Origin of the sequence: Castellaniella denitrificans (assembly GCF_042653765.1) — a bacterium.
Taxonomy (GTDB): domain Bacteria; phylum Pseudomonadota; class Gammaproteobacteria; order Burkholderiales; family Burkholderiaceae_B; genus Castellaniella; species Castellaniella denitrificans.
In genome coordinates this window covers 79308-135337 of record NZ_JBHSEZ010000029.1, presented here as the reverse complement: position 1 = coordinate 135337, position 56030 = coordinate 79308, and the positions used below count along the sequence as shown (strand labels likewise).

General features: G+C 68.2%; 54 protein-coding genes, 1 tRNA gene, 1 pseudogene and 1 riboswitch (1 of these 57 only partly in view). Of the genes and pseudogenes, 30 read left to right on the top strand and 26 right to left on the bottom strand.

What is annotated here, in order from left to right; genetic code table 11:
- Window positions 1-416, top strand: the 3' portion of a protein-coding gene (locus ACFO27_RS15670) for an FUSC family protein (RefSeq protein ID WP_376818178.1). 1813 nt of this gene lie to the left of the window's left edge; 416 of the gene's 2229 nt are visible here — the last part of the coding sequence; its start codon lies off the left edge, out of view; the stop codon is at window positions 414-416.
- 18 nt (window positions 417-434) lie between these two features.
- On the opposite strand, the gene ACFO27_RS15665 is transcribed toward ACFO27_RS15670, so the two are convergent.
- The 9 genes from ACFO27_RS15665 to ACFO27_RS15625 all read right to left on the bottom strand — a co-directional run bounded on the left by ACFO27_RS15665 (window position 435) and on the right by ACFO27_RS15625 (window position 9485).
- Window positions 435-1754, bottom strand: coding sequence for a TRAP transporter large permease (locus ACFO27_RS15665; RefSeq protein WP_376818177.1), 1320 nt, complete (start codon window positions 1752-1754; stop codon window positions 435-437).
- A complete protein-coding gene (locus ACFO27_RS15660) occupies window positions 1751-2239 on the bottom strand; it encodes a TRAP transporter small permease subunit (protein ID WP_376818176.1) in 489 nt (162 codons plus the stop codon). Before ACFO27_RS15660 ends, ACFO27_RS15665 begins: the two co-directional genes overlap by 4 nt.
- A gap of 100 nt (window positions 2240-2339) precedes the next feature.
- The gene (locus ACFO27_RS15655; protein ID WP_376818175.1) at window positions 2340-3335 is read right to left on the bottom strand and encodes a TRAP transporter substrate-binding protein; all 996 of its coding nucleotides are present in this window, start codon (window positions 3333-3335) and stop codon (window positions 2340-2342) included.
- 87 nt (window positions 3336-3422) lie between these two features.
- Complete coding sequence (locus ACFO27_RS15650; RefSeq protein WP_376818174.1) at window positions 3423-4958, bottom strand: malonate--CoA ligase; 1536 nt, start codon at window positions 4956-4958, stop codon at window positions 3423-3425.
- Between the two features lies 1 nt (window position 4959).
- Window positions 4960-5763 carry an enoyl-CoA hydratase/isomerase family protein gene (locus ACFO27_RS15645; protein WP_376818173.1) on the bottom strand — a complete coding sequence of 268 codons (804 nt, stop codon included), beginning with the start codon at window positions 5761-5763 and terminating at the stop codon, window positions 4960-4962.
- Window positions 5754-7091: a malonyl-CoA decarboxylase domain-containing protein gene (locus ACFO27_RS15640; RefSeq protein WP_376818172.1), complete on the bottom strand. Its 1338-nt coding sequence runs from the start codon at window positions 7089-7091 to the stop codon at window positions 5754-5756. Before ACFO27_RS15640 ends, ACFO27_RS15645 begins: the two co-directional genes overlap by 10 nt.
- On the bottom strand, window positions 7078-7800 hold the full coding sequence (locus tag ACFO27_RS15635; protein ID WP_376818171.1) for a GntR family transcriptional regulator: 723 nt from the start codon (window positions 7798-7800) through the stop codon (window positions 7078-7080). The genes ACFO27_RS15640 and ACFO27_RS15635 overlap by 14 nt, the downstream gene beginning before the upstream one ends.
- A 112-nt stretch (window positions 7801-7912) precedes the next feature.
- Complete coding sequence (gene yaaA, locus ACFO27_RS15630) at window positions 7913-8686, bottom strand: peroxide stress protein YaaA (RefSeq protein ID WP_376818170.1); 774 nt, start codon at window positions 8684-8686, stop codon at window positions 7913-7915.
- Window positions 8687-8702: 16 nt separating this feature from the next.
- Window positions 8703-9485: a 3-hydroxybutyrate dehydrogenase gene (locus tag ACFO27_RS15625; RefSeq protein WP_376818169.1), complete on the bottom strand. Its 783-nt coding sequence runs from the start codon at window positions 9483-9485 to the stop codon at window positions 8703-8705.
- 102 nt (window positions 9486-9587) lie between these two features.
- Window positions 9588-9657: riboswitch (Fluoride riboswitch) on the top strand.
- Between the two features lie 53 nt (window positions 9658-9710).
- Between ACFO27_RS15625 and crcB the strand changes: the two genes are divergently transcribed.
- Together crcB and ACFO27_RS15615 are read left to right on the top strand one after the other, a co-directional pair.
- Window positions 9711-10097, top strand: coding sequence for a fluoride efflux transporter CrcB (gene crcB / locus ACFO27_RS15620; protein ID WP_376818168.1), 387 nt, complete (start codon window positions 9711-9713; stop codon window positions 10095-10097).
- 33 nt (window positions 10098-10130) lie between these two features.
- Entirely contained in the window at window positions 10131-10451 is a 321-nt protein-coding gene (locus ACFO27_RS15615) for a DUF190 domain-containing protein (protein WP_376818167.1), read from the top strand.
- 46 nt (window positions 10452-10497) lie between these two features.
- Here the strand turns inward: ACFO27_RS15615 and ACFO27_RS15610 are convergent, their stop codons facing one another.
- On the bottom strand, window positions 10498-11214 hold the full coding sequence (locus tag ACFO27_RS15610) for a TerC family protein (protein WP_376818166.1): 717 nt from the start codon (window positions 11212-11214) through the stop codon (window positions 10498-10500).
- 361 nt (window positions 11215-11575) lie between these two features.
- Here ACFO27_RS15610 and ACFO27_RS15605 point away from each other — a divergent pair, with 361 nt between their 5' ends.
- Both ACFO27_RS15605 and ACFO27_RS15600 read left to right on the top strand, forming a co-directional pair.
- Entirely contained in the window at window positions 11576-12412 is an 837-nt protein-coding gene (locus ACFO27_RS15605; RefSeq protein WP_376818165.1) for a universal stress protein, read from the top strand.
- A gap of 42 nt (window positions 12413-12454) precedes the next feature.
- A complete protein-coding gene (locus ACFO27_RS15600; RefSeq protein WP_376818164.1) occupies window positions 12455-14311 on the top strand; it encodes an ABC transporter ATP-binding protein in 1857 nt (618 codons plus the stop codon).
- Window positions 14312-14359: 48 nt separating this feature from the next.
- On the opposite strand, the gene ACFO27_RS15595 is transcribed toward ACFO27_RS15600, so the two are convergent.
- Entirely contained in the window at window positions 14360-15109 is a 750-nt protein-coding gene (locus ACFO27_RS15595; protein ID WP_376818163.1) for a sulfite exporter TauE/SafE family protein, read from the bottom strand.
- Between the two features lie 362 nt (window positions 15110-15471).
- On the opposite strand from ACFO27_RS15595, the gene ACFO27_RS15590 reads away from it, so the two are divergent.
- Window positions 15472-16671: a diguanylate cyclase domain-containing protein gene (locus ACFO27_RS15590; RefSeq protein WP_376818162.1), complete on the top strand. Its 1200-nt coding sequence runs from the start codon at window positions 15472-15474 to the stop codon at window positions 16669-16671.
- Between the two features lie 30 nt (window positions 16672-16701).
- Here the strand turns inward: ACFO27_RS15590 and ACFO27_RS15585 are convergent, their stop codons facing one another.
- From ACFO27_RS15585 to ACFO27_RS15575, 3 genes are all read right to left on the bottom strand, one after another.
- Window positions 16702-17841, bottom strand: coding sequence for a metallophosphoesterase (locus ACFO27_RS15585; protein WP_376818161.1), 1140 nt, complete (start codon window positions 17839-17841; stop codon window positions 16702-16704).
- A gap of 70 nt (window positions 17842-17911) precedes the next feature.
- The gene (locus tag ACFO27_RS15580) at window positions 17912-18136 is read right to left on the bottom strand and encodes a hypothetical protein (protein ID WP_376818160.1); all 225 of its coding nucleotides are present in this window, start codon (window positions 18134-18136) and stop codon (window positions 17912-17914) included.
- 1 nt (window position 18137) lies between these two features.
- Window positions 18138-19346 (bottom strand): S8 family serine peptidase, encoded by a 1209-nt coding sequence (locus ACFO27_RS15575; RefSeq protein WP_376818159.1) that lies wholly within the window; start codon window positions 19344-19346, stop codon window positions 18138-18140.
- Window positions 19347-19578: 232 nt separating this feature from the next.
- On the opposite strand from ACFO27_RS15575, the gene ACFO27_RS15570 reads away from it, so the two are divergent.
- Window positions 19579-20907 carry a ferredoxin reductase family protein gene (locus ACFO27_RS15570; protein ID WP_376818158.1) on the top strand — a complete coding sequence of 443 codons (1329 nt, stop codon included), beginning with the start codon at window positions 19579-19581 and terminating at the stop codon, window positions 20905-20907.
- A 56-nt stretch (window positions 20908-20963) separates the two neighbouring features.
- Window positions 20964-21037, top strand: a tRNA-Cys gene (locus tag ACFO27_RS15565).
- 225 nt (window positions 21038-21262) lie between these two features.
- Here the strand turns inward: ACFO27_RS15565 and ACFO27_RS15560 are convergent.
- From ACFO27_RS15560 to ACFO27_RS15545, 4 genes are all read right to left on the bottom strand, one after another.
- Entirely contained in the window at window positions 21263-21472 is a 210-nt protein-coding gene (locus ACFO27_RS15560; RefSeq protein ID WP_043683885.1) for a cold-shock protein, read from the bottom strand.
- A 77-nt stretch (window positions 21473-21549) separates the two neighbouring features.
- Entirely contained in the window at window positions 21550-21843 is a 294-nt protein-coding gene (locus ACFO27_RS15555; protein WP_376818157.1) for a hypothetical protein, read from the bottom strand.
- A gap of 298 nt (window positions 21844-22141) precedes the next feature.
- On the bottom strand, window positions 22142-23071 hold the full coding sequence (locus ACFO27_RS15550; RefSeq protein WP_376818156.1) for a ZIP family metal transporter: 930 nt from the start codon (window positions 23069-23071) through the stop codon (window positions 22142-22144).
- Complete coding sequence (locus ACFO27_RS15545) at window positions 23064-24548, bottom strand: M20 family metallopeptidase (RefSeq protein WP_376818155.1); 1485 nt, start codon at window positions 24546-24548, stop codon at window positions 23064-23066. Before ACFO27_RS15545 ends, ACFO27_RS15550 begins: the two co-directional genes overlap by 8 nt.
- 99 nt (window positions 24549-24647) lie before the next feature.
- On the opposite strand from ACFO27_RS15545, the pseudogene ACFO27_RS15540 reads away from it, so the two are divergent.
- The 4 genes and pseudogenes from ACFO27_RS15540 to ACFO27_RS15525 form a co-directional block, all read left to right on the top strand.
- Window positions 24648-24770 (top strand): annotated as a pseudogene (locus ACFO27_RS15540) (pyrimidine dimer DNA glycosylase/endonuclease V); the annotation flags it as partial.
- A gap of 17 nt (window positions 24771-24787) precedes the next feature.
- Window positions 24788-25405 (top strand): DUF2946 family protein, encoded by a 618-nt coding sequence (locus ACFO27_RS15535; protein WP_376818295.1) that lies wholly within the window; start codon window positions 24788-24790, stop codon window positions 25403-25405.
- A 216-nt stretch (window positions 25406-25621) separates the two neighbouring features.
- Window positions 25622-26791: a p-hydroxyphenylacetate 3-hydroxylase oxygenase component gene (locus tag ACFO27_RS15530; RefSeq protein ID WP_376818154.1), complete on the top strand. Its 1170-nt coding sequence runs from the start codon at window positions 25622-25624 to the stop codon at window positions 26789-26791.
- Between the two features lie 12 nt (window positions 26792-26803).
- Window positions 26804-27760 carry a p-hydroxyphenylacetate 3-hydroxylase reductase component gene (locus ACFO27_RS15525; protein ID WP_376818153.1) on the top strand — a complete coding sequence of 319 codons (957 nt, stop codon included), beginning with the start codon at window positions 26804-26806 and terminating at the stop codon, window positions 27758-27760.
- A gap of 21 nt (window positions 27761-27781) precedes the next feature.
- On the opposite strand, the gene hpaA is transcribed toward ACFO27_RS15525, so the two are convergent.
- Window positions 27782-28732, bottom strand: coding sequence for a 4-hydroxyphenylacetate catabolism regulatory protein HpaA (gene hpaA, locus ACFO27_RS15520; RefSeq protein WP_376818152.1), 951 nt, complete (start codon window positions 28730-28732; stop codon window positions 27782-27784).
- Between the two features lie 87 nt (window positions 28733-28819).
- Here hpaA and ACFO27_RS15515 point away from each other — a divergent pair, with 87 nt between their 5' ends.
- From ACFO27_RS15515 to ACFO27_RS15500, 4 genes are all read left to right on the top strand, one after another.
- Window positions 28820-29407: an NUDIX hydrolase gene (locus tag ACFO27_RS15515; RefSeq protein ID WP_376818151.1), complete on the top strand. Its 588-nt coding sequence runs from the start codon at window positions 28820-28822 to the stop codon at window positions 29405-29407.
- A 36-nt stretch (window positions 29408-29443) separates the two neighbouring features.
- Window positions 29444-30271, top strand: a complete 828-nt coding sequence (gene aat / locus ACFO27_RS15510) for a leucyl/phenylalanyl-tRNA--protein transferase (RefSeq protein WP_376818150.1) — start codon at window positions 29444-29446, stop codon at window positions 30269-30271.
- Between the two features lie 99 nt (window positions 30272-30370).
- Entirely contained in the window at window positions 30371-31108 is a 738-nt protein-coding gene (locus tag ACFO27_RS15505; protein ID WP_376818149.1) for an arginyltransferase, read from the top strand.
- 47 nt (window positions 31109-31155) lie between these two features.
- On the top strand, window positions 31156-32202 hold the full coding sequence (locus ACFO27_RS15500; RefSeq protein WP_376818148.1) for a quinone-dependent dihydroorotate dehydrogenase: 1047 nt from the start codon (window positions 31156-31158) through the stop codon (window positions 32200-32202).
- Window positions 32203-32257: 55 nt separating this feature from the next.
- Here the strand turns inward: ACFO27_RS15500 and ACFO27_RS15495 are convergent, their stop codons facing one another.
- Both ACFO27_RS15495 and ACFO27_RS15490 read right to left on the bottom strand, forming a co-directional pair.
- On the bottom strand, window positions 32258-32965 hold the full coding sequence (locus tag ACFO27_RS15495) for an LrgB family protein (RefSeq protein ID WP_376818147.1): 708 nt from the start codon (window positions 32963-32965) through the stop codon (window positions 32258-32260).
- Window positions 32966-32969: 4 nt separating this feature from the next.
- Window positions 32970-33407 carry a CidA/LrgA family protein gene (locus ACFO27_RS15490; RefSeq protein WP_276809620.1) on the bottom strand — a complete coding sequence of 146 codons (438 nt, stop codon included), beginning with the start codon at window positions 33405-33407 and terminating at the stop codon, window positions 32970-32972.
- A gap of 85 nt (window positions 33408-33492) precedes the next feature.
- Between ACFO27_RS15490 and ACFO27_RS15485 the strand changes: the two genes are divergently transcribed.
- Window positions 33493-34398 carry a LysR family transcriptional regulator gene (locus ACFO27_RS15485; RefSeq protein ID WP_276809621.1) on the top strand — a complete coding sequence of 302 codons (906 nt, stop codon included), beginning with the start codon at window positions 33493-33495 and terminating at the stop codon, window positions 34396-34398.
- A 63-nt stretch (window positions 34399-34461) separates the two neighbouring features.
- On the opposite strand, the gene ACFO27_RS15480 is transcribed toward ACFO27_RS15485, so the two are convergent.
- Window positions 34462-36033 (bottom strand): aldehyde dehydrogenase (NADP(+)), encoded by a 1572-nt coding sequence (locus tag ACFO27_RS15480; protein WP_376818146.1) that lies wholly within the window; start codon window positions 36031-36033, stop codon window positions 34462-34464.
- Window positions 36034-36064: 31 nt separating this feature from the next.
- A complete protein-coding gene (locus tag ACFO27_RS15475) occupies window positions 36065-37036 on the bottom strand; it encodes a LysR family transcriptional regulator (protein ID WP_276809626.1) in 972 nt (323 codons plus the stop codon).
- A 61-nt stretch (window positions 37037-37097) separates the two neighbouring features.
- On the opposite strand from ACFO27_RS15475, the gene araD1 reads away from it, so the two are divergent.
- The 8 genes from araD1 to ACFO27_RS15435 all read left to right on the top strand — a co-directional run bounded on the left by araD1 (window position 37098) and on the right by ACFO27_RS15435 (window position 44838).
- Window positions 37098-38099, top strand: coding sequence for an AraD1 family protein (gene araD1 / locus ACFO27_RS15470; RefSeq protein ID WP_376818145.1), 1002 nt, complete (start codon window positions 37098-37100; stop codon window positions 38097-38099).
- A gap of 220 nt (window positions 38100-38319) precedes the next feature.
- Window positions 38320-39069 carry an amino acid ABC transporter permease gene (locus ACFO27_RS15465; protein WP_276809629.1) on the top strand — a complete coding sequence of 250 codons (750 nt, stop codon included), beginning with the start codon at window positions 38320-38322 and terminating at the stop codon, window positions 39067-39069.
- Window positions 39066-39719: an amino acid ABC transporter permease gene (locus ACFO27_RS15460; RefSeq protein ID WP_276809630.1), complete on the top strand. Its 654-nt coding sequence runs from the start codon at window positions 39066-39068 to the stop codon at window positions 39717-39719. Before ACFO27_RS15465 ends, ACFO27_RS15460 begins: the two co-directional genes overlap by 4 nt.
- Before the next feature lie 11 nt (window positions 39720-39730).
- Window positions 39731-40459, top strand: a complete 729-nt coding sequence (locus tag ACFO27_RS15455; RefSeq protein WP_276809631.1) for an amino acid ABC transporter ATP-binding protein — start codon at window positions 39731-39733, stop codon at window positions 40457-40459.
- A 35-nt stretch (window positions 40460-40494) separates the two neighbouring features.
- Window positions 40495-41289, top strand: a complete 795-nt coding sequence (locus tag ACFO27_RS15450; protein WP_276809632.1) for a transporter substrate-binding domain-containing protein — start codon at window positions 40495-40497, stop codon at window positions 41287-41289.
- Between the two features lie 61 nt (window positions 41290-41350).
- On the top strand, window positions 41351-42877 hold the full coding sequence (locus ACFO27_RS15445; RefSeq protein ID WP_276809633.1) for a UxaA family hydrolase: 1527 nt from the start codon (window positions 41351-41353) through the stop codon (window positions 42875-42877).
- 52 nt (window positions 42878-42929) lie between these two features.
- Window positions 42930-43865 (top strand): dihydrodipicolinate synthase family protein, encoded by a 936-nt coding sequence (locus ACFO27_RS15440; RefSeq protein WP_276809635.1) that lies wholly within the window; start codon window positions 42930-42932, stop codon window positions 43863-43865.
- 196 nt (window positions 43866-44061) lie between these two features.
- On the top strand, window positions 44062-44838 hold the full coding sequence (locus ACFO27_RS15435; RefSeq protein WP_276809637.1) for an IclR family transcriptional regulator: 777 nt from the start codon (window positions 44062-44064) through the stop codon (window positions 44836-44838).
- A gap of 68 nt (window positions 44839-44906) precedes the next feature.
- Here ACFO27_RS15435 and ACFO27_RS15430 read toward each other — a convergent pair whose 3' ends face one another.
- Window positions 44907-46325, bottom strand: coding sequence for an FAD-binding oxidoreductase (locus ACFO27_RS15430; RefSeq protein WP_376818144.1), 1419 nt, complete (start codon window positions 46323-46325; stop codon window positions 44907-44909).
- A gap of 203 nt (window positions 46326-46528) precedes the next feature.
- Between ACFO27_RS15430 and ACFO27_RS15425 the strand changes: the two genes are divergently transcribed.
- The 5 genes from ACFO27_RS15425 (at window position 46529) to dmpG (ending at window position 51449) form a co-directional block, all read left to right on the top strand.
- Entirely contained in the window at window positions 46529-47548 is a 1020-nt protein-coding gene (locus tag ACFO27_RS15425) for a TRAP transporter substrate-binding protein (protein WP_276809640.1), read from the top strand.
- A gap of 121 nt (window positions 47549-47669) precedes the next feature.
- Complete coding sequence (locus tag ACFO27_RS15420) at window positions 47670-48146, top strand: TRAP transporter small permease (protein WP_323025075.1); 477 nt, start codon at window positions 47670-47672, stop codon at window positions 48144-48146.
- 3 nt (window positions 48147-48149) lie between these two features.
- Complete coding sequence (locus tag ACFO27_RS15415; protein WP_376818143.1) at window positions 48150-49433, top strand: TRAP transporter large permease; 1284 nt, start codon at window positions 48150-48152, stop codon at window positions 49431-49433.
- Window positions 49434-49482: 49 nt separating this feature from the next.
- Entirely contained in the window at window positions 49483-50397 is a 915-nt protein-coding gene (locus ACFO27_RS15410) for an acetaldehyde dehydrogenase (acetylating) (RefSeq protein WP_376818142.1), read from the top strand.
- An 11-nt stretch (window positions 50398-50408) separates the two neighbouring features.
- Complete coding sequence (dmpG, locus tag ACFO27_RS15405) at window positions 50409-51449, top strand: 4-hydroxy-2-oxovalerate aldolase (protein ID WP_376818141.1); 1041 nt, start codon at window positions 50409-50411, stop codon at window positions 51447-51449.
- Between the two features lie 82 nt (window positions 51450-51531).
- Here the strand turns inward: dmpG and ACFO27_RS15400 are convergent, their stop codons facing one another.
- Both ACFO27_RS15400 and ACFO27_RS15395 read right to left on the bottom strand, forming a co-directional pair.
- Window positions 51532-54693: an efflux RND transporter permease subunit gene (locus ACFO27_RS15400; RefSeq protein ID WP_376818140.1), complete on the bottom strand. Its 3162-nt coding sequence runs from the start codon at window positions 54691-54693 to the stop codon at window positions 51532-51534.
- The coding region (locus tag ACFO27_RS15395; protein WP_376818139.1) for an efflux RND transporter periplasmic adaptor subunit at window positions 54690-56030 on the bottom strand (1341 nt) is incomplete at its 5' end. The genes ACFO27_RS15395 and ACFO27_RS15400, both read right to left, overlap by 4 nt.

Here is a 56030-nt window from a genome sequence, read left to right as displayed (position 1 = left end):
ACGTGCGCTGGCGGCTGGCCCGCAAGAACGTGCACATCGCCTTCAGCAATTTCGCCTCGGCCTTCTACCGCATGATGGACGAGCCCGTCAGCCGCCAGCGCCACGTGCCGGAGCTGAACCGCCTGCTGATCCAGAACCATACGCTGGCCTCGCAGATCGCCGCCGTGATCCCGCACCTGGCGCTGATCGACGACGAGCCCGAAGGCATCCGCCAGGCGCTGGCGGCCACGCGGGACGCGCTGGCGGGCCGCGTGGCCGCACCGCCCAACGTCATCGAGACCGAGGGCGACTACGCGACCATCGCCTACCCCCTGCGCCAGATGATCAAGGCCGCGCAGCGCATCGAAGAAGAAATGCGGGCGCTGGAGGCGCCGCCGGAACGGCCGCCGGCCGCGCGGGCCCGGACGGCCGGCTGAAGGCGCGCCGGCGGGCGCCTACGACACCGCCGCGCCCATGACCAGGTCGGGCAGCCAGGTGACGACCCCCGGAAACACGCACAGCAGCACGATGGCCGCCATCATCACCAGCACGTAGGGCAGCGCCCCCTTGAGGATTTCCTGGGTGGGCACGTCCGGCGCGATGGCGTTCAGGACGAACAGGTTCAGCCCCACGGGCGGCGTGATCAGGCCGATCTCCATGTTGATCGTCAGCACCACGGCGAACCAGTAGGGATCGAAGCCGGCCTGGGTGATGATGGGCAGCAGCAGCGGCGCCGCCATGACGATGATGGCCACCGGCGGCAGGAACATCCCCGCCACCAGCAGGAAGACGTTGATCAGCCCCATCAGCAGCCAGCGGTTGATCTCCAGCGCCGCGATCGCCGCCGCCAGGGACTGGGTGATGAACAGGGACGACAGGGCGAAGGCGAACAGTTCGGCCGAGGCCATGATCATCATGATCATGACGCTTTCGCGCATCGCCGAGCCGAACACGTCGACGTAGGTCTTCATGCGGAACAGGCGATAGATCAGGACGACCACCACCAGCGTCAGCAGCGCGCCGGCCCCGGCGGCCTCGGACGGGGTGGCCACCCCGCCGTACAGCACGAAGAGCATGCCCAGGATGATCAGCAGCAGGGGCAGCACCTTGGGCAGGGCGGCCAGCCTGTCGCGCCAGGAATAGCTCAGCGTCCCGGCGCCGAAGCGGAAGCCCTTGCGCCGGGCGTCGTACAGGGCCCAGGCCATGAACATGCAGGTCAGCAGGATCCCGGGCAGCACGCCGGCCAGGAACAGCCGGCCGATCGAGGTCTGCGTCGAAATGCCGTAGACGATCATGGTGACCGAGGGCGGGATCAGGATGCCCAGCGTGCCGCCCGCCGCGATCGAGCCGGTGGCCACCGAGGCGGGATAGCCGCGCCCGAGCATTTCCGGGATGCCCATCTTGCCGATGGCCGCGCAGGTGGCCGGGCTGGATCCGGTCATGCCGGAAAAGATCGCGCAGGCGCCGATGTTCGACAGCACCAGGCCGCCGGGCACCTTGTGCAGCCAGCGGTCCAGGGCCTTGTACAGGTCGCCGCCGGCCGGCGTGCCGGCCACGATGGCGCCCATCAGCACGAACATGGGAATGGCGACGTAGCCCAGGTTGGCGATCCCGGCGAACATGGTCTCGGCCAGCACGTAGATCACGCCCGGCCCCATGTCCAGGAACAGGCCGGCCACGGCGGCCAGCCCCAGGGCGAAGGCGATGGGCATGCCGGTCGCCAGCATCAGGCACAGGCCCAGGACGATGCAGATCCCCGCGAGGGTGGGCGTCATGACGGCTCTCCCGACAGTTTCATGATTTCGACGACGTACTGCAGGCTCAGCAGGGCGAAGCCGAACACGACAGGCGCCAGCGGCATCCACAGCGGCACGGCCGCCACGCTGGAGGTCGTCCAGCCGCCTTCCAGCGCCTCGAACAGGTGCAGCCCCGTGGCCGCGGTCATCAGGACGCAGAACGCCAGCCCCAGCCAGGCGCCCACGCGGTCCATCCAGCGGCGGGTCCGGTCGCCCGCCAGCATCTGGATGAAATCCACGCCGACGTGCCCCTTGGTCATGAGCACGTAGGGCGCGCCCAGGAAAATCGCGGCCGTGGCGCCGAACACCACGGCCTCGGTCTGCCAGATCGTGGGCGCGCGGAACACGTAGCGCATCAGGATCATCTGGCAGACCACCAGCATCGCGAACACCAGCAGCAGGGCCGACAGCACGCCGCAGGCGCGCGACAGGCTCTCCACCCAACGCGTAAAGACTCGATTCATGCGACCTCCCCTGTGTGTCGCGCAAGACGGGGGAAACCACCGCCCCCCGGTCGGACCGCGCGCGGGGCCGCCGGCGGACGGCGGCGCCCGCGTCCGGCGGCTACTGGACGGCCAGCGCCTTCCTGAGCAACTCGTCGCCGCCCTTCACCTTTTCGGAGAACAGGCGGTAGGAGGAGTGCTTGGCCACCGCCATCCAGGCCTGGTAGTCCTCGGGCGTCATGGTCACGACCTCCACCCCGGCCTTGGCGTAGATGTCGCGCATCTTCTGCTCGCCCTTGCGCGCCTCGCCGGTGAAGTAGTCCTCGGCCTTCTTCGCCGCCGCCAGGATGGCCTCGCGCTGCCTGGGCTCCAGGCCATCGAAGACCTTCTTGGACATCAGCACCGGTTCATACATGAACCACAGGGCGTTGTCGCCCGGCGCCGTGAGGCACTTGGCCTGCTCGTACAGGCGGTAGGAGACGAAGCTGTCGTTGGACGTGTTGGCCGCGTCCAGGACGCCCGTCTGCATGGCCGAATAAACTTCGGACGAAGGCATGGACGAGATCGACGCCCCCGCCGCCGCCAGCATCTGCTCGAAGGCCGGGCCGGCCGCCCGGATGACCTGGCCCTTGATGGTGTCGGGGCCGGTGATGCAGTTCTTCTTCGAGGCGAAGCCGCCCGCCAGCCAGGCGTCGGCGATGACCACGGCACCCTGCTTCTCGACCAGCGCCTTGATGTCTTTCATGAAGTTGGACTGGTTCAGGCGCTGGGCGTGCTCGTAGTTGCGCACCAGGCCCGGCATCAGGGTGGCGGAGAATTGAGGCACGCGGCCCGACGCGTAATCCAGCGGGAAGGCCGCCATGTCCAGCTGCCCGCGCGTGAGCGCGCCCCATTGCTCGTTGGCCTTGTACAGCGAGGACCCCGGGAACACCTGGATCTTCAGCCCCACGTTGGCCGCCTCGACCTCGCGGGCGATGAGCTGCACCATTTCGTCGCGCGGATCGCCCTGCCCACCCGGGAACTGGTGCGAGGCCCGCAAGGTGGTCTCGGCCAGCGAAGTGCCCGATCCGGCCGCCAGGGCCAGGCCCAGCATGGCGCACAGCATATGTCGCTTCATGGTTGTCTCCTGATGATTTTTATGGAGGTTGCCGGCCCGGCTCCGGGCGCGGCCATGGCCCCGGCGGGGCCTATCGAACGCCCCTTCTCATTCCAGGCCCGCGTACTGCTGCCGCAGCACGTTCTTCTGGACCTTGCCCATGGCATTGCGCGGCAGCGCATCGATCACGTGTATTTTCTTCGGCACCTTGAAATTGGCCAGGCCGGACTTCAGGCCCGCCTGGATGGCGGCCGGATCCACCGACGCCCCGGCGCGCGGCACCACCACGGCCACCACGGCCTCGCCGAAGTCCGCGTGCGGCACGCCGATCACGGCCGACTCCTGGACGCCGGGCATGGCGTCGATGACCATCTCGATTTCCTTGGGATAGACGTTGTAGCCCCCGGAGATGATCAGGTCCTTGCTGCGGCCCACGATGCTCAGGTAGTCGTCCGGGATGCCCGGCCCGCCCAGCACGCCGATGTCGCCGGTGCGGAACCAGCCGTCGGCGGTGAATTCCTCGCGGGTCTTTTCCGGCATGCGCCAGTAGCCGGCGAAGACATTGGGGCCGCGCACCTGGACGTGGCCCGGCTCGCCGACCGCGACGGGCCGGCCGGCGTCGTCCACCACCCGCACCGCCTGGCCCGGCAGCGCCGGCCCCACGGTGCCGGGAATGCGCTCGCCGCGCGCGGGGTCCCAGGGGTTGGACGTGATCATGCCGGTCTCGCTCATGCCGTAGCGTTCCAGGATGGTCATGCCGGTGCGCGCCTGGAATTCGCGGAAGGTGTCCACCAGCAGCGGCGCCGAGCCGGAGATGAAGAGCCGCATGCCGGCGCAGACCGCGCGCGTGAAGCGGGGGTCGGCCAGCAGCCGGACGTAGTAGGTGGGCACCCCCATCATCAGGGTGCAGCGCGGCAGGTACCGCAGGGCCTGATCCACGTCCAGCTTCGGCAGCCAGATCATGCGCGCGCCCGCCAGCAGCGCCCCGTGGGACGCCACGAACAGGCCGTGGACGTGAAAGATCGGCAGCATGTGCAGCAGCACGTCGTCGGCGCGCCAGCCCCAGAAATCCCGCAGGGTGAGCGCGTTGGAGGCCAGGTTGGCGTGCGTCAGCATGGCGCCCTTGCTGCGTCCCGTGGTGCCGGAGGTATACAGGATGGCGGCCAGGTCCCCGGGGGCGCTGCGCGCGGTCTCGAACGCCGGATCCATCTTCGCGGCGGCCTCGGCCAGGGATCCGCCGCCATCGGCGTTCAGGGTCAGCACCCGGACGGCGCCCTTGCCGCGCGCCAGGGGTTCGCACCAGCTTCTCGCGCCGTCCCCGCAGACCACCACGGCAGGCTCGGCGTCCCCCAGGAAATAGGCCACCTCGGCCTCGCGGTAGGCGGTGTTCAGCGGCAGGTAGACCAGGCCGGCGCGCAGGGTCGCCAAGTACAGCATCAGGGCCTCGGGGGATTTCTCGACCTGGACGGCAACGCGCGCGCCCGCGGGGACGCCGAACGAGCGCAGCAGCGCGGCCATGCGGCCGCTGATGGCGTCGATGTCCGCCCAGCTGTAGGTGCGCTCCGGGGTTTCGATCGCCACGGCGCCCAGGTCGGCCGGAAAGCCGCCCCGCAGCACGGTGTAGAGATTCGCGTTGGATTCCAAGTCATTCTCCTGTGAAAACGGGATCGGTGCCCTGCAGAAAGGCCTGCATGCCCCGGTGATGGTCGGGCCCGTCGGCGTAGGCGAAGCAGGCGCGCCATTCGGCCTCGCTCAGGGGCGCCGGATCGCCGGCCAGGCGCGCAGCGGTCCATTTGTTCAGGCGCGCGGCCAGCGGGGCGCCCGCGCACAGGCGCGCCACCGTGGACACCAGCTCGGATTCCAGCGCGTCGGCCGCCACGACCCGCGTCAGCAGGCCCTTCGCCAGGGCCTCGTCGGCGTCGAAGACCCGCCCCTCGAGCAGGATTTCCAGCGTGACGGCGCGGCCCGCCAATTCCAGCAGCCCGCGCATCTCGTCGGGCGCCATGGGAAAACCCAGGCGGTTGATGGGCGCGCCGAAACGCGCGCCCCGGGCCGCCAGGCGCAGGTCGCAGCGGCTGGCGATCTCCAGCCCGCCGCCCACGCAGACACCCTCGATCGCCGCGACCACCGGGTGGATGCAATCGGCCACCGCCCGCAAGGCGGGGGCGATGGTGCGCCGGTGATAGGCCATGGCGCCGTCCCGATCGGCGCGCACCCGGGGAAACTCGCGGATGTCGGCCCCGGCGGCGAAATGCCCGCCCGCGCCGCGCACGACCACGCAGCGCAAGGCCCGGTCGGCCGACAGGCGCCCGAAAATTTCCGCCAGCTCGTTCCACATGGCGACGGTGATGGCGTTCAGGCGCCCGGGGTGGTCCAGGGTGACGGTCGCCACCGCGCCCTCGACACGCGCATGCACGCGCCCCGCGCCGGATCCGGCATTCACAGCCATTGCACCCCCCGGGACACGCGCGGCCTGCCGGCGGCCAGGCGCGCCCGGTTCTCGTCGAGCTGCTCGGGTTCGTACAGGTAGTTCACCATCATGCCGCAGGACTGTTCCAGCCCCCGGGCCGAGGCGTCGGCCGCCCAGTTCAGGCGCTCGATGCGCGCCCCGTTGCCCAGGTGGAAGCGGGCCACCGGGTCGAGCGGTTCGCCATCGCGCAATTGCGTCAGGTAGTACGCCGCCAGCCGCAGGCCGCTGCGGCGCACGGCCTCCGGCGCCTCGCCCTGCGCGGCGGCGCGCAGGCGCTCCAGCCAGCGGGCGCCGGCTTCCGCGTCGGCGGCGGCCGCCTGGCGTTCGGCCTTGTCCTTCAGCAGCGCCTGGATGGCCTCGCCGGACTGGCGGCCCAGCCAGTCGGCGAAGCCGGGGATCGGCGACAGGGTGGCGAAGGACTTGAGCTGCGGCAGTTCGTCCAGCAGTTCCTCGATCACCCGCTTCAGCAGGAAATTGCCGAAGCTGATGCCGCGCAGTCCGCGCTGGGTGTTGGAGATCGAATAGAAGATCGCCCAGCGCGCCTTGTCCAGCCCGTCGACCGGCCGCGCCGGGTCGATCAGGGACTGCACGTCCGCGGCCATCTGGCCGTCGAAGGCGACCTCCACGAAGATCAGCGGCACGTCGCTCATGCGCGGGTGGAAGAAAGCGTAGCAGCGCCGGTCCGCGGCCACCCGGCGGCGCATGTCGTCCCATGAGCGGATTTCATGGACGGCCTCGTAGCGGATCAGCTTTTCCAGCAGCGAGGCGGGCGAATCCCAGTTGATGTGGCGCAGTTCCAGCATGCCGACGTCGAACCAGTTCGACAGCAGGGCCGCCAGTTCTTGCTCCAGGACCGACAGCCCGGCGACCTGGTTGCGCCAGCGCAGCATGTCCGCGCGCAGTTCCACCATCAGTTCCAGCCGGTCGCTTTGCGCGTACAGGCGGCGGAACAGGCGCGCGCCCCGGTCGCCGCGCGGCTCGATGTCCACGCCGGCGCGCACCAGGCAGGCCAGCAGGGAACGGCGCTCGTCGGCGCCGGCGGCCCGGTAGCGTTCCGCCCATTGGCGGGCCAGCAGGTTGGCGCCGCCGTCGGTCAGGGACGCCTCGTAGAGCGCGCGCAACGCGTCCGGATCGGGCAGGTGGTCGCGTTCCAGCCAGCGGCCCAGGCGCGCCAGCAGGCCGCCGGCGCGGGCGGGGGCCTGCTCGGCGGCGGGCGCGCCGGACCGGTCCCCGGCGCCCTGGACGGCTCCCTCGGCGCCGGCGGGTCCGGACGGCCGGCCGGACGGCTTCGCGTCAGCGTTGGGCATGGTGTTCCTCCGGCGGCTCGGCCACGCGCAGCGCCGCAGGCCCGGCGACTGGCTCGTCCCTGCGCGCCAGGGCGCGCAGGGCGTCGAGCTGGCGCATCAGGTGCTTGCGGGTCACGGCCTCGGCGCCTTCCGGATCGCGCGCCTTCAAGGCGGCGAAGATCGCCAGGTGCTCGGCGCAGGACTCTTCGATCCGTCCCGGGTAGCTGAGGCTGCGGTGGCGCGACAGGCTGAGCACCTGGCGCAGGTTGTCGATCAGGCCGGACAGCCAGCGGTTGTCGGCGAGGTCCTGGATGGCGACGTGGATCCTGGCGTTGGCCGCGTAGTAGTCGTCGATCGAGCCCTGTTCCGCGTAGCGGCGCAGGTCGCTGTGCAGCGGCTCGAGCCGCCGCAGGTCGGCGTCCGTGACCTTCTGTGCGGCCTCGAAGGCGCACCGGCCTTCCAGCATCGCCATCAGGGGGAAGATGTTTTCCAGGTCGCGGCCGGACAGTTCGTTGACGAAGCAGCCCCGGCGCGGCTCGATGCGCAGCAGGCCTTCGGCCACCAGGACCTTGAGCGCCTCGCGCAGCGGCGTGCGGGAAATGCCCAGCGACGCGGTCAGGCTGACCTCGTCGATCCATTCCCCCGCCCGCAGTTCCCCGGCCTGGATCATGCCGCGCAGGCGATCGGCGACTTCCTGGTAGAGGATTTTCTGGACAATCCTGGCCGCCATCGGGGCCTCCTGTGCAGAACTCGGAAATTAATAATTCATAATTACGGGCACAGCGTGCCACGGCCTTCGGCAGCCCGGCAACCCTCGTTATCCCTGAGATTCCCCGGGCCGTTCAGGCCGGGCGCCGGAACACCAGCCGGTCGGCCGTGGATTCGCGCGGCGCGTAGGCGTAGCCTTCCGACGCGAAATCCCGCAGGCCCGCGACGTCGTCGATGCCGTGATCGATGATGTGGCGCGCCATCAGGCCGCGCGCCCGCTTGGCGTGGAAGCTGATGATCTTCCAGGCGCCGTTCTTCTCGTCCTGGAAGACGCATTCGACCACGCGCGCGTCCAGGGCCTTGCGATCCACGGACTTGAAGTATTCGCCCGACGCCAGGTTCAGCAGGATGCGTTCGCCGGGCAGCGCGTCCAGGCGCCGGTTCAGTTCGCGGGCGATGCGATCGCCCCACCAGGCGTACAGGGTGGCGCCCCGGAGAGTGCGCAGCCGCGTGCCCATTTCCAGCCGGTGGGGCTGGATCAGGTCCAGCGGCCGCAGCACGCCGTACAGCCCGCTGAGAATGGCCAGATGGTCCTGCGCCCAGTTCAGCCGGGCGTCGGACAACTCCGGCGCGCGCAGGCCTTCGTAGACGTCGCCGTCGAAGGCCAGGACCGCCTGGCGCGCATGGCTGAGGTCGGGTTCGTCCACCCAGGCGGCATAGCGCTCGGCGTTCAGGCGCGCCAGCGCGTCGGACAGATCCATCAGGCCCGCCAGATCGTCCGCCGACAGCGTGCGCAGGATCCCGATCAGTTCGCGCGTCTGATCGGGAAACACCGGCTGCGACCGCAGCGCCGTGCGCACCGGAGAGTCGTAGTCCAGCTTCTTGGCCGGGGACAGGACCATCAGCATGCGGCGGCCTCCGGCGTCAGCGGGCGGTCCAGCCGCCGTCGATGGACAGCGTGGTGCCGGTCATCTGCGCGGCGGCGTCCGAGGCGATGAACACGGCGGCCTGGCCCAGCTGCTCGGGCGTGACGAATTCCAGGGACGGCTGCTTTTCGGCCAGCAGGTCCTTGGCGGCGGCTTCGATGTCCAGCCCCTTTTCCTGGGCCAGGGCCTGGATCTGCTTTTCCACCAGGGGGGTGCGCACCCAACCCGGGCAGATGGCGTTGCAGGTCACGCCGGTGCCGGCGTTTTCCAGCGCGGTGACCTTGGTCAAGCCCACCACGCCGTGCTTGGCGGCGACGTAGGCCGACTTGTGGACCGAGGCCACCAGGCCGTGCGCCGAGGCGATGTTGATGACACGGCCGAATTTCTGCTTTTTCATCGCCGGCAGCGCGGCGGCGGTGCAGTGGAACACGGCCGACAGGTTCAGGGCGATGATGGCGTTCCACTTGTCGACCGGGAAGTCCTCGATCAGGTCGGTGTGCTGGATGCCGGCGTTGTTGACCAGGATGTCGATGCCGCCCAGCGCCTGGATCGATTGCGCGATGAAATCGCGCGCGGCCTGCGCGTCCATCAGGTCGGCGTTCAGGTACGCGGCCTTGACGCCGAAATCCTTTTCCAGGCCGGCGCGCTCGCGTTCGATGGCGTCGGCGTCGCCGAAACCGTTGATGACCACGTCGGCGCCCTGGCGGGCCAGTTCACGGGCGATGGCCAGGCCGATGCCGCTGGTGGAACCGGTGACGACCGCTTTTTTACCTTTGAGCATGGATGCACTCCTTCCGCAAGATTCGAGAAAACGACCGGTCCAGTGTAACGCGGGACCGCTGAACGCCACCTTGCGCAGCCGGCGCCGGCGCTGCTAACATCGGCATCGTCTGGAGATGGCATTCCTCCATGAAACCGCCGCGCCTGTCGCGGCTGATGATGCCTACGGCCCCCGGCGCACCGCCGGGCCGTAGGCATTTTTCATTTCATCACCCGGAGTCGCCTCATGCCCTACACACTGCTCGCCATCGCCGCCGGCGCCTCGCTGGGTGCCCTCTTCCGATGGTGGCTGGGCAACACGCTCAACGCCCTGCTCCCCACCCTGCCGCCCGGCACCCTGGCCGCCAACCTGATCGGCGGTTACGTGATCGGCCTGGCCATCGCCTGGCTCGGCGGGCACCCCGCCCTGCCCCCGCACTGGCGGCTGTTCATCATCACCGGCTTCTGCGGCGGGCTGACGACCTTTTCGACGTTTTCCGGAGAGCTGGCCACCCTGCTGCAACAAGCGCGCTACGGCTGGATGGCGATCTCCATCGCCGTCCATGTGGGCGGCTCGCTCGCCATGACCCTGCTGGGCATCGCCACCGTCGCCGCCGCGCGCGCGGCGCATTGACCACCGACCGGACCACCCGACGAGGAGCGTTCCATGAAAGGCTATCAACTGACGTTCTACACGCAGCAGGACCGGCGCCACGACGGTACTTCCATGGCCGAATGGCTGCTCGAACTGGCCAAGGAGCAAGGCGCGCTGGGCGCCACGCTGTTCGCCGCCAACGAGAGCTTCGGCCACCACGGCAGGCTGCACGCCGCGCATTTCTTCGAACTCGCGGACCAGCCCGTGGGCATCACCGTGGCCGTGGACGAGACGACCTGCGCCCGCCTGCTGGCGGCCGTCCGGGCCGGGGGCGCCGACGTCTTCTACGTGAAGATCCCCGTCGAGTACGGCCGCACGGGCCCGGACGCCTGAAGCCGGGCGCGGGGCCGGACCGGCACCGGCACCCGGCCCGTCTTGGTCAGCCGGCGCTCCCGGTCGCCTTGGCGGCCTGGCGGCGGCCGGCCAGCCAGCGGCCGAGCGCCACGACCAGCAGCGCGCCGGCGGCTTCCACGGCCAGCTTCAGCGCCGTGGACGGCGCACCCAGGCGATCCGTGACGACGACATCGGTGACGAGCATGCCGCCCGCGATCCAGCCCAGCAGTCCGGCGCCGAAGGTGACCACCAGCGGATAGCGGTCGATCAGCTTCAGGACCAGCGTGCTGCCCCAGATGATGATGGGCACGCTGACCAGCAGCCCGAAGATCACCAGGCCGAGCTGGTGATCGAGATGGGCCCCCTGGGCCGCGCCGGCGATGGCGATGACGTTGTCCAGGCTCATGACGAAGTCGGCGACGAGGATCGTCTTGACCGCCGCCAGGACCGAGGCGCCTCCGGTGATCTTGCCGTGTCCGCCGTCCTCGGGCAGCAGCAGCTTGATGCCGATCCACAGCAGCAGCAGCGCGCCGACGATCTTCAGGAAGGGGATGTCGAGCAGCGTCAGGGCGAAGGCGATCAGCGCCACGCGCAGGATGATGGCCCCGGCGGTGCCCCACAGGATGCCCTGCATGCGCTGCGCGCGCGGCAGGTTGCGGCAGGCCAGGGCGATGACCACGGCGTTGTCGCCACCCAGCAGGATGTCGATCAGGATGATCTGGAAAACGGCCGCCCAATGGAGCGTTTGAAGAAATTCGAGCATGGGTCCCCCGGTTGCGGGTTGTCGGTTTTCGGAATAACCGCCGGGGGGATCGGACCATTTTCATGGCGGGAAGACGAACCTTGCCCTGGGCGGCAAGGTCTTGCTCGCAACCGGAATCCGTTCGAAGGACCCCCGGGCTGCCCGGGCACCGGGTGTTGCGCGCAAGCGCGAAACGCCGTCATGACGATGCCGCGGAAAGTGAGCTACTCCCCTTGAGGGCCGGATTATAGACGAATTCCGCCCATGCGCGGCATTGCGCCGCGTCGTTCCGGAAGCGCGGCCGGGCCGCACAGGACGCCGGGCCTGGGATAAGATGGCGGGAACGCAGTACAGATTCCACCACACCACGAGGGAGTTTCGTATGCCGGGCCGTATTGCCATCCACCTGAACGACGACACCGTTTGCGAACGCCGCATGGACATCGGCCTGCGGCTGGCCAAGGAACGCGAGGCGGAAGTCGTCGGCGTCTATCCCTCCGCCAGCGTCGCCGGCCTCCAGCAGGACGAGAACATCCTGCCCCAGGACGTCCGCTCGACCCTGCGCAAGCGCCGCGACGAACACCGCGAGGCCACCCGTGCCCGGTTCCTCGACCAGGCCCGGGAACGGGGCGTCCAGGCCCATTGGCGCGCCCCCCACGGCGACGCCGAAGACGGCCTGACGCTGCACGCCCGCTACTGCGACCTGCTGATCATGAGCAAGGCGGACCCGTCCGACAGCCTGACGGCGCTGCGGCCCAACCTGCCGGAGGCCGTGGTCATGGCGTCGGGCCGCCCGGTGCTGCTCATCCCCAACTTCGGCCCCGTCGACACCATCGGCCGGCGCATCCTGTTCTGCTGGGACCAGCGCCGCGAGGCCGCCCGCGCCTTCTCCGACGCGGCGCCGCTCCTGCGGCACTGCCAGGCGCTCACCGTCCTGGAAATCGACCGCGACGAAAAGCTGATGCGCGACCGCGACATCCACGAGGAAGACTTCTCCGACTACTGCGTCAGCCTGGGCTATCCCAAGCCCAGGCACCTGCTGAAGGACAGCAAGGGCTACGGCGTCGGCAACGTCATCCTGAACACCGCCACCGACACCGACGCCGACCTGATCGTCATGGGCGCCTACGGCCACAGCCGCATGCGCCAGTGGATCATGGGCGGCGCCACCAGCACCCTGCTGTCCACCATGACGGTGCCGGTGCTGCTCGCCAACTAGAAAAAGGGCGGGCGGATCCTCGTCCGCCCGCCGGAGCCTCATTTGCTGCACAGGTTCGAAGGCCTGCTCGACCCATTCCCGCCCGAGGACGCGCCGCTGCCGCCCAAGGGCCTGTTCCCCTTCCTATGGGCCTGCACGCGCGGCTCGCGCCGCTACATCGCCGCGCTGGCGGCGCTGAGCGCGAGCGTCTCCATCTACGAGGCCTGGCTGTTCGCCTTCCTGGGCCAGGTGGTGGACCTGCTGGCGGCCTGGAGGACCGGGGCCGAGGCCACCGCGCACGCGCACCGCGTGCTGTGGGGCATCGCCATCGTCCTCGTCGCCAGCATCGGCCTGGTGGCGCTGCGCACCACGATGCAGCACCAGGTGCTGGCGATCAACCTGCCGCTGCGGCTGCGCTGGGACTTCCACCGGCTGATGCTGCGCCAGAGCCTGTCCTTCTTCTCCAACGAGTTCGCGGGCCGGGTCACCACCAAGGTCATGCAGACCGCCCTGGCGGTGCGCGACGTGCTGCTGACCTTCAGCGAGATCGTCCTCGGCATCGGCGTGTACTTCTTCACCCTGATCGCGGTCGCGGGCGGCTTCGATTGGCGGCTGATGCTGCCCTTCGTCGGCTGGCTCGCGCTGTACGGGCTGGCCATGGCGTATTTCGTGCCGCGCCTGGGCAAGGTCGGGCAGGAGCAGGCCCACGCCCGCTCCTCGATGACCGGGCGCGTGACCGACGCCTACGCCAACATCGCCACCGTCAAGCTGTTCTCGCACACCCGGCGCGAGGCCCGGTTCGCCCGCGCCGCGATGGAGGACTTCCAGGACACGGGCTACCGCCAGATGCGCCTGGTCAGCCGGTTCGAGATCGTCAACCAGACGCTGGTGGCATGCCTGATCCTGTCGGCGGGCGGCTACGCGCTATGGCTCTGGCAGGGCGGGCACGTCGGCACCGGCGCGGTCGCCGCAGTCACGGCCATGGCCCTGCGGGTCAACGGCATGTCGCACTGGATCATGTGGCAGATGGCCTCGCTCTTCGAGAACATCGGCACCGTGCAGGACGGCATCGCCACCCTGACCCACCCGCCCAAGGTGCTGGACGCGCCGGACGCGCGGCCCCTGGAAGTCAGCCGCGGCGAGGTGGTCTTCGAGCGGGTGTCCTTCAACTACAACGGCGAACGGCAGGTATTCGACGGGCTCGACCTGACCGTGCGCCCCGGCGAGAAGATCGGCCTGGTCGGGCGCTCCGGCGCCGGCAAGTCCACGCTGATCAACCTGCTGCTGCGCTTCTACGATGTGGACGGCGGCCGGATCCTGATCGACGGCCAGGACATCGCCCACGTGACGCAGGACAGCCTGCGCGCCGCCATCGGCATGGTGACGCAGGACACCTCGCTGCTGCACCGCTCGATCCGCGACAACATCGCCTACGGACGCCCCGACGCCAGCGACGAGGACATCCGGGCGGCGGCGGTCCGCGCCCAGGCCGACGAGTTCATCCGCCAACTGGGCGACCCTGGGGGCCGCAGGGGCTACGACACCCTGGTGGGCGAGCGCGGCGTGAAGCTGTCCGGCGGCCAGCGCCAGCGCGTCGCCATCGCCCGCGTCATGCTCAAGAACGCGCCGATCCTGCTGCTGGACGAAGCCACCAGCGCGCTGGACTCGGAGGTCGAGGCGGCCATCCAGGAAAGCCTGGACGAAATCATGCAGGGCAAGACCGTCATCGCCATCGCCCACCGCCTGTCCACCATCGCCGCCATGGACCGGCTCGTCGTCCTGGACGAGGGCCGCATCATCGAACAGGGCAGCCACGCGGAACTGCTGGCGAAGGACGGCACGTACGCGCGCCTGTGGCGCCACCAGAGCGGCGGCTTCCTGGCGCAGGAAGCGGACGAGGCCCTGGAACCGGCGTCGTGAGCCGCCGCGGCCCGGGCGTTCCGCGCCCGGCGCCCGGACGGCGCGGATTCAGCCGTACGCCCGCACGAAGAACGCCACGGTGATGCAGGCGGTCAGCAGCAGCGTGCCGGCCCGGACGACCGGGGCCGGGATGCGCTTGCCGAGCAGCGCGCCGCCATAGCCGCCCAGGATGGCCGCGATCAGCATGACCAGGGTCTCGCGCCACTGCACCGCGCCGGCCGCGACGAAGATCAGCACCGCCATGGTGTTGGCGGCGGTCACCATCAGGGTGCGCGGCGGATGCATGCTCTTGATGTCGTGCGCGCCCAGCAGACCCCACACCGCCATCATCATGATGCCGACCGCCCCGCCGAAATAGCCGCCATAGACCCCCAGCCCGAACTGCAGGCCCAGCACCGCGGCCGGGCGCACGCGCCAGCGCGCGCGCATCCATTCCCCGACGCGGCGGCCGAACCCCAGGGCGAAGGCGGCAACCAGCAGCAGCCAGGGCAGCACGGCGTCGAAGGCCCGCGTGGAGGTATGGAGCAGCAGGAACGCGCCCGCGACGCCGCCCAGCAGCGTCACCGCCAGCAGCGGCCGCAAGCCGACGTCGCCCACCCCGACCAGCCCGTCGCGATAGGCCCAGGCGCTGGCCATGCCCCCGGGATACAGCGCGACGGTGCTGGACGTGTTGGCCAGCACCGGCGGCACGCCGGCGGCGATCAGGGCGGGCAGGCTGACGAACGAGCCGCCGCCGGCCAGGGCGTTCATGGCGCCGGCCGCCACGCCCGCGCCCGCGACCAGGATCAGGGGATCCATCGGGCGGACGCGCGACGACCGCAAGAGGCGGCAAGGGGCATGAGAAAGTCTCCGGGACGGGCCGCCGCGCTCGTCCGGGACGGAATGCCGATACGATCGGCGCGGCTCCAATCCGCAAGATTACCGTCCGCTCCCGCCGTCCCGCAAGCCCGCCTCGCCGGATTCCGGCCGGCCATCAGGGAAAGCCCTCTTCCAACCATGAAACAGTGGTGCGAACGCACCGGCTCGGACAAAATAACATTCGGTCATATTTGAATCCCCGCCGCAAGGGCGCTCCGCATGCCGCGCCGCCCCCGCGACGGGTCCATGCGGGACCGCCGGCGGCTCGACGCGCCGACGCAGCATCCGGGGGGAATGCCAGCATGCTCTTCGATATCGTCCACATCAGCGGCATCACGCTCTATTTCGTCTTCGCGATCCTGTTCTGGTGGATGAGCCGCGTGCCGAGGACCAACCCGGGCGCCGGCTGGTGGGCATGCGCCCTCCTCGGCGCGGCGCTGGCGCGCCTGCTGCTGTTCGCCCTGGACGGCGCCGCCGATCCCCGCGCGGCCACGCTCGCCTACGCCACATTCATCGCACTGGAAAAAACCCTGCTCGTCCTGGGCATCATCCGCTTCCTGAAGCTGGGCATCGGCGACCGCTGGATCCTCTGGCCCGCCGGCCTCCTGGCGGCCTGGACCGGCGTCGCCTGGCTGTCGGCCATCCCCCTGTGGGCCTACGGCATCGGCCTGGCCGCGTTCAACACGGCGGCGCTCGCCTTCATCGCCACCTGCTGCCTGACCAGGCGCCGCGAAGCGCCCGGCCGGCTCATCCACGTCACGGCCCTCGCCTCCGGCGCGCTCGCGCTGCACTGGGCCACCTTCCCCCTGGTGTTCCTCTTCCCCGGCTGGGGCATCGCCGGGTTCGCCATCGGCACCAGCCTGGCCCTGGTCCAGTACCTGTCGCTCCTGGCCAACGTCCTGCTGCAGTTCCAGCACAGGCTGCTGGAGGCCGAGGGGCGCGCGCTCGAGCTCGCTTACCTGGACCCCCTGACGGGGCTGAACAACCAGAACTACCTGAACAAGCTGTTCGAGCAGGCCCTGCTGCTGGCGACCCGCCCCCACCACTTCGTCGCCGTGTTCTACATCGACCTGGACAACTTCAAGCCCATCAACGACGGCGCGGGGCACAGGACGGGCGACGAGGTGCTGAAGGAAGTCGCCCGGCGGCTGAAGGAATGCACGCGCAGCACCGACATCAACGCCCGCATCGGAGGCGACGAGTTCATCGTCGTGGCCACGCAACTGGAACGGGAATCCCAGATCGACCGGATCGCGCGCAAGCTGCTGGACCGGCTGACCGCCGAGATCCGGGTCGACGGCACCGCCTATTCCCTGGGTGCCAGCATCGGCGTGAGCCTGTACCCGGCGCATGGGAACACCCTGCCCGCGCTGATCGAGGCCGCGGACGAAGCAATGTACCGGGTCAAGTACAACGGCAAGAACGGCTACGCCCTCCATGGCCGCAGCGCGCCGCACGACGCGGCCAGGGCGGCGGAGACGGAATCGGAGGCGGTGCGATGAACCGCGGCGGGCGCCCCGGACAGCCCGCCGCTAGCGGTTTCCGGAGCGCAGCACGATCCGCGTGATTTCGGACGGCCGCCCCAGGCGGATCGCCAGGCCGTTCCACAGGCCCGTGCCGTTGCTGACGTACAGCAGCATGGCGCCCACCCGGTACAGGCCGGAGACGAAGCCCTCGTTGGCCCATTGCGTCAGCAGGTGCGGCCCCAGTATCTGCCCGCCATGCGTGTGGCCCGACAATTGCAGCGCCACACCGGCCTGCGCATGCCGCGCCGCGCCTTCCGGGCGGTGGGCCAGCAGGATCACCGGCGCGCCCGGCGGCGCGCCCTTCAATGCCGCGTCCAGGTCGGGACGCGGCTGGCCGAACGATGCCGCCTGCCGGTCCGTGATGCCCGCCACCACCAGCGCCGCGTCGCCGCGCCGGATGACGACGTGGGCGTTCTCCAGCATGTCCAGGCCCAGCGCCCGGTAGGCGGCCATCCAGCGCCGGTAGTCGGCGTAGTATTCGTGGTTTCCGGGAATCGCCAGCACGCCGTCGCGCGCCCGCAGGTCGCGCAGGGGACTCACGTCGGCCGCCCGGGCCTCGGGCGAGCCGTCGGCCAGATCGCCCGTGATCACCACCAGGTCGGCGTCCAGGGCATCGGTCTTCGCCACCACCGCCGCCACCCAGGGCTCCGGCAGCAGGCGGCTGACGTGCAGGTCGGTCAGTTGCACGACGCGGTAGCCGTCGAAGGCCGGCGGCAGGCCCGGCACGGTCAGCTCCAGGTCCTTGACGTCGGGCACCCGCACCGCCTGCCAGGTGCCGATGGCCGACAGGACCAGGGCCAGCGCGCCCAGGGACAGGTTCAGCGTCCGCCCGACCAGGATGGCCCGTCCCGCGCCGCGCGCGACCAGGTACACCAGCCCCGCCGCCACGTCGCGCAGCAGCAGGAGCATCGCCAGCAGCAGGACCGAGCCGAAGGCCCAGCCCAGGCCGACGAGGACGCCCTGGGGCAGTTCCGGCGAAGCCAGCGAGCCGAAGAAGCTGCGGACGAACCAGTGGTACTGGGCCACCAGGAAGAGCACGAACGCCAGGGCGGCGCGCGCGCCGATGCCCCACGGCAGGGGCCAGACGAAGCGCACCAGCACGTACAGCCAGATGGTGCCGGTGATGAGCGGCAGCAGGGTACCCATGGATCGAAGCGGAATGCGGTGAAAGGCGTCATCTTAACTTAACGCCCCACCGCCCGCTCCGGCCCGCGCCCTACTCGCCGAGGGCCCGGTTGATGCGCTCGGGCTCCACGGCCGACACGCCCTCGACCGCCGACAGGGCGGCGAGCAGCTCTTCCTCGATGCTGCCGGCGATGACGCCCACGGCGACGAGCTCCCGCTCCACCGTCAGTCCCGCCTGCCGGCAATGCTCCACGACGAGGGGGTAGCGGTCGCGCCAGGTGTCGCGCACCAGGACCGTCAGGCGGATCCGGGCCATGTCATGTCCCCGACGGCGCCCGCGCCAGGCCGGCGCCCACGTCGCGCGCGGAATCCCGCAGGGGCTGGGCGGACTGCGCCAGCCGCTCGCCCAGGCGGGCGGCGCGGGCCGAAGGATCGGCCTGCGCATGCAGCGCGGCCACGCCCGCCACGAACGGCGTGGCCATGCTGGTGCCGCTGATGCTGCGATGCAGCTCCGGCGCGGGCCAGGCCGACAGAATGTCGACGCCCGGGGCCGCGATGTTCACCTCGCCGCCGTCGCCCTCTAGGCCCGCGCAGGAGAACGGCGCCACGCGCAGTTCCGGATCCACGGCGGCCACGGCCAGGATCGAGGGGCAGTTGGCCGGATGGCCGACCGGCGCAACGGAATCCGGGCGGTGGCTCTCGTTGCCCGCGGCCGCCACGATCAGGGTGCCGGCCGCCAGCGCGCGCCGGGCGACTTCCTCGAACACGGCCGAATAGCGCTGCCCCGGCTCCACCGGACTGCCCAGCGACATGGAGACGATGTGGCAGCCGTGTTCGATGGCCCAGTCGATGCCTTCCAGGATGCCGCCGTCGCCGCCGCTGCCCTCGTCGCCCAGGACCTTGCCCACGTACAGCTCGGCCTCGCCGGCCACGCCGTAGCGGGGCTGCGAACCGGGCGACGCGGGGCCGGCCGCGATGCCCGCGCAGTGAGTGCCGTGGCCGTTGCCGTCCTGGACGGCCTGGCCCTCGACGAAGGAACGCGACACGATGGCGCGGCCGGCGAAATCCGGATGGGACAGGTCCAGGCCGGTGTCCAGCACCGCGATGCGGATGCCCTTGCCGGTTTGGGGCGAGGCATCCGCGCCGACCGCGCGCACGCCCCAGGTCGATTCCGGATCCGCCCGGGATCCGTTCCTCCGGTGCGCGGGAGCCGGGTCCCGGGAGCTGGCGGCGATGGCATAGACGGTGCGCTCGGGCTCGATGGCCAGGATGGCGCTGTTCCCGGCGGCCGCCGCGTCGGCCAAGCGCTGCCGGGTCTGCTCGGTGCAATGCACGCGCGCGGCGCCGATGCGATCGAAGACCAACGCGCAGGGCGCGCGCCGCTCGGCCTGCGCGTCGGCCGTACGGCTGATCACGGCCACCTGGGCCAGTTCGGCGAGCGCCCGGGCGCCCTCCGCGGGATCGTCCGGGCGCAGCAGGACGAGATAGCGCTGCGGCGCCTGGACCGTGGACTGTGTGCTGGGCATGGCATCCTCGCTGTCGCTTACGGGATGTCCCACCTTAGCATGGCGGCCGGCGCCGGCCCGACGCCGGAAACGCGCTTTTTCAACATGAAAGATCCTGCCATGGCCCGGTCCTGCGCGCCGTCCGGCCGAGCATGAACGCCGGATGAACGCCGGCTTCACGAAGGATTCAGGGGCCGGATCCCATACTGTCTCCATCGCCGATCCACATCGGCCCGAGCAAACGGAATCCCCCATGAAAATCCGATATCTCCTGTCCGCCTTCCTCGGCATCCTGGCCCTGGCATGGGCCTGGGACGCCTTCTTCCTGAACCCCATCGCCGGCGACGCCCCCTGGGTCGCCCGCACCCAGGCGATCTACCTGACCGGCGTCTGGTCCATGGGCCTGATGTCCCTGGTCATGATCCTGGCCACGCGCCCCGCCTGGCTCGAACCGGCCCTGGGCGGCATGGACCGCATCTACCGCCTGCACAAGTGGGCCGGCATCCTGGCCATCGGCCTGGGCGTGGCGCACTGGCTCATCAAATTGAGCAAGGGCGTGATGAACGGCCTGATCGGCGCCGCGATCCACAAGCCGGTGAAATTCCCCGCGCTGGATTTCCTGCAGCCCGGCCATGGGCTGGCCAAGGACGTGGGCGAATGGGTGATCTACGCGCTCATCGTCTCGCTGGTGATCACGCTGTGGAAAGCCTTCCCCTACAAGTCCTGGCGTCTCCTGCACCGCGCGATGCCCGTCCTCTATCTCGCCCTGGTGTTCCACAGCGCCGCCCTGACCCCGGCCAACTGGTGGCTGCAGCCCCTGGGCCTGATCATGGGCGCGCTGATGCTGGGCGGCAGCGCGGCGGCGGTCATGGCCCTGCGCCGACGCATCGGCATCCGCCGCCGCCATGCCGGCCGGATCGAATCCGTGCGCGCGCTGCCCTCGGGCATCACCGAAGTCGAATGCGCCATGGACGCCGGCTGGCCCGGCCACCGGGCGGGCCAGTTCGCCTTCGTCACCTTCGATGCCGCGGAAGGCGCCCACCCCTTCACGATCGCCAGCGCCGACCAGCCCCAGGCGCGGCGCCTGCGCTTCCAGATCAAGGCCCTGGGCGACTACACGAACGGGCTGGCGCAGCGCCTGCGCCCGGGCCAGCCGGTGCGGGTCGAAGGCCCCTACGGCCGCTTCGACCACCGGCGCGGCGGAAGCCGCCAGGCCTGGGTCGCGGGCGGCATCGGGATCACGCCGTTCCTGGCCTGGCTCGAATCGCTCCAGGACCGTCCGGAACGGGCGCCGCGGGTCGACCTGCACTACTGCGTCCGGGATGCCGCCCGCGACCCCTTCGTCGAGCGCCTGCGGACCCTGTGCGCCGCGCTGCCCCGGATCACCCTGCACGTCCACGACGCCGGCGCCGGCCAGCGCCTGGACGCCGAGATCCTGCGGCGCGAGCATGCCCAGGCCGGCGGCGCGATGGACGTCTGGTTCTGCGGACCGGCGGGGCTCGCCCGCCACCTGGAGTCCGGCCTGCGGTCCCTGGGACTGGAAGACGTGCCGGTGCACCGCGAGGCGTTCGAGATGCGGTGAAAAATATCGTATAATGTTGGACTTGGCCCGGAGCAGTCCGGGCATCGGACATCATCGGCGCAATGGCAGAGTGGTGATGCAGCGGATTGCAAATCCGTGTACGTCGGTTCGATTCCGGCTTGCGCCTCCAAATGAAATCAAGGACTTGCGTTTATGGCGCAGGTCCTTTTTTCATTCTGGTTTCAACCACTCCATGCGGATGCCTGCGCGTCGATGAGCCTGAGTTCGCCTACGCCCCGCACCTTCCGCAACAAGGGATCCGTACATGCAAAAAACCGGGCCCCCTGTTTCAGGAGGCCCGGTCTTACTGTGATTTCCCGCGGATCACCGCCCGGAGGCGGGAATCCGCCGGATATCAGAGAATCTGGATCTTGGTGGCCTGCGGGCCCTTCTGTCCAACCGCGGACACGAAAGAAACACGCTGGTTCTCTTCAAGGGATCGGTGGCCGGAGCCTTGAATCTCCGAGTAGTGCGCGAACAGGTCCTTGCCGCCGGATTCGGGCATGATGAAGCCGAACCCTTTTTCGCTGTTGAACCATTTCACGATGCCGATTTCTGTAGTCAATGTCTTTCCTAAAGGTAAAAGGGAAACTTTCCCCACCCCCACTATGGGGGTTTACTGCATGCGACACAATCAAACTTTCAATTTGTCGCAAATGAGTGGCCGGACGGATGCGATGTTCCCGCCGTCTGCGGGCGCAACCACGCCGGCATGACGGGCAGCGCGCGCGCCCGGATGTAGCTGAATGCCTCGGCCTTGGCGAATTCGACCGCCGCCTGGGCGGATTCGAAGAGCGGCGTGAACCGCATGAGGCGGTCCTGGGTCATGCTGGCATGGCCGCTGCGGATCGAGACGGAAGCAATATACCGGCCGCCATGATCGCGACGGACCAGGGGGGAGACCAGGTACTTGCCGACCTGTATGGATGGATACATGAAAACCTTTCGATGCCGGCGACGGGCCTGGCATCCGATGAAACAATGAAGGCGCAAAGCGCGTGCGGTTGAACTCTACCCACGGCTGGCCCGCAGGGGTGTTCGCTGCGGGCGAGAGGCCGCCAGAACGGGAAACCCGTGAACCGATAACGGCTGGCGAAGGAAGAAGGACAAGATTTCAGTGCCGCGCGTTTTTCATGGAATCATTCTGCACGTCGCGGCAACTTCCTGGAAGTGTATCACATCCGGCCCGCTTGCCCGTCCGTTTCGTAAAAACAACACAACGGGACGCGCCCCGTCACCCCAGCGCCGTGTCCAGGAACATCATCACCGCGAAGCCGGCCATGAGGCCGACGGTCGCCGCCGTCTGGTGACCGTTGCGATGAGTTTCGGGGATGACCTCGTGCGACACCACGAAGATCATGGCGCCGGCGGCCAGGCCCAGGCTGACGGGATAGGCGATGGGCAGGCCGCTGGCGATGCCCACCCCCACCAGGGCGCCCAGGGGCTCCATCAGGCCGGAAGCCACGGCGACCAGGATCGCCCGCCCGAGCGGCAGGCCGATGGCGCGCAGCGCCAGGGCCACGGCCAGGCCTTCGGGGATGTCCTGGATGGCGATGGCCGTGGTGAGCGGCAAGCCGACCGTCAGGTCGCCATGGGCGAAGCCCACGCCGATCGCCATGCCTTCCGGCAGGTTGTGCAGGATGATGGCCAGCACGAACAGCCAGACGCCGCTGATGCGCGCGGCGGCCGGCCCGTGGTCACCGGAACTTTCATGCCGGTGCGGCGTGAAATAATCCAGCCCCAGCATCAGCAGCACCCCCAGGCCCAGCCCGATCGCGACCGTCAGGGCCGCGCCCGCGCCGCTATCCAGCAGGTCGCGGGCCGCGTCCAGGCCGGGCAGGATGAGCGAAAACGAACTGGCCGCCAGCATCATCCCGGCGGCGAAACCCAGCATGCAGTCCTGGGCGCGCGTTTCAACGGAGCGCAGGCCCAGGGCCAGCAGCGCGCCCAGCGCCGTGGCGCCGAAGCCGGCTGCCCCGCCCAGGGCCGCGTACCCCAGGAAACCCCGGTTGTCCTCGGAAAACGATTCCGCGCCGCCGCCGAGCAGCAGCCAGAGCACGGCCAGCAGCGCCACCCCCAGGCCGAAGGCCGCCGCCCGATGCTCGCGCAACTGGCGGCGCCACGCCTGGACGAGAGGCGCGGGAACCGTCCGCGCGTCACTCATCGCCCTGCGCGCCCGTCGGCAAGGCCGCCATGGCCTGGGCCACCGCCGCCGTCAGCCGCCTGGCGTACGGCACGTGCAGGAATTCGTTGGGACCATGGGCGTTGGACTTCGGTCCCAGGACGCCGCACACCATGAACTGCGCGGCCGGGAAGCCCTGGCGCAGCAGGTTCATCAGCGGAATCGTGCCGCCCTGGCCGATGTAGCCGCAGGGCGCGTCGAAATACCGCCGCGACGCCGCGTCCAGCGCGTCGCGCAGCCAGGGCGCGGATTCGGGCGCGTTCCAGCCGCTGGCCACCCCCGGATCGGGCTGGAACAGCACGCGCGCCCGGTAGGGGGCGTCCTGCTCCAGCAGCCGCTTCAGTTCGTCCGCGGCCGCGCCGGCGTCGACCAGCGGCGGCAGGCGCAGGGACAACTTGAAGGCGGTGCGCGGCCGCAGCACGTTGCCGGCGCTGGCCAGGGGCGGCAGTCCCTCGGCCCCGGTAACGGACAGGGCCGGCCGCCAGGTGCGGTTCAACAAGGCCTCGCGCGGATCCGTGGCCATGGGCAGGACGACGCCGCCTTCGGCGCCGCAGCTCCAGGGAAAGCGCTTCCAGACTTCGTCGCCCAGGATGCGGGCGGCCGCCCGGGCCTGCTCGGCACGCTCGGCCGGGATCTCGCAGTGGAAGCTTTCCGGCAGCACGCGACCGGTGCCGCTGTCCTCCAGCCGGTCCAGCAGATGGCGCAGGATGCGAAAGCTGGACGGCACCACGCCGCTGGAATCGCCGGAATGCACGCCCTCGTCCAGCACCTGGACTTCCAGCGTGCCGGTGACCAGACCGCGCAGCGAGGTCGTCATCCAGAGCTGCTCGTAGTTGCCGGCCCCCGAATCCAGGCAGACCACCAGGACGACGCGGCCCAGGCGCTCGCGCAGGGCGTCGATATAGGGCAGCAGGTCGTAGCTGCCGGATTCCTCGCAGGTCTCGATCAGGCCGACGCAGCGCGGACGCGGCACGCCCTGGCGGTCCAGCGCCTCGATGGCGGTGAGCGACGCGTAGACGGCGTAGCCGTCGTCGGCGCCGCCCCGGCCATAGAGCTTGCCGTCGCGCAGCACCGGCGTCCACGGCCCCAGGCCGGCGCGCCAGCCGGAGAATTCAGGCTGCTTGTCCAGGTGGCCGTACATCAGCACCGCGCCGCCGTCGTCCCGCCGCGTCGCGGGGGCTTCGAACCACAGCACCGGCGTGCGGCCCGGCAGGCGGATCACTTCGACCGACAGGCCCCGGATCGGCCGCTTCCGCGCCCAGCGGGCGGCGTCTTCCACCACGCGGTCGATGTGGCCGTGGGCGGCCCAGTCGGCATCGAAGGCCGGGCTCTTGGCCGGCACCGCGATGTAGTCGGTCAGCGCGGGCACGATCTCGCGGTCCCAGGTGTCGTCGACGAAGGCCCGGAGGGCGGCGGGATCCAGCCCGGCGGGAGTGGCGGCGGCCAGCGGCGTATCCATGATGTTTTCCAGCGATTCGTCCAAAGGGTCATTTTACGCCGGCCGCCCCATTCTCCGACGCGCGTCCCGGCCGCGCCCGCCCGCTACAATCTTCTCATCATGACCCGCATCAACTGCATTCCCGTCGAAGAACCGAGCGCGCCCCATCTGGTGGCCGAATACAGGGCGCTTCCCCGCGTCTTCGCGCTCGCCCGCAAGGCCGCCGCCCGGGGCGGCGCGGCCGGCGGCCCGCGTCCGTGATGGACGAGCAGGTCGCCGCCGCCATGGCCCGCTGGCCGAACGTGCCGGCGGCGCGCGGCTGGCTGTCGCTGTCGGCGCGCGGCCAGTGGCGCCTGCATCCCCACGGGCGGGGCTGGGGCGCGCCGGACGAGGAGCCCGGCGAAGCCATCACCAGCCCGCAGATCATCGGCTTCATCGGCCGCAATTACCTGGCGGACGACGCGGGCCGCTGGTTCTTCCAGAACGGCCCTCAGCGCGTCTACGTGCGCCTGGACGGCGCCCCCTGGATCCTCGGCATGGACACCGACGAACGAGGCCGCCCGCGGCTGCGGACCCATACCGGCCGGGACTATGGTCCCGTCGCGCGCTGGTGGCTTGACCCCGGCGGCCGCCTGTATGCCCAGTCCGCCGGGGGCGCAGGCCTGGTGGACGACCGCGACCTGGCCCGGGTGATCGACGCCCTGCGCACGGCCGACGGCCGTCCGCTGGACGACTGGCTGGAACGGCCCGACCCCGCGGGAATCGCCGTGCGCCTGGCTGGCGCCGACGATCCCGGCCACTCCCCCGCCGGAACGCCGCTGGGCCTGCTGGCGGCCGACGCCCTCGAGGCCACGCTGGGCTTCGTGCGCCGGCCGTAGCCCCGGCGCGCGCCTCGGGCACCCGCGCCGGACACCCGATCCGCGCGCACCCGCGCCTTCCGGCCGGGCGCGCGTGCGGCATCGGGGTTTTCCCCAGACCCGAGAAAAGTGCCATGTTCGGCCGGGAATGTGCATTCAGGGAAATTCACTAACATATTTACAATTTTTGGGAGCCGTCCATTCGTCATTCGATCCCTCGAAACCAGGAGACAAGCCATGACAGACACGACCCCCATGCTGGAACGCATCCAGTCCATCCTTCCCGAACTCGCCTCCCGCGCCGCCCAGTCCGAAAGCGAACGCAAGGTGCCCGCCGAAACGATCGCCCTGCTCAAGAGCACCGGCCTGCACCGCGCCTTCCAGCCCAAGGCCTACGGCGGACTCGAAATGCCGCTACCGGAATTCGGCCAGTGCGTCGCGGCCCTGGCGGGCGCCGATGCCGGCGCGACCTGGGCCTTCAGCCTGCTGTGCACGCACAGCCACCAGCTCGCCATGTTCTCCAGGCAGTTGCAAGATGAGCTCTGGGCCGAAAATCCCGACGCCACCGCCAGCAGCAGCATCGCCCCCTTCGGGCGCACCGAAGAGACCGACGGCGGCGTGCTGTTCAGCGGCGAAATGGGCTGGAGCAGCGGCTGCGACCATGCCGAATGGGCCATCGTCGGCTTCAACCGCACGAATGCCGCGGGTGAAAAGGTCTACAGCTTCGCGGTCGTCCCCCGCGAGGACTACGTCATCCGCGACGACTGGTACGCCATCGGCATGCGCGGCAGCGGCTCCAAGACGCTGATCTTCGACAAGGTCTTCGTCCCCGAACACCGCATCCAGGCCGCCAGGGACATGATGGAGGGCAAGTCCGCCGGCTTCGGCCTGTACCCCGACAGCAAGATCTTCTACACCCCGTACCGGCCCTATTTCGCCAGCGGCTTCTCGTCCATCAGCCTGGGGATCGCCGAGCGCATGCTCGAAGCCTTCAAGGAAAAGACCCGCAACCGCGTGCGCGCCTACACGGGCGCCAGCGTGGGCACGGCCACCCCGGCCCTGATGCGCCTGGCCGAATCCACCCACCAGGTGGCGGCCGCCCGCGCGCTGCTCGAAAAGACCTGGGAAGATCATCGCGAGCACGGCGAGGCCAGGCGCTATCCCTCCCCCGCGACGCTGACCGCGTGGCGCACCAACCAGGCCTACGTGGTCAAGCTGTGCGTCGAGGCCGTCGACCGCCTGTTCGGGGCCGCGGGCGCCGGCGCCTGGTTCGAGACCAACGAGATGCAGCGCCTGTTCCGCGACAGCCACATGACGGCCGCCCACGCCTATACCGACTACGACGTGTGCGCCCAGATCCTGGGGCGCCAGCTCATGGGCCTGGAACCCGACCCCGCGATGATCTGAGGAAGGCCGCCCATGAACGCCCCGCATCCCCCAGAACCGGCGGCCTTCGACCCGCGCATCCTTCGCAGGGCGCTGGGCAATTTCGCCACCGGCGTCATCGTCGCCACAGCCAGCGACGGCGAGGACAGGGTCGGCGTGACCGCCAACAGCTTCAGTTCGGTCTCGCTCGACCCGCCGCTGATCCTCTGGTGCATCGACAAGCGCTCGGGCAGCCTGCCGGTGTTCCGGCGCGCCTCTCATTTCGCCGTCAACATCCTGGCCATGGACCAGATCGAGCTGTCCAACCGCTTCGCCCGGCCGCACGAGGACCGCTACGCGGGCGTCCCCTGGCGCCCGGGCCTGGGCGGCTGCGTCCTGCTCGACGGCGCCAGCGCCAACTTCCAGTGCGAGAGAACCGGAATCCTCGAAGGCGGCGATCACTGGATTCTCGTCGGCCGGGTGCTGGCCTTCGAGGACAAGGGCACGGCGCCCCTGCTGTACCACCAGGGCTCGTATGCCATGGCGCTGCCCCACCCCCACCGGCGGCCGCCGCAGGACGCATCCGGCGGGGACGCCGCCAACGACCTGCGGGCCCGGCTGGCCGACCACCCCTATTTCCTGATGACCCAGGCGGTGCGCAGCTACCAGGAAAGCTACCAGCCCCGGCAGATCCAGACCGGATGGCGGCCCGGAGAGGCGCGCCTGCTCATGATCCTGAACGACGGTCCCGCTCGGGACATGACGGCGCTGACCCGCCAGGCCGACATGCCGCAGCACCAGGTCGAACAGACCCTGGACCTGCTGCGCAGCCGCGGCCTGGTCGAACGCACACCGGACGGCGAGGCGCTGACGGCGGACGGCGCCACGCAGGTCCGCGGCATCTGGGCGATGGCGCGCAGCCACGAGGAAAGGGTCTTCGCCCGATTCGAGCGGGCCCAGGTGGAAACCTTCAAGCAGGTCCTCAGAGGCATCATCGCCGCCCCGGCCTGAGCGCCGGCCGGGTGCCTGGGCTCAATCGGCGCCCGGCCGGCGCCGGTCGTCCAGGCCTGCGGCCCGGCGCTCGAGCGCGCCGGCCATGCGCGCCCGGTAGCCTCCCGGCGACTCGCCCGCCTGCCGCAGGAAGAAGCGGCCGAAATAGGCCGGATCGTCGAACCCCAGCTCATAGCCCACCTGGCCGACGGCCTGCCCGGTATAGAGCAGCAGGCGGCGCGCCTCCTGCATCAGGCGATCGTTGATCAACCGCTTGGGCGGCTTGCCGGTCATGCGGCGGCACACCTCGTTGAGCCGCTGCTCGCCGATGGACAGGTCGGCCGCATAGCGCGACAGCGTCCAGTGCTCGCGGAACCGGGCTTCCATCAGGGCGCTGAACCGCTGGAAGAGCTGCAATTCCTCGCGGCACGGCGGCGGCGACGCCAGCGCCTGGGAAGACAGCCGCAACAGGCTGACGAAGATCAGCCGCGCCAGCAGCGCCAGGCTCTGCGCCCGGCCGGGCTGCCGTCCGGCATGCTCCCGGCGCAGCAGCCCGAACAACTGGTCCATGCAGCGCGCCTCGGCGGCATATTCGCCTTCCAGTTCCCCGATCCGCAGACAGACGGGCGCGATCCGCGCGCCGCCCCCCGGCCAGGCCGCGTCGTCGTGCGGCACCGGCCAGAGCGACCGCGGCCTGGCGGTCAGGACATGGCCGTCGGCATCGTCGTCGGTCACGAACGCATGCAGGAACGCCGGCGGCGTCAGGAACACCATCGGGCCCGGCAGGCGATAGAGGCGGTCCTCCAGCTGCACGCGCACCATGCCGTTCAGAACGTAATGGACCTGGAAGAACTGGTCGTGCCGATGCATCGCCATGCTGCGCCCGAGCTGGCTGGCCAGGGTGCCGAGCGCCTCGTAGTGCAGGTCGGCATCCGCATGATCGGGTCCCGCGATATGGCTCAGGTCGAGATTGGGAATGCCCTGCCGCGACATGCCGTTTCCCAGCGAGTTGTCCAGACGCTCATTCTACGCCGGGCGCCCGGGCCTCCCGCGCCTGCGCCCGCAGGCTAAAATCCCCGCATGACCTCGCCCGACCCCGCCTTCTACCATCCCGCTCCCCGCTCCCAGCAGTTCTGCTCGCAGTGCGGCCACGCGCTCAGCCGGGAAATCCCGCCGGACGACAATCGCATCCGCGACCTGTGCACCCACTGCGGCGCGGTCCACTACCAGAACCCGCGCAATGTGGTCGGCGTGGTGCCGATCCTGGACGACCGGGTGCTGCTGTGCCGCCGCGCCATCGAGCCGCGCCACGGCAAATGGACGCTGCCCGCGGGCTTCATGGAACTGGGCGAGACCACCGAGCAGGGCGCCGCGCGCGAGAACCAGGAAGAATCCGGCGCGCGCATCCGCATCCGGTCCCTGCTCACGGTGATCGACGTGCCCTCGGTCAACCAGGTCCACCTGTACTATCTGGCCGACGTCCTGGGCCCGCACCTGGCGCCGGGCCCCGAAACCCTGGAAGCCGCCTTCTTCGGCCTGGACGAGATTCCCTGGCGCGACCTGGCCTTCCGCACCGTCAGCACGACGCTGGAACACTACCTGCGGGACCGCGCCCGGGGCGAATTCCCCACCCATCACTACGCCATCGATCTGCGGTTCCCGGACTAGGGCCGTTTACACGCATCGAGGAGCCGCGACGCCGCCATGACGATCGCCTGGGTCGAAGACCGCGATCCCCTGCCCGACCCGGCCCGCGCGCCGGTCCCCGCCAGCGGCCTGGCGGCGGCGGGGCTGGACCTGTCGCCCGCCCGGCTGCGCGAGGCCTACCGCAAGGGCCTGTTCCCCTGGTACGGTCCCGGCGAACCGGTGCTGTGGTGGAGCCCCGACCCGCGCATGGTGCTGCGCTGCGAGGATTTCCGCGTCAGCCGCTCGCTGGCCAAGCGCGTCCGGCAGTTCGACCGGCCCGCCGGCGACGGGCCGGAGCCCGCCCTGCGCGTCACCCTGAACCTGGCCTTCCCCGACGTGATCGCCCGCTGCGCGCGGCGCGGCGCCCCGCGCATCGGCCTGGGCGCCGCCCGCGCCGGCCGGGACTGGGCCGAACCCGGCGCGGCGCAGGGCCGGGACGGCACCTGGATCACGCCGGACATCATGGCCGTCTACACCGCCTGGCACCGCATGGGATACGCCCACAGCGTAGAGACGTGGATCGGCGGCCGGCTGGCGGGCGGACTGTACGGCGTCGGGCTGGGACAGTGCTTCTTCGGCGAATCCATGTTCAGCCTGGCCGCCGACGCCAGCAAGGTCGCCCTGGCCTACCTGGTGCGCCACCTGCGGGCCCGGAGGACGCCCTGGATCGATTGCCAGCAGGAAACGCCCCACCTGGCCAGCCTGGGCGCGCGGCCCGTGGCCCGCGCGCGGTTCCTGGAGATGCTGGCGGCCGGCCGCGACGCTCCGGTCCCGGCCTGGGGGTGCGGACGCCTGCGGGCCGACGGCGGCCTGGAACCGCCGCCCGAGGTCCGGCCGGCGCGCTGAACGCGGCGGCTGGCGCTGGCCTTCCCGCGCCGCCGGTGCCACAATGAATCGGTCGCCACTCTGGGGACTCCCCGATCCAGGGGATCCCGGGCCCGGTTCATGAGCAATCCCAGCGAATCCGTCTTCCGCCGCCTGCAGTTCTACACCACCGCCACCTATCCGTGCAGCTACCTGCCCGGCCGCATGGCGCGCTCGGAAGTCGCCGCCCCCACCCACCTGGTGGACGAATCCGCCTACGCCCGCCTGATCGAACAGGGCTTCCGCCGCAGCGGCCTGTTCACCTACCGGCCCGCCTGCGAGCAATGCCAGGCCTGCATTCCCATCCGCGTCGACGTCCGTCGCTTCCGGCGCGACCGCACGCAGGGCAAGCTCTGGCGCCGCCTGCAGCCCGTCCTGTCGGCGCGTCTGGCGCCGCTGCATTGGGACGCCCGGCATTTCGACCTGTACCTGCGCTACCAAAAGCAACGCCACCCCGGCGCCGGCATGGACCAGGACGACCAGGCCCAGTACACCCAGTTCCTGCTGACCAGCCGGGTCCATTCCGAGATGGCCGAGTTCCGCGACGCCGGCGGCATCCTGCGCATGGTGGCCATCATGGACCGCATCGACCATGGCCTGTCGGCCGTCTACACCTTCTACGACCCCGACTGGCACGGCAGCCTGGGCACCTACGGCATCCTCTGGCAGCTGGACTACGCCGCCCGCCTGGGCCTGCCCTGGCTCTACCTGGGCTACTGGATCGGGGAAAGCCGTAAAATGGCCTACAAATCGCGCTTCCGGCCGCATCAGATCCTGCGCGGCGGCGCCTGGGCCGAGCCGCCGCCGGACGGCGACTGAGCCCGGGCCGGCGCACCGCTCCCGTTCAACCGATCCGTTCCCGTCCCATGTCCCTGCTGTTCCAAGCCTATCCGCTGGCGCGCGCCGCCCTGTTTTCCATGGACCCCGAACAGGCCCACGAATGGACGCTGCGCGCGCTGCGGCACGGCCAGGGCTGCGGCACCGCCGCACGGCTGCTGGCCGCGCGCCAGCCGATCCTGCCGCGCACCGTCATGGGCCTGCCGCTGCGCAACCCCGTCGGCTTGGCGGCGGGCCTGGACAAGAACGGCGCCTGCATCGACGGCCTGGCCGCCCTGGGCTTCGGCTTCATCGAGGTCGGCACCGTCACCCCGCGCGCCCAGCCCGGCAACCCGAAACCGCGCATGTTCCGCCTGCCGCGCGCGCGCTGCCTGATCAACCGCATGGGCTTCAACAACGACGGCCTGGACACCTTCGTCGCCAACGTCCAGCGCAGCCAGTGGCGCCGGCACGGCGGCATCCTGGGGCTGAACATCGGCAAGAACGCCGACACGCCGATCGAGCGCGCCGTGGACGACTACCTGCTGTGCCTGGACGGCGTGTATCCCCACGCGGACTACGTCACGGTCAACATCTCCTCGCCCAACACGCGCAACCTGCGCAGCCTGCAGAGCCACGACGCCCTCGACGCGCTGCTGGGCGCCCTGAAGGAACGCCGCGAGGCCCTGGCCGACCGCCATGGGCGGCGCACGCCGCTGGCGGTCAAGATCGCGCCCGACCTGGAAACCGGGGAAATCGACGCCGTCGCCGAACTGGCCCAGCGCCACGGCATCGACGGCATCATCGCCACCAACACCACCCTGTCGCGCGAGGCCGTGCGCGGCCTGCCCCACGAGGACGAGGCGGGCGGCCTGTCCGGCCCGCCCGTGCACGCCCTGTCGCTGGCCGTGATCCGCCGCCTGCGCGAACGCCTGGGCCGGGAGACCGCGATCATCGGCGTGGGCGGCATCGAATCCGGCCGCCAGGCCGTGGAAAAGGTCCAGGCCGGCGCCGACGCGGTGCAGCTCTACACCGGGCTGATCTACCGGGGTCCGGCGCTGATCGCCGAATGCGTGCGGGCGCTGGAGACGGCCTGACGACCGCGTCCGGGCGAGCCGTCGCGCGCCGGCGGAAGGCGCGGCCGGAACCAGTTCACAGGGCGGTCAGGATCGCGGCGCCCAGCACGTTCGCCAGGCCGATCAGCACCATCACCAGCCCCGCCACGGAACCCTCCTCGCGCCCCAGCTCATAGGCCTTGGCGGTGCCGGCCCCATGCGCGCCCACGCCCAGCAGCGCACCGCGCGCCAGCGAGGAACGGACCGGCAGCCAGGCCAGCAGGAACTGCCCGACGATCGCGCCCAGCACCCCCGTCAGCACGACGAACACGGCCGTCAGGTCCGGAATGCCGCCGATGTCGCCGGACACCTCCATGGCGAACGGCGTGCTGATCGAGCGCGGCAGCAGGCTCAGCCGCAGGGCGCCGTCCAGGCCCAGCCACGTCGCCAGCCCCCAGCCCGTGGCCAGGGCCGTGGCGCTGCCGACCAGCACGCCCGCCGCCAGCACGGGCCAATACCGGCGCACCAGGCCGCGCTGTTCGTAGATCGGCACGGCGAACGCCACCGTGGCCGGCCCGAGGAGCGCCACCAGCCATCCGGCGCCCTGGAAGTACTGCCGGTAGCTGACGTGCGCCGCCAGCACCAGGGCGACCAGCATCGCCGGCGCCAGGGCCAGCGGCATGAGCCACCACCTGGCGTAGCGGGCGTAGAGCCGCTTCGCCAGCAGATAGAAGCCGACCGTCGGCGCCGACCAGAGCAGCACGTCGGCGGACAGAGCCGCCGCGCCCATCGTCGAACCCGGCATGGCGTCAGCACCCCTTCGCGGCGGCCGGCGGTTCTCCCGTCCGCGCGCGCCTGAGCATCCAGGCATGGCAGGCATCCACGGTCAGGGCCGTCGCCGCCATCACGGCCACCGTGCCCACCAGGATCACGGCCAGAATCTTGAGCCCCAGCACGCCGAGGAATTCGCCATGCTCGACCACCGCCGGCACCGCCGGCACGAAGAACAGCAGCATGTCGGCCAGCAGGCACTGCGCCCCGCGCCGCGCACTGAACGGGCTGACCCATCCGGCCGCCATCGAGGCCAGCAGGAGCGCCAGCCCGACGATGCCGCCGGGAACGGGCAGATGGGCCAGCCGGACGAGCGCCTCGCCGGCCAGCCAGAAGCCCATGATCAGACCGATCTGGGCGGACCGCATTCGGTGCAGGCCGCGCCGCGACAGGACGGGAATCGCACGCAGCTTCATGATTGAATCTCCATGCGGGGAGTGTAGAATCGCCCTTATATATTCTTCAAATGAATTATTTGAATTTTTTCCATTCCATACAAGCATGGACCTGCGCACTCTCAGGGCTTTCGTCGAAGTCGTGCGGCAAGGCGGCTTCTCGCAGGCCGCCAAGGCGATCTTCGTCACGCAGCCGACGGTCAGCAAGGCCATCCGGCAGCTCGAGGACGAACTCGGGATTCCGTTGCTGGACCGCAACGGCCATCGCAGCGCCCCCAGCACCGCCGGCGAGGTGGTCTACCGCCACGCGACCCGGATGCTGGCCCTGCGAGACGAACTCCTGGCCGAACTGCAGGATCTCGCGGGCCTGCGGCGCGGCACGCTGAGGATCGGCCTGCCGCTGATCGGCTCCAGCATGCTGTTCGCCCCCCTGTTCGCGACCTACCGGCATCGCTACCCCGGCATCGACATCCGCCTGACCGAGCACGGCAGCCTGCAGCTGGAGGACATCCTGCGGGCGGGCGACATCGAACTGGGCGCCTCGCTGCTGCCCGTGTCGGACGAGTTCGAATGGCAGGCCGTGCGCAGCGAACCGCTGGTCGTGCTGATGCCGGCCAGTCACGCCCTCGCCCGCCGCAAGGCCGTCCGGCTCGACGATCTGCGCGCCGAACCCCTGGTGCTGCTGGAAAGCGGCTTCGCCCTGAACCGCATCATCCTCCAGGGCTGCGCCCGGCATGGATTCGAGCCGAAAGTCGCGGCGCGCAGCGGCCAGATGGACTTCATGATCGCCCTGGTCGCCGCCGGCCTGGGGCTGGCCTTCCTGCCCCGCATGATCCTGGAGGAACGCCCGCAGGCCGGGCTCGCGCACGTCCTGCTGGACGAGCCGGACATCCGCTGGGACCTGGCCACGGTATGGCGCCGGGACGCCTACCTGTCCCTGGCGGCGCGGGCCTGGCTGGATCTCGTGCGCGAGACGCACGCGGGCCGGAACGCGCCCGTGCCACGGTCGTAACGACGCGGTCCCGGGCGGGCGTCTTCCGGAACGAACGAGCACGGACGCTGAAAAACACCTGGATCAGCGATGCTCCATGCGGGGCACGCCCCAGGGATTGGCGGCCTGCAAGGGTTCGGGCAGGAATGCGTCGGGAATGTCCTGGTATGCCACCGGCCGCAGAAAACGCTGGATGGCAGCCGTCCCCACCGAAGTGCTGCGCGGATCGGAAGTGGCCGGAAACGGACCGCCATGCACCATGGCGTGGCAGACCTCGACCCCGGTCGGAAATCCATTGGCCAGGATGCGGCCGGCCTTCAGTTCCAGCACCGGCAGCAGTGCCCTGATCAGATGCTCGTCCTGCCCGGCCTCCAGATGCAGCGTGGCGGTCAGCTGCCCCTCTACGGACCGGGCGACCTCCAGCATCTGGGCTTCATCCTCGCAACGCAGCACCAGCGCGCATGAACCAAAGACCTCCTGGCCCAGGCCCTCGGGATTCTGCAGGAAGGCCTGGGCGGTGGCCTCCAGCAGCACCGCCTGGCATTGGTTCGGCGCCTGCGGCTCCCCGCCCCGGGCGCGCACCGTGACTCCAGGCTGCTGCGAGAGCTTTTGCACACCGGCCTGGTAGGCCTGGTGGATCGGTGGCGTCAGCATCGTGCCCGGCTCGCTGGCGCCGATCCGCTGACCGGCTGTCTCGATGAAGGCATCCAGTTCGGGACCGTCCAGGCCCACCAGCAAGCCGGGGCACGTGCACAGCTGACCCGCGCTGCCCAGCAGCGAAACCGCGAACCCCTCGGCCACGGACCGGGCCCGTGCCTTCAGGGCGCCAGGCAGCAGATAGACGGGATTGATGCTGCTCATCTCCGCATAGACCGGAATGGGCTCCGGGCGCCGGGCGGCGGCCTGCATGAGCGCCACGCCTCCCGTACGCGAGCCGGTGAAACCGACGGCCTTGATCGCCGGATGCTCGACCAGGGCGAGGCCGATGCGGTGATCGGCGCCGAACAGCAGAGAGAACACGCCTTCGTGCAGTCCCTGTGCCTGCACGGCGGCCCGGATGGCACGGCCCACGAGTTCCGACGTGCCCGGATGCGCGGGGTGTCCTTTCACGACCACCGGCGCTCCCGCGGCCAGGGCCGATGCCGTATCCCCGCCCGCCACGGAAAAAGCCAGGGGAAAATTGCTGGCGCCGAAAACGGCCACCGGACCGACCGGAAGATAGCGCATGCGGATGTCGGCCCGCGGCATCGGCTGGCGCTCGGGCTGCGCATGGTCGATCCGCACGCCATGCCAGTCGCCTGCCTCGACGGCCGCCGCGAACAGCTCCAGCTGCTTGACCGTGCGGCCACGCTCGCCCTCCAGGCGAGCGCGCGGCAGACCGCTCTCGGCCATCGCACGCTCGATCAGGACATCGCCCAGAGCCATGATCCGGGCGCCGATTTCGCGCAGGAACGCCGCCCGCCGCCGCGGAGTCTCGGTCCGATAGCTCGCAAAAGCCTCTTCGGCCAGGCGCGCGGCCCGCTCGACATGCGCCTGCCCGCCTCCGGCGTAGGCCGGTTCGAGCGGTTCGCCCGTGGCCGGATCCACCGCCCTGAAGGCAGGCTCCGAGCCCGTGACGTCTTCATTGCCAATCAGCATCGTACCGATGACCCGCATTGGATATTCCCCTGGTGATGAACATGAAAAATCAATGGGCCAGCGACTGTTCGCGCACCGCCCGGATGAACAAATCGGCCGCCGCGGTCGGCATCCCCCCCTTGCGGGTGACGATGCCGAACGTATCGGCGGGAATACTCAGCGCGACCGGCAGGATTTTCAGCAGCCCGGCCTGGGCGAACATGCGCGCCACGTCCGTCGGCAGAAGCGCCACGATGTCGACGCTTTTCTGCAGGATCGCAATGGTGGTGAAAGTGGAGCCCGTCTCGATGGCATTGACCGGAGAAGGCAGGCCGGCCATGTCCAGGGCCTTTTCCAGCAGAACGCGCAAGGGCATTTTTTTCGGGTAGACCACCCAGCGATAATCCCGCAACGACTCGAACGGCATGTCACCCGCCACCTCCGGATGGCCACCGCCGGTCACGACCGAGATAGGCTCCTCGCTGATCGGAAAATAATTGTATTCATAAGGTTCCGGACTGACGCTGGAACGACCTATCACCAGGTCGAGCTGGCCGCCATCCAGCAAATCCAGCAGATTCCGGCTGGTGCCTTCGATGATTTCAATGGACAGATTGGGGTGCGCCACACGCAGCCAATTCAACGCCGATATCAGGATGCCGGGGATGGCGCCCATGATCGTTCCGATCGCGAGACGGCCGCCGGTGCCTGACTGGATATCGGATATTTCATGGCAGAAATTATTCAATTCCGCGGTAATGATCTTTGCATAACGGATCGCGCAATGTCCCATGGCATTGGGCACCAGGCCGACTTTGGTGCGCTCGAACAATGTCGTTTCCAGCATCCCTTCGATTTCCTGCAATGCCTTGCTCGCCGCCGATTGCGTCAAGAACATGGCGCCCGCCGCCTTATGCAGCGATTTATGCTCGCTTAGCGCGATCAGCAACTGCAACTGCTTCATTCGCAGTTTACCAATCACCATCTTCATTGTCTGGTCCGCAGCATTCATAATATTCATCACCACATGCGAAATATTCAATCACGATAAAAATCCGGCGTGCCTACAATCCCTGCGTGAAAATCAATCCGGAGAAGGGAAAATGCGCCTGATTCAATTCATCGACGCCGCGGGACGGCGCCGGGTCGGCACGCTGAGCGAAGATGGCCAGCAAATCAACGCCATCCAGGGCGTCTCGACCACCTACGCACTGGCCATGGCCGCCATCGAGGCCAGGCATACGCTGGCCGAAGAAATCTCCCGGCGCGGCACGGCCCTCATACGGGAATCCTACACGAGCTTGCTGGCCGGGCTGCGGATCATGGTCCCCCTGGACCACGAGAACCCCGCTCACTGCCTCGTGACCGGCACTGGCCTGACCCATCTGGGCAGCGCCGCCACCCGCGACAAGATGCACCTGGACCAGTCCAGCATGGAGACCATGACCGACTCCATGCGCATGTTCCGCTGGGGACTGGACGGCGGCCAGCCCGCGCCGGGCACGGCTGGCGCGCAACCCGAATGGTTCTACAAGGGTGATGGCGGCATCCTGGTGGCGCCCGGCCACCCCATTCCCTACCCGGACTTTTCGGAAGACGCCGGCGAAGAACCCGAAATCGTCGGACTGTACGTGATCGGCCACGATGGCCGCCCCCACCGTCTCGGGTTTGCCATCGGCAACGAGTTTTCCGATCACGTCATGGAGCGCAAGAACTATCTATACCTGGCACACTCCAAGCTGCGATTCTGCTCTTTCGGCCCGGAATTACTCGTCGGAAAAATGCCGGCCGATATCCAGGGCACCAGCCGGATAATCCGCGATGGCAAGCCGATCTGGGAAAAACCATTCCTTTCCGGTGAAAACAATATGAGCCATACGCTGGAAAACCTGGAATACCATCATTTCAAATACACGCAATTCCTGCGTCCGGGAAGCGTGCACGTCCATTTCTTCGGCACCGCCACCTTGTCGTTCGCCGACGGCATCCGGACTCAGCCGGGGGACGAATTTGAAATCCATGCGCCGAAGTTCGGCGCACCGCTGCGCAACCCGATCCATCCGGCGCCCACGCCCTATGCTCCGGGAGAAACCATCCAGCTTTGACCCGCCCGGACAGGGTTTCGATCGCGGCCGATAATCATGGTTTTCCCTAGGTATTGCCGGACGCGCATTCCGGGCACCCACGTATTTGCGCCCTGAAACCACGGCCATTCCAAAAAGCGTTCACTCGAACACAATTATTCCATGGACATGGAAAACAGGCCTCAGGGACACTGGATTCCTGCGAGATGGACAAATATCAATCACCAGAATCATTCACGACATGGACTACGGTTTCGACTTCAGTTTTCTCGGCGAGTTCTGGCCCAGCCTGCTCGACGGCCTATGGGTCTCGACCAGGATGGCGGCCGTCTCGCTGGGCGGCGGTTTCGTCCTGGGCGTGCTGCTCGCGGTCGCCCGCGGCCAGGAATCCGGACTCGTCCGCCGCCTGGCCGGCGGCTTCGTCGACCTGACCCGCAATACGCCGCTGATCGTGCAGACCTTCTGGCTGTTTTTCGGTCTGTCCGCTTTGGAAATTCGCGTGCCGGCCTTTTATGCCGCGGTCGTGGCGCTGGCCATCAATACCTCGGGCTACACCTGCGAAATCGTCCGGGCCGGCATCGATTCGGTACATGCCGGCCAGAAAGAGGCCGCCTCCTGTCTGGGCCTGGGCCGGGCCCAGATCCTGCGCTACATCGTATTGCCCCAGGCCATCGAGAAAATGTACCCGTCACTGATCAGCCAGTTCGTGCTGATGATGCTGGCCACCTCGATCATGTCGGAAATCTCCGTCGAGGAACTGACGGCCATCGGATACCAGATCCAGAGCCAGACCTTCCGCGGCTTCGAGGCCTATCTGGTCATCGCAGTCATCTACCTGATCATGTCCTGGCTGCTGCGGGTCGTGATGACCGTCTGCTACAACGTCGCCTTCCCGAAACAGCGCCGCATCGCACAGTCCAGGGCCGCCGCGCGCAAGCGCACGAACGGCAGCGCGCAGCGCAGCACCGCCATCCAGGGAGCCAAATCATGATACTGGGCGTTTCCTACAGCCAGTGGCTGTTCATCCTGACGGGCGCGGGCTGGACACTCGTCCTCTCTGTCCTGGGCTTCGTGGGCGGCACGGTGGCGGGCCTGCCCATCGCCATCGCCCGCGCCTCGAAAAGCCGGTTTTTCCGGATCCTGACGGCGGCCTACGTGAAGCTGATCCAGGGCATTCCTCTGCCCGTGATCATGTTCATCGTCTATTTCGGCATCAGCATCGCCGGCTACGACCTGCCCGCCCTGGTGGCCGCGGGTATCGCCATGACGCTGTATTCCAGCGCATTCCTGGGCGAGATCTGGCGCGGCTGCATCGAGGCCATCCCCCACACCCAATGGGAGGCTTCCGACTGCCTGGGCCTGAGCAAGCTGCAGACGCTGTCCAACGTCATCCTGCCCCAGGCCTTCCGGATCGCCATCCCCCCCACGGTGGGATTCCTGGTACAGATCGTGAAAAACACTTCGTATGCCGTGGTCATCGGCTTCTTCGACCTGACCTACTCCGCGCGCGTCATCAACAACTCGACCTTCAAGCCCTTCGTCGTATTCACCGTCGCGGCGCTGATCTATTTCGCCATGTGCTACCCGCTGTCCATCTTGTCCTACCGCCTGGAACGCAAGCTCAAGCGGCATTCCAGATAATGGAGAACTCTATGAATCCACGCGTCCGGTTCCAGAACGTCCGGAAATCCTACGGCGACACGGAAGTGCTCAAGGGCATCTCGTTCGAGGTCTTCAAAGGCAATGTCGTCGCGCTCATCGGCCAGAGCGGTTCGGGCAAGAGCACCGCCCTGCGCTGCATCAACGGCCTGGAGGAGATCAACGGCGGCGAGCTGCACGTCTGCGACCGGGCCCTGCACGAGAAGAACTGCGACATCGCCGCGCTGCGGCTGCAGGTAGGCATCGTATTCCAGAGCTACAACCTGTTCCCCCACCTGACGGTGGAAAAGAACATCACCCTGGCGCCCCGCAAGGTCAAGCACGTCGGGAACAAAGAGGCCCATGAACTGGCCATGCACGTGCTCGGCCAGGTCGGCCTGGCGGACAAGGCGCAGGCCTATCCCGAGCAATTATCCGGCGGCCAGCAGCAGCGCGTGGCGATCGCCCGGTCGCTGGCCATGCAACCGGAACTCATGCTGTTCGACGAGGTGACTTCCGCCCTGGACCCGCAGATCACCGGCGAAGTCCTGAAAGTGATCGAGGGCCTGGCCAAGGACGGGATGACCATGGTCCTGGTGACCCACGAAATGGGTTTTGCCACGGCTGTCGCCGACCAGATCATCTACATGCGGGACGGCATTGTCTGGGAGGCCGGCGATGGCAATCTGCTCAAGAACCCCCGGACCCTCGAATTGCAGCAGTTCATCAGCAACGGGCTGTGAACGGCCCCATTCCACTACAACGACTGGAGAGACTCATGAAAAAAACCTTCAACATCCTCGCCGCCTGCTCCCTGGCCCTGGCCTGCGCCGCCGGGGCCCAGGCCAATCAGCTGGAAGACATCCAGAAAAAAGGCGAAATCACCATCGGCGTCGACATCAGCGCGCCGCCCTACGGCATGGTCGACGCGAACGCCCAGAAAACCGGCTTCGACGTCGATTCCGCCCACCTGCTGGCCGAGGCGCTGGGCGTAAAGCTGGCCATCGTCCCTGTAACCGGGCCGACCCGCGTACAGTTCCTGCGCACCAAGAAAGTCGACGTGATCATGGCCTCGTTCTCGATCACCGATGAACGCAAGAAAGTCATCGACTTCTCCGAACCGTATGGCGTGGTACCCGTCGTCGTGGGCGGCCCCGAGAGCGTCAAGGTCTCCGGCCCCCAGGATCTGTCCGGCAAGGCCATCGCCGTCACGCGCGGCACGACCAGCGACAAGATCATCACCGACAGCACCAAGAACGTGCCCGACGTCACGATCGTCCGTTATCAGGACGACGCCACGACCAATACGGCCATCATGACCGGCCAGCAGAAGTACATCGTGGCGGCCAGCAGCGTGCTGCCGGAAATCAAGAAGACCAGCCCGAATACCGACATCGCCTACAAGTACACCGCCGTCAGCTTCCCGATGGGCGTCGGCATCCGCCAGAACGAACCCGAACTGAAGGCGCGCATCAACGAATGGGTGAGCGCGAACCTGAAGAACGGCAAGCTCAACGGCATCTACCAGAAATACTTCTTCGGCCAGTCGCTGCCCGAGGAAATGCTGAAGTAAGCGTCACCCAGGACGCGGCTCCGGCCATCCGGGGGCCGCGTCCCATCATGAGATCCATGCCATGTCGAACAGCCCCCAGTTTCTGATTCTCAATCCCGCCGATGACGTCATGATCGCCCTGCGGGAACTGCCCAAGGACGCGGTCGTCAACAGCATCCGGCTGCTCGACGCCATCCCGTCCGGGCACAAAGTCGCCATCAAACCGGTAAGCAAAGGCGCCCCCATCCGGCGCTACGGCCAGGTCATCGGCTTCGCCACCCAGGACATCGCCATCGGCCGGCACGTGCACGTGCACAACCTGGCGATCGGGGAATTCGAGAAGGACTATCGTTATTCCGAAGACTACGTGCCGACGCAGCTCGTCGACGTGCCGGATACCTTCATGGGCATCGTCCGGCCCGACCAGCGCGTCGCGACCCGCAACTACATCGGCATCCTGACCTCGGTGAACTGTTCGGCCACCGTGGCACGAGCCATCGCGGACCAGTTTCGAAAGGACATCCGCCCCGAGGCCCTGGCCCCCTATCCCAACGTGGACGGCGTGGTCGCCCTGACCCATGGTTTCGGCTGCGCCATCGACGCGGCGGGCGAAGGGCTGAAGATCATGCAGCGGACGATCGCGGGCTACGTGCGGCACCCGAACTTCGCCGGCATCCTGGTCATCGGCCTGGGATGCGAGACCAACCAGATCTCGGCCATGATGAAAGCCCAGGCGCTGGAAGAAGGCCGCAACCTCCAGACCTTCAACATCCAGGACGCCGGCGGCACGCCGAAAAGCATCGCCAAGGGAATCGAGATCATCAAGAGCATGCTGGCCGAGGCCAACCAGGTCGAACGGACCCCCGTCCCCGTCAGCCACCTGAAGATCGGCCTGCAATGCGGTGGCTCGGACAGTTACTCGGGCATCACGGCCAACCCCGTGCTGGGCGCCGCCATGGACATCCTGGTACGCAACGGCGGCACGGCGATCCTTTCCGAAACGCCGGAAATCTACGGCGCCGAACACCTGCTGACCTGCCGCGCGGCCAGTCCCGAGATTGGTCGCAAACTGGTGGACGTGATCGACTGGTGGAAAGAGCTGTGCGAGCGCAACAACGCTTCGCTGGACAACAATCCTTCGGCAGGCAACAAGGCCGGCGGGCTGACCACGGTGCTAGAGAAATCCCTGGGCGGCGTGGCCAAGGGCGGCACGACCGGCATGATGGAGGTCTACCAATATGCCGAACCCGTCGAGGCCAAGGGCCTGGTGTTCATGAACACGCCCGGCTACGACCCGATGTCGGCCACCGGCCAGGTGGCCGGCGGCGCCAACATAATCTGTTTCACGACGGGCCGCGGCTCGGCCTTTGGGTGCGCACCCGCGCCCTCGCTCAAGCTGGCCACCAACACCGCCCTGTGGAACCGTCAGCAGGACGATATGGACATCAATTGCGGCACGGTCGTCGATCAGGGCTCCGACATCCACCAGCTGGGCCGGGAGTTCTACGAAATGATCATCCGCTGCGCCTCGGGGGAGCCCTCGAAGAGCGAACTCTACGGCTACGGGCAGAACGAGTTCGTGCCCTGGCAGTTGAGCGTCATCACCTAAGCCGCCCTCGCTTTCCCCCATTTCTCATTCCCGTGGATTGGAATTTTCCCCGATGACATACGATCGTTATCAAAAAGCCCGCTACAAGGGCGTCTACCCCGTCGTCCCGACCATCTTCAAGGACGACGGCTCGCTCGACCTGGATGGCCAGCGCCGCTGCGTCGACTTCATGATCGACGCGGGCTCCGACGGCCTGAGCCTGCTGGCGAACTTCTCGGAACAATTCTCCTTGTCGGACGAAGAGCGCAAGATCCTGACCGAGGCCATCCTGAAGCACGTGGCCGGCCGCGTCCCGGTCATCGTCACCACCTCGCACTACAGCACCGACATCTGCATCCAGCGCAACCGTCACGCCCGGGATTTCGGCGCCGCCATGGTCATGGTGCTGCCTCCCTACCATGGGGCCACCATCCGCTGCGACGAAGCACGCGTCCATGAATACTTCAGCCGCCTGTCCGACGCCAGCGACATCCCCATCATGATCCAGGATGCACCCATCAGCGGCACCCCGCTGTCGGCGCGCGCCCTGGCCAACATGGCGCGGGAAATCGAGCATGCGCGCTACTTCAAGATCGAAAGCGCCGGCGTGGCCAGCAAGCTCAGGGCGCTGATCGAACTGGGCGGCGACGCCATCGAGGGTCCCTGGGACGGCGAGGAATCCATCACGCTGCTGCCCGACCTGGACGCAGGCGCCACCGGCGCCATGACGGGCGGCGGCTACCCGGATGGCATCAAGGCCATTTTCGATGCGCATCTCTCGGGAGACAGGGAAAAGGCCGTTTCGCTCTACCAGCAATGGCTGCCGCTGATCAACTACGAGAACCGGCAGACGGGCATCCAGACCAGCAAGATCCTGATGAGGGAAGGCGGAATCATCGGCTCGGACTACGCCCGCCATCCGTTCACCATGGCCATTCCAGCCATCCGGGACGGCCTGATCGAAGCCGCGCGCCGGCTGGATCCGCTGGTGCTGCGCTGGGCGGCATAGATACGCGCCGCCCGCGCTTCGGCTCCATCCATCCCCGGCCCCGGCCGGGGATATTTTTTCGCAACAGAAGCGAGCGCCTCCGTGCGGTCGGGAGCCATCTCGCGTCCATACCGTAGAATGTCCAGGCTTGTACCGGACAGCGGCCACGCTGCTGTCCCGATCAGGCCAAGCGTACACACAGGACAAAAAAGACTCCATGGAAAAGGCAGGGCACGAGACGGCTCCCAGCAAGCAGGCCACGGCAAGCCAGACCCTTGTGCGCGGCCTCGACATCATCGAAGCCGTCTCGAAGGACGGCGCGCACGACATCGGAGCAATCGCCGAGCGCACCGGCATGACCTACAGTACGGCACACCGCCTCATTTCGGTGCTGATGCAGCGGCGATACCTGAAACGCGTGCCGGGCAAAGGCTATCGACTGGGCAGCAAGCTCCTGGCCCTGGGCTTCCAGGCATACAGCCAGGTCGAACTGACCGCCGTCGCACGTCCCTTCCTCGAAAGGCTGGCCCAAAAGACCAGCGATACGATCCACCTGGCATGCGAGGAAATGGGCGCAGTGCTCTACCTCGACAAGATCGCCAGCCGCCGGCCTGTGGAAATCAGTTCACGAATCGGTGGCATCAAGCCTCTGCTCTCCACTGGCGTGGGCAAGGCGCTGCTGCTGGACGGCTCGATAGAATCCTGGGCCGCGCTTTACGATGCAGACGCCCAGCGGCTGGGGCTCACCGGACCTCGCGAGCAATGGATCGCGATGATGCAGGACTATGCCCGCAAAGGCCATACCTACGACCTGGGCGAAGACGAGCAGTCGATCCGCTGCGTGGCCGCCCCCATCCGGGACGCCAGCCACGCCATCGTCGCCGCCATCAGCGTATCCAGCACGACGGATTACATGCCGCCGTCCCGCATGCATGATCTGGCACCGGTCGTGATGGAAGCCGCCCGCCAGATCAGCGCGGAATTGGGCGACTGACCACGCCCCGGCAGGGAATCGGCCCTGAATATTCCTGCCTGGGAAAACCGTACAGGACGCGCGGCACCCTACGATGCGATGATCTTTCCGGGATTCATAATGCCGCGCGGATCCAGCGCCTGCTTCAACGTGCGCATCAACTGGATCTCGGCCGGACTTCGGCTGTACTCCAGCCAGGGCCGCTTGTGCAGGCCGATGCCATGCTCGGCCGACACGGAGCCGGACAACTCGCGCACGATGGTGTAGAACGCCCGCTCGATCGCATGCTCCGTTTGGCCGCCGTCCTGCGGCAGGGGTCCCGCCACGATGTGCACGTTGCCATCACCGACATGGCCGAAATACATGTGGGCGATGCCGGGAAACCCATTCTCCATCGCGGCGCGCATACGCTCGACGCACATGCCGATACTGGAAACAGGCACGGACACGTCGAAATTGATCGTGGGCGCCAGCTTCGGCAGCATCTCGGCGATGCTGTCGCGCAAAGCCCAGAAGTCCTCGGCATCCCCATGGGATTGCGCAATGGCCGCATCCACGGCCCACCCCTCGGCCAGCGCATGTTCCAGCACTGCCTCAAACCGCGGCGCATCCTCTTGCGGCAGGGGGCTCTGCATGTCCATCAGCACATACAAGGGATGGTCAGGCGCGAGCGGCGCGCGCGCGCCGCCCAGCGTCGTAGCCGCGCGATAGTAGTCCGCCCACATCAGCTCGAACGCGCTGACCCGGCCCGACAGCGCCTGGCGCGCATGGCGCAGCAGCGCCAGGGCGGACTCGAAGCCATTCAGGGCAACCAGCGCCGTATTGGCTCCCGCAATGCCCGGATGCAGCTTCAGCACGGCGCGGGTCACGATGCCCAGCGTCCCTTCACCGCCGATGAACAGTTGCTTCAGATCGATGCCGGTATTGTTCTTGGTCATCTGGTTCATCATCGACAGCACGGTCCCGTCGGGCAGCACGACCTCCAGACCCAGCACCAGGTCACGCGTCATGCCATAGCGGATGACACGATTGCCGCCCGCGTTGGTCGAGATATTGCCGCCGATCTGGCACGAGCCCCGCGCCCCCAGGTCCAGGCCGCACAGGAAACCGGCCGCGGCCGCCGCCTCCTGGATCACCTGCAGCGGCACACCGGCCTGCGTCGTCAAGGTCGCGGCATCGGCGTCCAGCGCCTCGATCCGGTTCATACGTTCCAGCGACAGGGCCACCGCCCCTTCGGTCGGAACCGCTCCGCCCGCCAATCCGGTCAGGCCGCCCTGCGGCACTACGGGACGCCGCAGTTCATGGCACACCGCCAGCGCCCGGGAAACTTCGCCCGTGCGGCCCGGCAGCACCACGGCGATCGGCCGGCCGCCTCTCTCCGTGCTCCAGTCTCCCAGGTGCTTCTCGCCGATGTCCGCACCGGCACGAACGCAGCCGGTGCCCAGTTCGGACCGCAAGCGGGCCAACAGGATCTCATCGTCATTCCGGATCGTGGGCGTATTGCTCATAGTATCCTCAGATCTATATTCTCAATATATGGGACTTAATCTCATCTATTGAAAAAATTTTATCACCAATCTAAAATCTCCGGACGGCTGAATACAGGCCCGTCGTCCCGCGCCGGCCCGCCTCCAGGCGTCCGGCAGCCTCGGCTGGCCGGATGGAAAGTCCAGGCCGAAAGACAGATCAGACACACCCCCACGGAGAAGACATGCAATCCTTCGCGATACTCACAGGGCGCCTTGCCCGCAAGACCTTCCTGGCGCCCGGCCTGGTCGCTCTGGCCTTCGGGCTGGCCGCGCCCATCCCCGCCTCCGCGCAGACCGTGCTGAAGGCGGCCCACTCGTCCTCGACCACCAGCACAGGCCATCAGGCCCTGGAATTCATGGCCAAGGAACTGAAGGAAAAGACCGACGGCCGCATCACCCTGCAGGTCTTCCCCAGCTCCCAGCTCGGCAGCGAACGCGAACAGATCGAAAGCATCCAGCTCGGCAACCTGGACCTGTCCTTCGTGTCATCGGCGGTGCTCGGCGCATTCAACCAGGACTTCTTCGCCCTGGACATCCCCTTCATGTTCAAGGACCGCGAAGGCGTCTACCGGGTACTGGACGGCGCCATCGGCACCAAACTGCTGGCCAGCCTGGACCAGGTCGGCATCAAGGGCCTGGCCTATTGGGAAAACGGTTTTCGCCAGCTGACCAACAACGTGCGACCGATCCGCAGCCCGAAGGATCTGGAAGGCATGAAAATGCGCACCATGGAAAATGAAGTCCACATCGCCGCCTGGAAGGCGGAAGGCGCCAACCCCGCGCCGCTGGCCTTCGGCGAGTTGTTCACCGCGCTCCAGCAGGGCACCTTCGATGCACAGGAAGGCCCGATCAACCTGTTCTACGACATGAAGTTCTACGAGGTGCAGAAATACATCACCCGCACGAACCACGTCTATTCGCCCTGGCCTCTGCTGATCAACCCGGATGTCTACAACGGCTTCAGCGACCAGGACCGCGCCATCTTCGACCAGGTCGTGAAGGATACGACGCGCTACCAGCGTGAACTGGCCCAGCAGGCCGACGAGAAGGCCGTCGCCGCCATGCCGCAGGTGCAGATCATTGACCTGACGCCCGAGGAACACGCCGCCTTCGCCGACCGCATGGGCCCGATCTACGACATGGTCAAGAAGAAGATCGGCGCCGAAGTCGTGGATGCCATCGTCGCCGAAGTCAATCGCTGATTCCCTGCCAGCAACCGGCGTCCAGGGCCCGTACCCCGGCACCCAGGGCGCCCCCTACCCCCCGCCCGCCCCGGCCAGGCCATGGCCCGAGCGGCTCGGACCACGAACCGGAACCCCCATCATGCTCAAGCTGATCGACGATCACTTCGAGGAGGCCCTGCTCGTCCTCCTGCTTTCAGCCATGTCCATCCTGATCGGCGCGCAGGTCTTCATGCGCTATGTCATGCTCAACTCCCTGGCATGGTCCGAAGAGCTGGCTCGCTACTGCTTCATCTGGGCCACCTACATCGGCGTCAGCTACGGCGTCAAGCGCAAGGCCCACATCTGCGTGACAGCCCTGAGCGAACGCCTGCCGGCGCGCGGCCGTCACTGGCTGCACATCTTCGCCTACCTGGTGTTCGGTGCCTTCGCCTTTCTGGTGATGAAGGAGGGCTGGACGCTGGCCATGAAGATCTTTCACTTCGGCCAGAAATCCTCGTCCCTGGGCATCCACATGGGCTGGATCTACCTGGCTCCCACGGTGAGCCTGGGACTGGCGGTGATCCGGCTGCTGCAGGCCATCGCCCAGGAATACCGCGCCATCGGCGAGGAGGTCTGAACCATGGTTTCATTCCTGCTATTCGGCACGTTCATCATCCTGCTGGTCGCCGCCGTTCCGGTAGCCATCTCCCTGGGACTGGCCTCAGCCTTCGCCTTGCTGTACAGCGGCAAGGTCAGCAGCAGCTTCATCGCCCAGGGCCTGGTCACCTCGATCGATTCCTTCCCCCTGATGGCGGTGCCTTTCTTCATCCTGGCCGGCGACCTGATGGGTCACGGCGGCCTGTCGCGCCGCCTGCTGAACGTCGGCGCCGTCTTCTTCGGCCGCTACACCGGCGGACTGGCCATCATCGCAGTGGTGACGTGCATGTTCTTCGCGGCCATCTCCGGTTCGGGCCCGGCCACCGTGGCGGCCATCGGCGGCATCATGCTGCCCGCCATGGCCAAGGCCGGCTATGACAAGGGGTGGTCCGTCGGCCTCATAGCCTCGGCCGGCAGCATCGGCATCATCATCCCCCCCAGCATCCCCATGATCATTTACGCGGTGTCGGCCAACGTGTCGATCACGCAAATGTTCATCGCCGGCATCATCCCGGGCCTGCTGGTCGGCTTCGGCCTGATCATCGTCGCATGGTTCAGCGCCCGCAAGCGCGGCTATACGGGAGAGGACCGCCGCTACACCGGCAGCGAGATCCTGGCCACGGTCTGGGACGCCAAATGGGCCCTGCTGGTTCCCGTGATCATTCTGGGCGGCATCTACGGCGGGATCTTCACCCCCACAGAAGCGGCCGCCGTGGGCGTGATCTACGGTTTCGTGATAGGGGTCTTCGTACACCGCGAACTGAGCTGGAAGGATCTGTACCGCGTCATCGCCGAATCCGCGCTGACCTCGGCCACCGTGATCCTGATCGTGGGCACGGCGACGATCTTCGGCCGCGTTCTGACGATCGAACGCATCCCGGTGATGATCGCCGAGGCCATGGTCAGCCTGACCGACAACCACGTGCTGATTCTCCTGCTGATCAACGTGCTGCTGCTGTTCGTCGGCATGTTCATGGAGACCCTGGCCGCCATCATCATCCTTACGCCCATCCTGCTGCCGGTGGTATTGGCCGTGGGCGTCGACGCCGTGCACTTCGGCATCGTGGTCATCGTCAACCTGGCCATCGGCATGGTGACGCCACCCGTGGGGGTCAATCTGTTCGTGGGCGCCCGCATCGGCAACACCACGCTGGAAAAAGCCTCCGCCGGTGCGCTGATCTTCATCGCTTCGATGCTGATCGTGCTGCTGCTGATCACCTACGTGCCGCCGCTGTCGCTGGCGCCGTTGAGTCTCATGGGCAAGTGAGCGCGCCTCCCATGACCCTAATTTCACGCTCGGATAATTGGAGTTCGTCATGACAAAGAAGCTACGGGCCGCCATCATCGGCCCCGGGAACATCGGCACCGACCTGCTGGCCAAGCTGATGCGCAGCGACTGGATCGAGCCTGTCTGGATGGTCGGCATCGACCCACAATCCGACGGCCTGAAACGGGCTCGGGAGCTGGGCCTGAAAACCAGCGACCAGGGCGTGGACGGCCTGCTGCCCCACGTCCTAGAGGACGACATCCGCTTCGCCTTCGACGCGACCAGCGCCTATGTACACAAAGCCAATTCCGACAAGCTCACGGCGCTGGGCGTACGCATGATCGACCTGACGCCGGCGGCCATCGGACCCTATTGCGTGCCGCCGGTCAACCTGGCCGATCTGGTGGGGCAGGACCGGCAGAACGTCAATATGGTGACCTGCGGCGGGCAGGCGACCATCCCCATGGTGTACGCCGTATCACGCATCCAGCCTGTGGAATATGGCGAGATCGTGGCGACCGTGTCGTCCCGCTCCGCCGGGCCCGGGACCCGCAAGAACATCGATGAATTCACCCGTACCACGGCCGGTGCCGTGGAGCAGGTGGGCGGCGCGAAAAAGGGCAAGGCCATCATCATCCTGAATCCGGCCGAGCCGCCGATGATCATGCGCGACACCGTGCACTGCCTGACGGCAACCGAGCCCGATCAGACCGCGATCACCGAATCCATCCACCGGATGCTCGAACAGGTGCGCAAATACGTCCCCGGTTATCGGCTGGTGAACGGACCGGTCTTCGACGGCCGGCGCGTGTCGGTCTACCTGGAGATCGAGGGCCTGGGCGACTACCTGCCGAAATATTCCGGCAACCTGGACATCATGACGGCCGCCGCGGCCCGCACCGCCGAGCTGATGGCCGAACACATGCTGCAGGGCGCGGCCCAGGCCACCCCTTCCGCCCTCTGAGGAACCGAACCATGACCCAAGAACGCAAGAAAATAACGCTGCACGACATGACGCTGCGCGACGGCATGCATCCCAAGCAGCACCGGATCACGCTGGACCAGATGCGCACCGTGGCCGCCGGCCTGGACGCCGCCGGGATGCCGCTGATCGAAGTCACCCATGGCGACGGCCTGGGCGGCGCCTCCGTCAACTACGGCTTTCCCGCGCACTCGGACGAGGAATACCTGAAAGCCGTCCTGCCCGTGGTGAAGCACGCAAAGGTCTCCGCCCTGCTGCTGCCCGGCATCGGCACCACCGACCACCTGCGCATGGCGCACGATCTGGGCGTGCATACCATCCGCGTCGCCACCCACTGCACCGAGGCCGACGTGTCCGAACAGCACATCACCGAGGCCCGGCGCCTGGGCATGGATACGGTGGGCTTCCTGATGATGAGCCACATGAACAGCCCCGAAGGCCTGGCCCGCCAGGCCCGGCTGATGGAAGGCTACGGCGCCAACTGCATCTATGTGACCGATTCCGCGGGCCACCTGCTGCCCGAGACCGTGCGCGAGCGCCTGCTGGCCGTGCGCGAAGCGCTGAAGCCCGAGACCGAACTGGGCTTTCATGGTCACCACAACCTCGCCATGGGCGTAGCCAACAGCATCGCCGCGATCGAGGCCGGCGCCACCCGCATCGACGCGGCCTGCGCGGGCCTGGGAGCGGGCGCGGGCAACACGCCCATGGAAGTCCTGGTGGCCGTGCTGGACCTGATGAAGATCCGGACCGATGTGGACGTCTTCAAGATCCAGGATGTCGCCGAGGATCTCGTCGTCCCCATGATGGATTTCCCGATCCGCATCGACCGCGACGCCCTGACGCTGGGCTACGCAGGGGTCTACGGATCATTTCTATTGTTCGCCAAGCGCGCCGAGAAAAAATACGGGGTGCCCGCGCGCGAGATCCTGGTCGAGATGGGCCGCCGCGGCATGGTGGGCGGCCAGGAGGACATGATCGAGGATACCGCGCTGTCCTTGCTGGCCCAGCGCGAAAAACAGACGACCATCGCCTGACCCTGCCGGCTCCGGGCCGCGGACCCGGGCCCGGGCGCCATGATCTTCAAGCCTGGGCATCCGGCCCAGGCTTCTTTCGTTTTCAGGCCGCCCGCCCCCGCACACGCGCGCGCCGCAGCCGCTGCGCCTGCTTCAGCGCCCGGCCGCGCACGTAGCGGTGATGCAGGCGGTCCAGGTACAGGTACACCACCGGCGTCGTGAACAAGGTCAGCGCCTGCGACAGGATCAGACCGCCCACCATCGTGTAGCCCAGCGGCTGGCGCAGTTCGGACCCGGCGCCGCTGCCCAGCATCAGCGGCAGGCCCGCCAGCAGGGCGCACATCGTGGTCATCATGATGGGCCGGAAGCGCAGCAGGCAGGCTTGGTAGATGGCCTCGCGCGGGGACAGGCCCTGCTGGCGCTCGGCCACCAGGGCGAAGTCGATCAGCATGATGCCGTTCTTCTTGACGATGCCGATCAGCAGCAGGATGCCGATGATCGCGATCACGCTCAGGTCGAAGCCGCTGCCCATCAGGATCAGCAGCGCCCCCACGCCCGCCGACGGCAGGGTGGACAGGATGGTCAGGGGATGGATGTAGCTTTCGTACAGCAGGCCCAGCACGATGTACACGGCCACCAGGGCGGCGGCGATCAGGTAGGGCTGGGTCGCCAGGGACTCCTGGAAGGCCTGCGCCGTGCCCTGGAAGGCCCCCTGGATCGACAGGGGCACCGCCATCGAGGCCTGGGCCGCGTGGATGGCGTCCACCGCCTGGCCCAGCGAATAGCCGGCCGCCAGGTTGAAGGAGATCGTCACCGCCGGGAACTGGCCCTGGTGATTGATCGACAGGAAGCCCGGCTTCGAAGTATCCAGCCGCGTCAGGCTGGACAGCGGCACCTGCTCGCCGGTCAGCGGCGACTTGACGTACAGGCGCGAGAACACGTCCGGGTCCGACTGCAGTTCCGGGGTGATCTCCAGGACGACCTGGTAGCTGTTGATCTGGGTGGAATACTGCGCCACCTGGCGCTGGCCCAGGGCGTTGTAGATCGTGCTGTCGATCATGGCCGGGGTGATGCCGAACATGGCCGCGCGGGCGCGGTCGATCGTGACCACCGCCGTGTTGGCGCCGTTCTGCTGGTCGGTCGCCAGGTCGGCCAGCTGCGGCAGGCCGCGGAAGCGTTCCAGCAGGCGCGGCGCCCAGGTGTTGAGCTCGTCCAGGCTGGCGCTGGTCAGGGTGTACTGGTACTGGGTGCGCGACAGTCGCCCGCCGACGTTGATGTCCTGGCCCGCCTGCATGAACAGGCGCACGCCGGGCACGTGCTCCAGCTGCGGGCGCAGCCGGCGGATGACGTCGTCGGCGCTGGCGCGCCGCCCGGCGTCGCGCGGCTTCAGGCTGATGAAGAAGCGCCCGGTGTTGAAGGTCGGCGCGTTGCTGCTCATGCCGAAGGCGGCGATGTCCGGATCCTGGCGCAGGACCTCGGCCAGGGCCATCATGCGCTGGTTCATGGCGTCGAAGGAGCTGTCCTGCGACGATTCGGCCAGGCCGAAGATCGCGCCCGTGTCCTGCTGCGGGAAGAAGCCCTTCGGGATCACGACGAACAGCGCGGCGGACGCGGCGACCGTCGCCAGGAAGACGCACAGCGTGGCGAATTGATGGTCCAGCGCATGGTCCAGACCCCGGCGGTAGACCGCCAGCATGCGGTCGAAGCCGCGCTCGAACGCCTGGTAGACCCGCCCGTGCGAGGCCTGCTGCGGATTGCGCAGATAGCGCGAGCACAGCATGGGCGTCAGGCTGAGCGTCACCAGCACGGAAATCACCACGGTCATGACGACGGTCACGGCGAATTCGCGGAACAGCCGCCCCACCATGCCGCCCATCAGCAGCAGGGGGATGAACACGGCCATCAGCGATACCGAGATCGACACGATGGTGAAGCCGATCTCGCGCGCGCCCTTCAGGGCCGCCTCCATGGGCCGCATGCCCTCTTCCACGTGGCGCCAGATGTTCTCCAGCATGACCACGGCGTCGTCGATCACGAAGCCCACGGAAATCGTCAGCGCCATCAGCGACAGGTTGTCCAGGCTGTAGCCGGCCACGTACATCAGGGCGAAGGTCCCCATCAGCGCCAGCGGTACCGTGACGCTGGCGATCAGCGTGCCCGCCACGTTGCGCAGGAACATGAAGATCACCAGCACCACCAGCACGATCGACAGCAGCAGCGTGAATTCGACCTCGTGGACCGAGGCGCGGATGTTCTGGGTGCGGTCGATCAGGGTGCTGACCTGGATGCTGGCCGGCATGGACGCCATCAGGCGCGGCAGTTCCGCGCGCACGCGCTCGACCGTGTCGATGACGTTGGCCCCGGGCTGCTTGGTGATCCCCATCACCAGGGAACGCCCGTTCCGGGCGACGTCGCCCGGCCCCGCCCCCTGGCCGGCGAAGGCCCAGGCGGCCTGCTTCGTGTCTTCCGGTCCCGGCACGGCCGTGCCAATGTCGCGCACCCGCACCGGCGCGCCGTTGCGCCAGGCGACGATCACGTCGTTCCAGGGCGCCGCGTCCAGGATCTGGTCGTTGGTGTAGATGGTGTAGCTCTGGCGGCTGCCGTCGATCGTGCCCTTGGGCTGGTTCACCGTGGTGGTGGCGATCACGCCCCGGATCGATTCCAGGTCCAGGCCCAGCGCGGCGATCTTCTGCGGGTCGACCTGGATGCGGATGGCCGGCTTCTGCTGGCCGAAGATGTTCACCTGGCCGACACCCTCGACCCGCGACAGCTGCTGGGCCAGAATGTTGTCGGCGAAGTCGTTGACCTCGGTGACGGGCAGCACGTCGGACTGCACCGACAGGATCAGGATGGAGAAGTCCGCCGGATTGACCTTGCGGAAGGTCGGCGGGCTGGACAGGTTCGAGGGCAGTTGCCGCGAGGCCGCGTTGATGGCGCTCTGCACGTCCAGGGCGGCGCCGTCGATGTTGCGGTCCAGCGCGAACTGCAGCGTGATGCGCGACACGCCCAGCGCGTTCTCGGAGCTCATCTGCACCAGGCCGGGAATGGTGGAGAATTCCCGTTCCAGCGGCTGGGCCACGCTGGTGGCCATGGTTTCCGGATTGCCGCCGGGCAGCTTGGCCGTGACCTGGATGGTGGGGAAATCGACCTGGGGCAGCGGTGCCACCGGCAGCAGCGGAAACACCGCAAGGCCCAGCAGGAACAGGGCCATCGCCAGCAGCGAGGTGCCGATGGGACGCCGGATGAACGGTTCGGAAATGTTCACGACGCGTCCCCGGGCGCGACGGGCGCGGCTTTCCCGCCCGGCGACGCCGCGTCGGCCGCCTCAGCCGCGGCTTCGGCGATCTTCAGGCCGGGCCGCAGCTTGTACTGGCCGTCGACCACGACACGCTGGCCCGCCGAGAGGCCCTCGGTCACCACGGCCAGGCCGTCCTGCGCCACGGCCATCCGCACCGTCTGCGGGCGCACCCGGCCGTCCGGCTCGACCACATAGACGTACAGCCCCTGGGCGCCGCGCTGCACGGCGGACTCCGGCACCACCAGGGCGCCGGCCCGGTCGCCCAGGATCAGCCGCACGTCCACGGTCTGCCCCGGCCACAGGCCCTGGCCGGGATTGTCCAGCCGGGCCTTCAGGCGCAACGTGCCGCTGGCGGCGTCGATCTGGTTGTCCACCAGGACCAGCGCGCCCCGGCCGAGCAGTTCCGGCCGGCCCCGGCCGTAGACTTCGACGGCCAGGCCCGGAACGGGATGGGCGGCGGCCGCGCCCGCCGCCTTGCCTGCCGCTTCGCCGCCCGCCACGGACGGCGGGCCGGATGCGGCGCCGCCAGCCGGCGCCTGGGCGCGGACGGCGGCCTGGACCTCGGCGAAGGCCGTGTCCGGCACGGTGAAGCTGACGGCGATCGGATCGATCTGGTTGATCAGCACCAGGCCGTCGGCATCCGTCGCGCGCACCAGATTGCCCGGATCCACCCGCAGGGCCCCGGTGCGCCCGGTCAGCGGCGCCGTGATGCGGGTGTAGTCCAGTTGGACGCGGGCGGCCTGGATCTGGGCCTCGTCGGACTGGACCGTGGCCTGCAGCACCGCGACCTGGGCGCGCTGGGTGTCCAGGGTCTTGCGGTCGATGGCGCCGTGGCGGGCCAGTTCGACGTAGCGCGCCAGGTCCTCGCGGGCATTGTCCAGTTGCGCCTGGTCGCGCGCCCGCTGGGCGATGGCCTGGGCCAGCTGGGCCTTCTGCGTGCGGTCGTCGAGCCTGGCGATGAGCTGCCCCTGGCGCACGACCTCGCCTTCGCGGAAGCCCACCGATTCCAGCTGGCCGTCGATGCGCGCGCGCACCGTCACGCTGGCCCAGGCCTGGACCGCGCCCAGCCCCTGGATCCGGATGGGCATGTCGCGCGCGGCCACGGTCGCCGTATGCACCAGGACAGGGGGAGCCGCGGCGTTCTCGGCGGCGGACGCCGGCGCCGGACGGCCGGACCACCAGCCCCAGGCGCCCAGGATCAGCAGCGCCGCCAGGCTCCACCACAGAAAGGAACGGCGCACGGAGGAAATCGCCATGAGTTCTCGAAACGGGATGATCGACAGGAAGGGCTCCCGCCGCGTCGC

Coding starts and splice junctions, on each gene's coding strand:
- ACFO27_RS15665 (WP_376818177.1), bottom strand. CDS start 1,754: ATGACGCCCACCCTCGCGGGGATCTGCATCGTCCTGGGCCTGTGCCTG.
- ACFO27_RS15660 (WP_376818176.1), bottom strand. CDS start 2,239: ATGAATCGAGTCTTTACGCGTTGGGTGGAGAGCCTGTCGCGCGCCTGC.
- ACFO27_RS15655 (WP_376818175.1), bottom strand. CDS start 3,335: ATGAAGCGACATATGCTGTGCGCCATGCTGGGCCTGGCCCTGGCGGCC.
- ACFO27_RS15645 (WP_376818173.1), bottom strand. CDS start 5,763: ATGGCTGTGAATGCCGGATCCGGCGCGGGGCGCGTGCATGCGCGTGTC.
- ACFO27_RS15640 (WP_376818172.1), bottom strand. CDS start 7,091: ATGCCCAACGCTGACGCGAAGCCGTCCGGCCGGCCGTCCGGACCCGCC.
- ACFO27_RS15635 (WP_376818171.1), bottom strand. CDS start 7,800: ATGGCGGCCAGGATTGTCCAGAAAATCCTCTACCAGGAAGTCGCCGAT.
- yaaA (WP_376818170.1), bottom strand. CDS start 8,686: ATGCTGATGGTCCTGTCCCCGGCCAAGAAGCTGGACTACGACTCTCCG.
- ACFO27_RS15625 (WP_376818169.1), bottom strand. CDS start 9,485: ATGCTCAAAGGTAAAAAAGCGGTCGTCACCGGTTCCACCAGCGGCATC.
- crcB (WP_376818168.1), top strand. CDS start 9,711: ATGCCCTACACACTGCTCGCCATCGCCGCCGGCGCCTCGCTGGGTGCC.
- ACFO27_RS15615 (WP_376818167.1), top strand. CDS start 10,131: ATGAAAGGCTATCAACTGACGTTCTACACGCAGCAGGACCGGCGCCAC.
- ACFO27_RS15610 (WP_376818166.1), bottom strand. CDS start 11,214: ATGCTCGAATTTCTTCAAACGCTCCATTGGGCGGCCGTTTTCCAGATC.
- ACFO27_RS15605 (WP_376818165.1), top strand. CDS start 11,576: ATGCCGGGCCGTATTGCCATCCACCTGAACGACGACACCGTTTGCGAA.
- ACFO27_RS15595 (WP_376818163.1), bottom strand. CDS start 15,109: ATGGATCCCCTGATCCTGGTCGCGGGCGCGGGCGTGGCGGCCGGCGCC.
- ACFO27_RS15590 (WP_376818162.1), top strand. CDS start 15,472: ATGCTCTTCGATATCGTCCACATCAGCGGCATCACGCTCTATTTCGTC.
- ACFO27_RS15585 (WP_376818161.1), bottom strand. CDS start 17,841: ATGGGTACCCTGCTGCCGCTCATCACCGGCACCATCTGGCTGTACGTG.
- ACFO27_RS15580 (WP_376818160.1), bottom strand. CDS start 18,136: ATGGCCCGGATCCGCCTGACGGTCCTGGTGCGCGACACCTGGCGCGAC.
- ACFO27_RS15575 (WP_376818159.1), bottom strand. CDS start 19,346: ATGCCCAGCACACAGTCCACGGTCCAGGCGCCGCAGCGCTATCTCGTC.
- ACFO27_RS15570 (WP_376818158.1), top strand. CDS start 19,579: ATGAAAATCCGATATCTCCTGTCCGCCTTCCTCGGCATCCTGGCCCTG.
- ACFO27_RS15555 (WP_376818157.1), bottom strand. CDS start 21,843: ATGTATCCATCCATACAGGTCGGCAAGTACCTGGTCTCCCCCCTGGTC.
- ACFO27_RS15550 (WP_376818156.1), bottom strand. CDS start 23,071: ATGAGTGACGCGCGGACGGTTCCCGCGCCTCTCGTCCAGGCGTGGCGC.
- ACFO27_RS15545 (WP_376818155.1), bottom strand. CDS start 24,548: ATGGATACGCCGCTGGCCGCCGCCACTCCCGCCGGGCTGGATCCCGCC.
- ACFO27_RS15535 (WP_376818295.1), top strand. CDS start 24,788: ATGGACGAGCAGGTCGCCGCCGCCATGGCCCGCTGGCCGAACGTGCCG.
- ACFO27_RS15530 (WP_376818154.1), top strand. CDS start 25,622: ATGACAGACACGACCCCCATGCTGGAACGCATCCAGTCCATCCTTCCC.
- ACFO27_RS15525 (WP_376818153.1), top strand. CDS start 26,804: ATGAACGCCCCGCATCCCCCAGAACCGGCGGCCTTCGACCCGCGCATC.
- hpaA (WP_376818152.1), bottom strand. CDS start 28,732: ATGTCGCGGCAGGGCATTCCCAATCTCGACCTGAGCCATATCGCGGGA.
- ACFO27_RS15515 (WP_376818151.1), top strand. CDS start 28,820: ATGACCTCGCCCGACCCCGCCTTCTACCATCCCGCTCCCCGCTCCCAG.
- aat (WP_376818150.1), top strand. CDS start 29,444: ATGACGATCGCCTGGGTCGAAGACCGCGATCCCCTGCCCGACCCGGCC.
- ACFO27_RS15505 (WP_376818149.1), top strand. CDS start 30,371: ATGAGCAATCCCAGCGAATCCGTCTTCCGCCGCCTGCAGTTCTACACC.
- ACFO27_RS15500 (WP_376818148.1), top strand. CDS start 31,156: ATGTCCCTGCTGTTCCAAGCCTATCCGCTGGCGCGCGCCGCCCTGTTT.
- ACFO27_RS15495 (WP_376818147.1), bottom strand. CDS start 32,965: ATGCCGGGTTCGACGATGGGCGCGGCGGCTCTGTCCGCCGACGTGCTG.
- ACFO27_RS15490 (WP_276809620.1), bottom strand. CDS start 33,407: ATGAAGCTGCGTGCGATTCCCGTCCTGTCGCGGCGCGGCCTGCACCGA.
- ACFO27_RS15485 (WP_276809621.1), top strand. CDS start 33,493: ATGGACCTGCGCACTCTCAGGGCTTTCGTCGAAGTCGTGCGGCAAGGC.
- ACFO27_RS15480 (WP_376818146.1), bottom strand. CDS start 36,033: ATGCGGGTCATCGGTACGATGCTGATTGGCAATGAAGACGTCACGGGC.
- araD1 (WP_376818145.1), top strand. CDS start 37,098: ATGCGCCTGATTCAATTCATCGACGCCGCGGGACGGCGCCGGGTCGGC.
- ACFO27_RS15465 (WP_276809629.1), top strand. CDS start 38,320: ATGGACTACGGTTTCGACTTCAGTTTTCTCGGCGAGTTCTGGCCCAGC.
- ACFO27_RS15460 (WP_276809630.1), top strand. CDS start 39,066: ATGATACTGGGCGTTTCCTACAGCCAGTGGCTGTTCATCCTGACGGGC.
- ACFO27_RS15455 (WP_276809631.1), top strand. CDS start 39,731: ATGAATCCACGCGTCCGGTTCCAGAACGTCCGGAAATCCTACGGCGAC.
- ACFO27_RS15450 (WP_276809632.1), top strand. CDS start 40,495: ATGAAAAAAACCTTCAACATCCTCGCCGCCTGCTCCCTGGCCCTGGCC.
- ACFO27_RS15445 (WP_276809633.1), top strand. CDS start 41,351: ATGTCGAACAGCCCCCAGTTTCTGATTCTCAATCCCGCCGATGACGTC.
- ACFO27_RS15440 (WP_276809635.1), top strand. CDS start 42,930: ATGACATACGATCGTTATCAAAAAGCCCGCTACAAGGGCGTCTACCCC.
- ACFO27_RS15435 (WP_276809637.1), top strand. CDS start 44,062: ATGGAAAAGGCAGGGCACGAGACGGCTCCCAGCAAGCAGGCCACGGCA.
- ACFO27_RS15430 (WP_376818144.1), bottom strand. CDS start 46,325: ATGAGCAATACGCCCACGATCCGGAATGACGATGAGATCCTGTTGGCC.
- ACFO27_RS15425 (WP_276809640.1), top strand. CDS start 46,529: ATGCAATCCTTCGCGATACTCACAGGGCGCCTTGCCCGCAAGACCTTC.
- ACFO27_RS15420 (WP_323025075.1), top strand. CDS start 47,670: ATGCTCAAGCTGATCGACGATCACTTCGAGGAGGCCCTGCTCGTCCTC.
- ACFO27_RS15415 (WP_376818143.1), top strand. CDS start 48,150: ATGGTTTCATTCCTGCTATTCGGCACGTTCATCATCCTGCTGGTCGCC.
- ACFO27_RS15410 (WP_376818142.1), top strand. CDS start 49,483: ATGACAAAGAAGCTACGGGCCGCCATCATCGGCCCCGGGAACATCGGC.
- dmpG (WP_376818141.1), top strand. CDS start 50,409: ATGACCCAAGAACGCAAGAAAATAACGCTGCACGACATGACGCTGCGC.